Genomic DNA, 57,671 nt, shown 5'->3' on the forward strand with positions numbered 1-57,671 from the left:
TTTTTCAGCAAGCCCAACTTTTTCAAGAACGTCTAAACTGCGTTGTTTTGCTTCTTCCTTTGACAGCTTTTGAACAATAACTAGCCCCTCCATAATATTTTCAATAACGGTTTTGTGTTTGAACAAATTGTATTGCTGAAAAACCATCGTTGTTTTTTGTCGAAGAGTTAAAATGTCTTTGCGATTTGGCTTTTGGCACTGCACCGTAAATTGATCAATCGAAACTTCTCCTTCATCTGCTTTTTCTAAGAAATTAATGCAGCGTAAAAACGTAGTCTTTCCAGAGCCACTCGGCCCTAAAATGGTCACAACGTCCCCTTTTTTAACAACTAAATCAATACCGTCCAATACTGTATGTTGACCAAATGTTTTTTTAATATTTGTTAATGTAATCATACAACCCCTCCTCGATTATAAACCGTTAATTTTCGTTCAAGCAGCGCTGTTATTCCTTCTATTAACATCGTCAGCATCCAATAAATAAGAGCAGCAGCAATATAGGCTTCTAAAAACTTAAGATTATTTGAAGCTACGATATTAGCTGCACCGTTTAACTCTTTTTGTGAGACGATGAATGCGATAGAAGACGTATGCAAAAAGCCAATGAAGATATTGCATAAATTTGGTAAAGACAAAGCAAACGCCTGTGGAAAAACAATTCGTTTCATCGATTGAAAACGATTCATACCAATGGAATACGCAGCCTCAATTTGTCCTTTTTCTACAGCTAACAAACCAGAGCGAATGATCTCTGACATATAAGCTCCCGCTGTAAAAGACAAAGCGATTAATACAAATACGACAATAGGAATGCTGTTTGCATTGAAGCCCCATCCATGGTAGCTCGATAGTTTATTAATAAATAGCGGGAACCCTAGGTAAATAACCATAATATGAAGAATAGCAGGCGTTCCTCGGAAAAATGATACGTATACATTGGCAATAGGCGTTATTATTTTCACTGAATTGATTCTCACAGCCGCAACAGCAATACCAATAAGCAATCCGCCTAGTAATGGACCGATGGTAATAAGGAGTGTTAAAGGTAATGCCTTTAAAATTTCTACAAATGCTGTCCATATAAACGGTACGTCAATAATCATGTTTACACCTCTTTTAGTAAGCTCGTTTTATACATGAACAGGCTGATCGTGTTTTTGCAGCTTCTGTTCGGATTTCATAAAAAATTTCTCTAATATAATGGCTACAAAATAATAAATAATGGCAAGTGCAATATATACTTCAACTGCATGAGCCGTTGCTGCGATAATGGTATCTCCTCTTCCCATCATATCCATCACACCAATGGTAAAGGCTAAAGACGTATCTTTTAAGGACCCTATCACAAGATTTCCAAAGTTAGGAAAGGCTACAACGAGAGCTTGCGGCAGCACAATTCGAGTGAACGTTTGTTTTCCGGTCATTCCTATACTATACGCTGCTTCAGTTTGCCCTTTATCTACACTATTAATGGCGCCGCGCATCATTTCAGAGAAAGACGCCGCCGTGCTCAGTGAATATGTGATAATAACAAATACAAGCGGAGCCATTCTCGAAACGTCAATATGAATCAATTGTAAAAGGGCAGGTACCCCGTAAAAAACTAGAAATAATTGAATTAAAATAGGCGTCCCCCTCATAAAAGAAATATAAACTGCTGCTAGTTGACTTAACACCGGTACTTTATAAATACGAGGCAGGGCAATAAACAATCCCAAGGTACTGCCAATCACAAGTGAAGCAATCAAAATCCAAATTGTAATATGCAAATAAGATAATAATTGAGGAATAGAGGTGAAAATCAGCTCTATATCAAATGCTTTTCCCATCTTTTTCTCTCCTTTGTTTCCCTCTACAGGTAGCGAAAGGACCCAAGTTCAAGGCTTGGGTCACAGTAAGTGCTTTAGTTATTTCCAGCTGCTTTTGTATAATCTTCTCCTAGCCATTTTTTACTTAATTTTGTCAATGTTCCGTCTTCTTTTATTTCTTTTAGCGCTTTATCAACATCTTTTTGTAAACCCGTTTCATTTTTTCGAAGCATAAAATATACTTTTGAATTTGAAATAGCAGGTCCTACAACTTTTTGCTCTGCGTCCGCTTGCTTATTGACAAAGTCAACTGCAAACGGCGTACTAATTGTAGCGTCCGCACGTCCTGTTTTTAGCTGCGTTTTTGTATCATCAGATCCTTGACCTGAATAAACGATATCAATTTTATTTCCATGTTCTTTGTTATACTTATCGATTAAGTTAGCAGAGTTACTCGTTGCTCCTACAATTACCTTTTTACCGCTCAAATCTTTAATTGATTTAATTGACGTATTTTTTTCATTTACAACTACATGTAGCGGAAAGATATTATAAGGTTCTTTATTAAACAAGAACTTTTGTTTTCTTTCTTCATTCACTTCCATCTGATGGGCTACTAAATCAATTTTGTTGGATTCCAAGCTCAAAAGTAAATTAGAAAAATCCATGGTTTTGAATTCAAACTTATAGTTTGGAAGACGTTTGTCTATTTCTTTAACAAGCTCTACGTCATACCCCGTTAGATTTCCTTTATCGTCAAGAAAGCAAATGTTAGGAAATTGCGTACCCGTTCCTACAATAATTTTTTGCACTTTATCTTTGCTTGCGTTAGCTGCTGTTTCTTTATTGGGTGTTCCGCAAGCGGCTAATAATAAAAGAAGTGATAAAAAGATAGCTGTCAGCTGTAGTTTTTTCATGTGTTTGGTCCCTCACTATGTCTCAAAATAATTTATTGTTTTAACGAATGAATAAAATGGATGTTGCAGCTATTTAACGATTGGTGAATAGTCTTCAATCAACTTTTCTATTTGTTCATAATCTTTTTCAATAACTCCTTTAAACTGCCCCTTATCTCCAATTTCAACGACCGGTACATGACGAATACCGTATTTAATTTCAAGTAAATCTCGCAAATAATCTTTTCCTTCTACATCAATACTTTCATATTGATAGCCTTTTTCATGAAAATATGCTTTTAGTTCTTCGCAATGATGACAACCTTTTCGATTCCATAATAAAATTTTTACTGACATGGTTTCTCCTCTTTTCTTTTAAATGATTAATTAGCTTGTTGTAACTCCTTGTGTTTTTCTAACTCATATCTTTCGGGATGCAAGATCTTTCTTAAGAATACGCCTTTTCCTTCTTCTCCTTGATCGACTTCAAAAAAGCGTTCATACCCTTTTCTTTCATACATAGGAATCAACCATGGGTGTCGATCAGAAGTAGCTAATGTAACAGCAGGAGCCCCCAGTTGATCTCGAATAACCGTTTCTTCAACCCACGTTAAGAGTTTAGAACCTACTCCTTTCTTTTTAACCAAAGGATCTACCGCAAACCACCATAAGAAAGGCCAGTTCGTTATTTCTTTATACGTTCTTGCTGTAATCGTAGCTACGATTTTTTCATCACTTTCCAGCACGTAGCAGCGGCTGTTTTGAATGTTTTCTTTTACAAGTTGAATCGTTGCCGTCGCGGCAGGAAATTTAATTCCTAGCTTTCGAATCGGCTCGTATGCTCGAAGCGTTAAATCTAACAGTTCTTCAGCATCTTCTACGGTTGCTAATCGAAATAATTCACTCATTTTCTTCACCTCATTTTATAAATGTTTGAAGAGATAGATTCCCTTTGTAAATCAGCTCATCCACCGCTTCCTTTAAACGACTTTTGGCATTCGCATTGTTGATACCTGTAAAAGAGACGTATTCATGCAGTAGAAAAAGACTGCTTAGCCAGTAAGGTCTACCTAAAAAAGACGCTAAAAGTTTTAAATCATACTTAGCTTTTAGTAAAGAATTCACATTTTCACCAATAAGAATTGGCAGAAGTATTTTTTTATACAGTAAATCTTCCGGCAATATTTTTGTTAGCCGTTCAAAAGATTCTACGTATGTTTCATTTACTCCCGATAACAGAACGACAATACTTTTAGCTTGGTTCATTTTCGAAATAAATGCCTTTACTTCTTTCTGCGCTTCCTGCTTCAAAGCGTGTACATCATGATACGAGATAGCTTCTGCGTGCACTCCTTTTGAGGTTAAGCAAGCTTCTAGCTCATCTTTCACTGAGGCTATTTGTTGATAATTATGGGAGCTTCCGTTATATAAAATACATACATCGCTCACTTTTTTCCCCTCCTTTTTACAGCAAAAAGGCTCCTGAAGTTTCCTCAGGAGCCTTTGGTAGACCAATCAGCTTTAACTGTTTCTTTGATAAAACCGGAGAATAAAGTGAAGTGTCTTTGAAACATACTCACTAAATTCTTATTTATCCAAGTTGTTTTATCGGCTTTTCTGTTTGATGATTCAACTATATAGCCTCAAAATGGCAAAGTCAACTTATTTTTCAAAAAATATTTTTCTTTTAAAAAACTCTTTTCATCTGGAAAATCCTTTGCTAAAATTAATCCCAATTATTCTTACCTTTTTTATCAACTTTAAGGAGTGTTTTCAGTGAAATTAAGTATTTTAGATCAAAGCCCACGTTATGAAGGTGAACGTGCTGAAGATGCATTTCAGCATACCATTCAATTAGCTCAGCTAGCAGAAGAACTTGGTTACCATCGCTTTTGGGTAGCGGAGCATCATGACTCTGAACATGTTGTAGGATCATCACCCGAAGTGTTAATTTCTCACCTGCTCGCTAAAACGCATCATATTCGTATTGGTTCAGGAGGTGTTATGCTTCAGCACTACAGCCCTTATAAAGTAGCAGAAAATTTTAACGTTTTAGCCTCACTATCTCCAAATCGCATCGATCTTGGCATCGGCAGAGCACCAGGAGGACTACCTCATTCTACTCAAGCCTTGCAACAAAACTCTCAGCCCACTAAGTCCTTAACAGACAAACTGATAGAACTTAAACAATACCTAAACGATACGCTGCCGGAAGATCACCCTCTTTACGGTTTAAAAGCCTATCCAAGGCCCCAAAAAGCAGCAGATATGTTTTTACTGGGAGCAAGTGCTTCAAGCGCAGAGCTTGCGGCATCTCTAAACCTTCCTTATGTATTTGCTCAATTCATTAATGGTGATCAAAAAGTGCTAGAAGAAGCGATTTCTGTCTATAATCAGCACGTTTCATCCCATGCACGCTCGCTTGTCGTTGCCCTTTCCATCATCGTAGCGGATACCGTAGAAGAAGCAAAAGCATTAGCATCCAGCACAAAAATATTTAAAGTATACTTACAAAATGGGAAATCCGCTACATTAGGCTCCAAAGAAAAAGCGGAAGAATTTGGTCAGCAGTCCAAAGAAAGCTTTCAAATTGAAGAAAAAGAAGCGAACGTCATATACGGTACAAAAGAAACCGTTCGTCAAAAGCTTCAAGCTTTGAAGCAGTCATTTTCTATTGATGAATTTATTATTCTTACTGCTCTTCAAGATTTTGAACAAAAAAAGCGGTCTTATACGCTCTTAAAAGAAGCTTTCAGTGAAGGAGATGCTCAGAAAACGAATCAAACTCTAGCAGCTTACTAATCAAGAGGCTGAAATAAAAGAATTTTAGTCGAAGTAAAATACGAAGTAATAATCAAAATGATTGATTATTACTTCGTATTTTTTCGTTGTCATGGTAAACGTAGCTTTCATGTGTTTAATTGCTTCTAGCTATTGATTGGGCTGTTTTAGCTATGTCTCAAGTTCTTTGTTTCATCTACTTACGAGGCGTTCAAACAAAATATACGCATGCTTCTTTTTTTCAAAAAATCATTAAATTGAATCAAACGTTTTTTTATAGTACCATATGAAGATATGAGTCTAGTAGAAGAAGGGAATTTAAAATTATGCCTTACAAAATGATTGTTTTAGATTTGGATGATACACTATTATGCGATGATCACACTATTTCTCCCCGCACAAAAGAAGCATTAATGAAGGCGCAAGAATCGGGAGTAAAAGTTGTACTTGCTTCTGGCCGACCAACTTACGGAATGGTTCACATCGCCAAAGAACTGGAGTTAGAAAAGTACGGAAGCTTTATTTTATCGTTTAACGGGGCGAAAATTATTAATTGCTTAACAAATGAAGAGCTATTTAGCAGCACCTTATCTCCGAGAACCGTTGCACGTCTCGACGATATTAGCCGCGAAGAAGGCGTTTTAATTCATACGTACGTTGGAGATGAAATTATAACAGAAGTAGAAAATAAATTTACGGATATTGAAAGTGACATTACAGGTCTGCCGATCCGTGTTGTTTCATCTTTTACTGATGCCGTTACAGAACCTGTTGTAAAAGTACTCATGCTTGCAGAACCGGAAATGCTGGTTCACGTTGAAAAGAAACTTCAAAAGCAGCTTCAAGGAGAGCTAAGCGTAATGCGCTCTAAACCATACTTCCTTGAATTCACAGAAGAAGGTGTCACAAAAGGGACAAGCTTACATTTATTAATTCAACAGCTTGGCATTACACGCGATGAAGTGATTGCTATTGGCGACAGTTATAATGATCTTGCCATGATTGAATTTGCTGGACTTGGCGTAGCAATGGGAAATGCTCCTGAAGATATTAAAGAAAAAGCCAACCACGTAACAGATACAAACATGAACGACGGTGTGGCGAAAGTTGTGGAAGAATTTATCTTAAAACCCGTTAGCGTTTCATAAGACAAAAAAAGCAGCTCGTACGAACCGAGCTGCTTTTTTTGTTCTGATTTTATACTCCTAAAAGTTTCATAAGAAGCGTAGCTAAAATAACAGTAGAAGCGCCTCCAAGTCTTGTTGCTACTTGAGCAAATGGCATAAGTGACATACGGTTGGAAGCTGATAAAATCGCTACATCTCCCGTACCTCCTAAACCGCTGTGACAGCCGGTTACAATTGCTGCATCCACCGGATGCATTTTCATCATTTTACCTACAAAATAACCGGTTGCTACCATAGCCATAACAACTGCTGCACATACGACTACATAACCTGGTGTCACAATTTTCACTACATCTTCAAGAGGAATATACAAAATTCCTAGGCCTACCATTAACGGCCATGTCAAGCTCGTAGAAATGAATTTGTACATATGGTAAGCACCTTGCTCCATCTTAGCAGGCATTACTTGTAAACATTTGACTAGCGTTGCCGCTACGATCATTAAAACTGGACCTGGAATTCCTAAAAATTTATGTGCTAAGCCTCCGAAAATAAAGAAACTACATGCAATTAAAAGACCTGCGCCCATTAACGAAAAATCTACTGGTTTCTTGATATTTGTATCTTCTGAGATTCCATCTCCGCCTTTTGTCTTCACAAGAACTCCATTACCTGTTAATTCTGGCTTTTTCTCTCCTAGACGTTTCATTAAGCCAGCACATACGATAGCAACGATATTTCCGATAACAGCAGCTGGAATCATTTGCGACACAAAAGATTCTGCTGAACTACCTAAAATTTGAGAATAAGCAAGTGAAAGCGGTAAAATACCTTCACCAATCCCTCCACCAATAATTGGTACAACAATATAGAAAAATGTATGTTTTGCTCCGTAACCAAATAACATCCCAACTGCTACGCCTGCAGCTACAGCGGCTAGCGTACCTAATACAAGCGGTACGAACATACGTGTAAAGCCTTGAATTAAAACTTTACGGTTCATACCAAGAATACTTCCGGCTACTAAACAAGAAATATAAAGGTACAAAAAGTTTGATGTTTTCATCAAAGTTGTTACCGCTTCCATAGATGCGGGATTTAAAACATTATAAAAAACTAATACGGAAGGTACAAGCAGTGATAAAATAGCTGGTCCGCCAATATCTTTTAAAATCGGAATTTTTAATCCTAAATCACCAAGCAGCATTCCCATTACCATAATAATCGCAAATCCGCCAATCATATCTGGAGGAAGCTCGTTGTAAACGGCCGCGCCATATACAATTAATGCAAGTAAAACGTATAGCGGTAGAGGAATAACCCCTACTTTAATATTGTTGATTCGGTTCCAAAAACCCTTATTTTCAGGCTGTGAATCTTGAGTAAACGTTTCCAATTTACGTGCTGTATTCATCTCATAACCCCCTGTGGTTCTAATATAGAGAATCATACACAAGTTTCAAAAAACTATATACGTTATGTAACTTAAGAATTCTTTTTGTAACTAAAAAAAGCACAGCTTCTAAAAAAGAAGCTGTGCTTTTTCTATCTAAAAATTAAGCATTTACTGTTTCTAAAGCTTTAATTTCTTTGTATGTTGGTTCCCACATTGCTGCTTTTACTGCCGCTTTAACATCTGTTGGAACTTCTTTTGCAACGCCATCTTTAATTGCTGCGTTAGCAACCGCTAAAGCAACGTTATATGATACTTCACGTAATTCTTCTACGCGTGGTAGTAATGAAGCACCCGGTTTGCTGCTGTCTACCATTTGAGCTACAGCGTGTGCACATGCTGCGAACATGCTGTCTGTAATAACTTCTGCTTTTACTACGATTGATCCAAGACCAAGACCAGGGAAAACAAAAGCATTATTAGATTGACCAATTTCATATTCCACACCATCGTAGTTAACTGGTTCAAACGGACTTCCAGTCGCTACAAGTGCTTTTCCTTCTGTCCAATTTAATAGGTTTTCAGGAGTAGCTTCCGCAAGCGGAGTTGGATTTGACATCGGTAAAATAGCTGGGCGTTCTACATGCTTCGCCATTTCTTTTACGATTTCTTCTGAGAATGCACCTGCTACACCAGACGTACCAATTAAGATCGTCGGTTTAACTTGTCTGACAACTTCTAAAAGAGAAATTTTGTCTTCTTCACGGTTCCAGTCCTTCACTTCTTCTGCTTTTCGTGCATAAGGCGTTTGGAAACCTAATAAGTCGTCCATGTCATCTGTTAAAAGGCCTCGGAAATCAACAGCCCAGAAGTTTTTGTATGCTTCTTCTTCTGTAATACCGTCTAATACCATTGCGTCACGAACTTGATCTGCAATACCGATACCTGCTGTACCCGGTCCAAAGATTAAAACGCGGTGGTCACGAAGTGGCATTTTAGACACTTGAACTGCTGAGAAAATAGCTGCAAGCGTTACAGCACCTGTTCCTTGAATATCATCATTAAACGTTAGAATTTCTTTTCCGTACTTGTTAATAATGTTACGAGCATTTACATTACCAAAGTCTTCCCAGTGTAACAGTGCGTTAGGGAATATTTCAAGAGATTTTGAAATAAATTGGTCCACGAAATGATCATAGCGCTCACCGCGGATACGTTCATGACGGTTTCCGATATATAAAGGATCATTTAATAATTTTTCGTTGTTTGTTCCTACGTCAAGAACAACTGGAAGTACTCTGCTTGGATCGATTCCTGCTGCAGCTGTGTATACGGCTAATTTACCGATAGCAATATTAATACCGCCAACGCCCCAGTCGCCAATTCCTAAAATACTTTCTGAATCCGTAATAACCATTAAATCAATATCTTCACTATTTGCATCGATATTTTTAAGAGCTTCTTCAATACCCTCTACATTATCGATTGACAAGTATACGCCACCCGGACGGCGATATTCATGGCTGTATTCTTGGATTGCTTGTCCAACTGTTGGTGTATAAACAACAGGAAGCATTTCTTTCAAGTGATCTTGTAATAAACGATAAAATAATACAGCATTACGGTTTTGTAAATCGTTTAAATATACATTCTTACCAAGGTTATCTGGCTGAGCTAAAAATTGCTCATATGCACGTTTTGCTTGCTCATCTAAAGTTAAAGTCATTGGAGGAAGTAAACCTTCCAATCCTAACGTTTTACGCTCTTCTTTTGTAAAAGCTACCCCTTTGTTTAACATTGGAGCTCCTAAAATTTCTTTCCCGCGTAAAGTCGTTTCGATTGTTTCATTATCTGCAAAAAATACGTTGCGCATACGACTATCTTCCTTTCTGTAGACTTGTATGACAAGCATACAAGTTGGTTAGATTTAAGTGATTAACATCTTATATGGATATTACATATTATTCAAATGTCCGTTAACTTTTTATGAATAGCATGCTAATTCATTTGACAATAGTATATTTTATGCCTATCTATTTCTGCTGTCAACTATTTTAGTAGAGCAATTTTTTAATTATAAAGAGGTTGAAATTTCTGAATTAACTATCTTTTATTAATTTTCTTTTTATATAGGTATTAAGAACCCTCTTTATTCTGTTCATCTCTTTTGGAAAGTCAAAATAATCCTTTAATATGGAAAAAATGTTTAATTATAAAAAATTTATTTTGAAATAATTTTAGTTTGCTTATAAAAGAATATTTTTTATTTTTTTGTCTATGCTGATTAGTGAATTACTATGAATATTCTTTCCTTTCTATCTATACATATAAACTACATAGTTCTTTTTTATAATAATGGAGGTTATTATATGTTAAAACCAGATACAGCTATTATTTTTGGATTTCTTATCGAAGAGGCGGCCAGTCGATTAGACGATCAAGAGATTAAAGAAATTGCGGCTAAAGAGCTAGAAAATGGAGAATTGGTGTTTGAAGAAGCCAGTTATTTTTATAAACGCTTTTTTATCCCTGCTTCTTCTGAATTAAGACAAGCTCTTCGCCGAGAGGTCTTATCGCTTCATTTAACATTAAATCAAATCAAAAATGCTCATGGTAACGGATCCATGTCTAAGATTGCTCATATGCATCAAATTATTGCAGAAACTGAAAAATCAACAAACGAACTTAACAGACTTTTAAATCTTGCGTTCTATGAGGGTGAAGACGATCAGACCTACGCCTCCTTCATGAATATTTTTTCAAATAAATCATAAAAAAACCGTCCTTAAGGACGGTTTTTTTTATTGAACACCTTTCATTAAACGCTGAATTTTTGGCGAAATCATTAGTACAATTACCCCTAAAATGACCGAAACTCCGCCCAATGCAGCGAAATAAACAACTTGCGAAATGTTTTCATAATATTGAACAAGCTGAGCATTGATTGCCTGTGCCGCTGCGCTTGTTAGGAACCACAAACTCATCGTTTGAGCAGAAAACGCTGCAGGTGCTAGTTTTGTTGTAGTTGATAGCCCTACTGGTGATAAACAAAGCTCTCCAACTACAACTAAGAAGAAGCTTAGCACTAGCCATAGCGGGCTCGCTAATGTTTCATTTCCATGAATACTAGCCGGGATAACCATGACAAGGAAAGAAAGCCCTGCAAATAATAGTCCTAATGAAAACTTCTTTGGTGTAGAAGGCTGTCTGTTTCCTAATTTCACCCAAATTGCTGCAAAAACTGGGGCAAATATAATAATGAATAACGGATTTAACGATTGGAACCAGCCAACTGGAATTTTAAAGCCGCCATACGTTAGCTGTGTATGATCTTTTGCATACGTTGCTAAAATTGTTGACCCCTGCTCTTGAATTGCCCAGAACATTACTCCAGAAACAAAAAGAGGGATATAAGCTAATACGCGTGAACGCTCATCAGCTGTTGTCTTGGGACTCTTATACATAACCACAAAGTAAATAATAGGAATAACAATCGCTAAAATACTTACAAATAAAATAACGCCTTCAACTGTTAAAATACCTGCTAAAGAAGTCAGTACAATAAAGATAGCAAGTACAACTACAGCAAGTGCAATAGTACCAAAAACTTTTTTGCGCTCTTCTGGTTTTAAAGGGTTTGGAACTTGTCTACCTGCACGCCCTAGGTTTTTACCTCGTGTAGCCATAAATACGATTAGGCCTAAAAGCATTCCTACTGCCGCGATTCCAAAACCTAAGTGATAGTTATACTTTTCACCTACTGTTGAAACAACTAGCGGCGCGATAAATGCTCCAGCATTTACACCCATATAGAAGATACTAAATCCAGCATCTCGACGGTTATCAGTCGGGCTATACATATCGCCCACAACGCTTGAAACGTTTGGTTTTAATAAACCTGTTCCGATGATAATCAAGAACATTGAAATAAACAGCGCTGTTACACCTGCTGGCAACGCAAGCACTAGATGTCCGAGCATAATAAATATACCGCCGTAAAACACCGTATTAGACGTACCTAAAATGCGGTCTGCAATCCAACCGCCAATAATTCCAGACATATAAACAAGGGAACCATAAATAGAAAAGATCGCTAAAGCGGTTCCTTGTTCCATTCCTAATCCACCGTTTGCAATTGTATCGTACATGTACAATACAAGTAGCGCACGCATTCCATAGTATGAAAAACGCTCCCAGAATTCTGTAAAGAACAAGGTAAATAAACCTTTAGGATGTCCGAAGAATCCTTTTTGAGGAACTGTTTCATACACTTTTTCTCTCTCTACCGACATATTCCTTAACCTCTCTTTCAACCGTAAACCATCATAGACAAAACTGTCAAAAAATTATGATGATATAAAAAAATAGAAACAAGAAAATTTTATTCTTATAAAATGATTCTGTCAATATCAGAATTTTACAATGAGTGCATAATATACGGTTTTTCGTTATAAAATTGCACCTATAAAAAGCTTTAAATCAAGATTTCTTTTCTTGAAATATCTTTTTGAAAAATTTTTTATACAAAACCCTTGATTACAAAGCATCTGATTATCTACTTTTCATACAACCAGATAATATTTTTCTTTTTTGGAATTTTTTCTTTATATTTAAAAAGAAGCTTTATTATTTTCTCATTATGTTTCCTTCAACCGAAAATATACTTTTTTAAAATAATAAAACCCTCTTTAAAAATGTCTCTTTTGTTATAGTAGATACTCTTTTTTCACCTATGTAATACCTTTAATATAAGTCATCCTCATTTTTTTATGTAAAAAAAGAGATAAAAGGTTTATTTTTCACCTCTTTTTTCACTGTACCTACAATTTGACGTGTTCACCGTTTACCATTTGTCCTTTGTGAAGAGGAAACACACCTTCTTCTTTAGTGTATACAATCGTTCCTCTATTAATGGTAGTTAAAATAACGCTATTAAATACCGTTCCTTCATATATACTGTGCTTATGTTTGAAAACCATTCCTTCTTTTGTCACTTTTTCAGTTTGATCCAGATCAACGATAACCAAATCCGCATCGGATCCGAGCAAAATGCTTCCTTTTTTAGGATATAAGCCGAATCGTTTAGCTGGATTGGTTGATACAAGCTTTGAAATGTGAGAAAGAGAAATCCCTCTAGTGATCACTCCCTCACTAATCATTGCTTGCAAAGAGTACTGACCGCCTGATATTCCACCCCAAACTTTAAATAAATCATTCTGATGAGCTGTTTTTAACTCAATCGGGCAAGGAGAATGATCCGAAGAAATCATATCTACTTCCTCTGATTGAATACAAGCCCATAATTTTTCTTTTTGACTCCTGCTGCGAAGAGGAGGTGCACACTTAGCCGTTACGCCAATTTCTTCAAAGTCTTCCTCTGTAAAAAGTAAATAATGCGGACAAGTTTCCAGCGTAACGTTCATTCCATTCTTCTTTGCTTCCGTAATAAGCTGCACTGCTTCATAGCTGCTAATGTGTACAAAGTGAAGCGGACATCCCGTTTCTTCACCGTACTCAAGCGCTTGCTTTACTGCGTTTACTTCTGCTACAACCGGTCGCGTTTCTAAATAATCTTTAATAGCCGTTTGTTTTTGCTTCTGTTTAGCCTGTTCAAACTTTTGTATTAAGTCATTTCTTTCAGCATGCAGGGCAAGCACTTTATTTAGTTTTGCAATCTCTTTCATTCCTTCGTATAATGTGAGGTCATCTGAGAAATCAAATTCAGAACCGGCTTCTGACATAAATGCTTTAAAACCTATTACACCCGAATGAGCCATTTTGGCTAATTCTTCTTTATTACCAGGAACCAACCCTCCCCATAGACCGTAATCTACTACTGACTTTTGATCAGCCAGCTTTTTCTTTTCCCACAGCGCTGCTTCTGTTACGGTAGGAGGAACGCCGTTTAAAGGCATATCAAAATATGTAGTGCAGCCTCCTGCGGCCATAGATGCTGAACCGTAGTCAAACCCTTCCCAATGGTCTCGGCTCGGTTCATCAAAATGCACGTGAATATCAATCATTCCAGGCAGAACATATTTGTCTTTAGCATCTACGTATTTTTTTGCTGGTGTGCTAACACCTTGCGCTATTTCTGCAATCTTTCCCTTTTTAATACCTATGTCCGCTTTTACTATTTCATCTTCTAATACGACCGAACCATCCCGAATAATTAAATCGTACATGTTATCAAACTCCCCTTTATTTAACTACTCCATCTTCTTATTAAACGAAGCAGTCTGCTATTGTTCTATCATGCACTGTTTCCTTTAAAAAGTCTTTATCCTTGTAAAGAAACCTGACACATAGACTGGTTATTACGCTAGTAAATATAACTGAATTATCTGATTTTTACACTCACCATTTTGTCTAAACTTTTCTTTTTCATTTGGTCACTTTCACTAACTGAAAAGAGATTGAGACATAACTAAATCACTGGACGAACAAATTGGATAAAGGAGCTAGTATAGATTCTTTTGACCTTGCTGTTGATTTCCGTGCGAGCCTTTCCTTTCTGCTGGGTCTCACTTATTTCACTTTTCCCGCAGGAGTCTTCTCCTTGCCCACCAATCAACAGCTAGAAGCAACTACATACGCGAAACCTACGTTCACCCTAACCATAAAAAAATCCGAACGAGTTTGATTCCCCATCAAGAATCAAACTTGTTCAGATCTTCCTTCAACTAAAACCCTTTTGTCACAGTCTCTTTTAACTCTTTTTCACTTTTTGTGACATGGGCAATCTTACTGTAAATGTACTGCCTTTTTCCTGTTCACTTTCTACATCAATTTTCCCTTTATGTGTTTCTACGATCCATTTAGCGATTGCTAGGCCTAGTCCATGACCTCCCATTTGACGGGAACGCGATTTGTCAGCACGATAAAAGCGGTCAAAAATCCGATCCTTTTCATCTGGATGGATCCCAACGCCCGTATCACGTACTTTTAATATACATTCACTCCCATGCTGAACTACTTGAATGTTTACACTTCCATGAGGAGTTGTATATTTAATCGCATTATCTAACAAAATGTAAATCAGCTGAGTTAGACGCTCTTGATCTCCAGTTACCACTAATTTTTCCGGCGTATCCAGTTGCAAATCAATATGTTTAGAAACCGCTAGGGTTTCAACGGATTCCATTACCTTTTGCACCGCGGCTGTAATATCAAAGGGCATCATTGCTTTTTCTACTTTATTAGAGTCTGAGCGTGCAAGCGTAAGCAAATCACTGACGAGACTCGTCATGCGCTTCACTTCAGCTTTCATATTATTGATTAATTTTTTAGAAAAAGGATCTTCTGTTACTTCCTCCTGCATTTCTAAAGCGTTGATAGAAGAAAGCATAACGCTAAGCGGCGTTCTTAACTCATGGGATGCATCCGCCACAAACTCTTTTTGCTTTTGGAAAGCTGTTTCAATTGGGACCATAGCCCGTTTTGACATTAAGCGGCTGATATAAATGGCTACTCCTACAAACAGTACGGTAAGGCTTAACATAATAATAAGGAGCCACTTTAACAGCTGATAAAGAAATGAAACGTCTTTTCCAATATAAAGCATCCCTAAAAATTGACCTTTATAAAAAATAGGTTCACCCGCCATCATCAAATCAATATCTATTTTGCCTTCCCCGTTTTGCCCTTTTACTCCTTCAATGTGTTCAAAACTAGGACGGGGGGCTTTTATTCGTTCTTTCCTCACTTCATTTTCAATAGGGATCCACCCATCAATTAAATCTAATAAGTTAGAGCGAAGCCGCTCACTCGCTTCGTTTCCCATAATAAGATCCCCTTCAGGACTGATGACATAATAAAAAAACTGATCTTCACCGGCTACGACAATGTTTTTGTACTCTTCTTTTGACTGCTGATTCGAGCTGTTTATCGCTTGTTTAATTAAGATGCTTTGGACAATTCGAGACTCTTGCTTTAGCATGCTATTTAAGTTTTGCTGCTGACTGTTGGATACAACCACATACACCAATGCATAAACAATAAACACGAATAATAGCAGAAACAGCATCAGTAATGCGCTATATCGGAATGTTAAACGATTTTGCGTCTGGCTGAATAAATCTTGCTTTACTTTTTGTTTTACTTTCTGTTTAGCTCTTGTAAGGAGTTTAGCTTTCAATTTTGTAGCCTACTCCGCGAATGCTTTGAATAAGATCCTGTTTGTTGAATTTCTCTAGTTTTTTCCGCAAAAGTTTAACCGTCGCATCAATCGTTTTAATGGAAACATCTGATTCATATCCCCATACCCGGTCTAAAATAATATCTCGAGAAAGAACTTGTCCTTTGTTTTTCACTAAAAAATCTAGCAGTTGAAATTCACGAGGACTTAATTGAATAAACTCCTCGTCAAACTGCACGGTTTGACTTGCTCTTTTTAATATCATGCTGGCGATCTCTACTTCTTCTTCTAAAATTGGTGCATAATTACGACGAGACAAAGCGCGAAGCCTTGCAAGCAGCTCGTCAATTTCAAATGGCTTAATAACGTAATCATCCGCTCCCGCATCTAAGCCTTGTATACGATCTTGAACCGCATCTTTTGCTGTTAACATAAGAATAGCTCCCGCGTATCCTTCTTTTCTTAGACGTTTACATACATCAATTCCGTCTCCGTTTGGCATCATCCAGTCAAGAATTAACACATCATAATGCGCTTCAGATGCATAATCATATGCATCATTCCCTTCCGTCACCCATTCGACGTTATAGCCTCCTTTTTTCTTTAGCATATAACTAACTAATTCACCTAGCTGCAAATCATCTTCTGCTAGCAATACGTTCATTCCGCGTAACTCCTTCCTTCATCCGATACATGTCGCTGCATCCTTTTGTTTACTTTATTATACAAAAAGAATCAGCAGAAACAAGCTGCCTCTACTGATCTCTTCTTATTTTACTTTTTCCTATCTGTATTTAGTAAGGGAGCAAACTTCCGTCTACTAGTTTGCATCTTTTGTACTCTTTATGAATGCCTAACGATTTGATTTGAATATGAAGGATTTGATCCATTAACAGTTTCTGTCACCTTTACAACACGCCGGCATATTTCAGCTCGTACACCTCTGTGCTTCAATTGTTCGACGATTTTTTCTAATTTACTATAAGACGCTGTTTGTTTCATATCCATCCCCTCATTTCGTTAAGGTATTATTTATGAATCAAGTTTGTTTGTAATATCATACTTTTTCTTTAGCTTTTGTAACCATGTTGGATACTCTGTTTGGTATTTTTGATCAAGCAGCGTTTGCTTGATTTTTGCTTTGCTATTTTCATATGTTGCTTTTTGCGCTTCTTTTTTGCCTGTTACTTTAATAATGTGATAACCGTATTCTGTTTTAACAGGATCACTTACTTCATTTACCTTCATTGAAAATGCTTTGTTGGCAAAAGCTTCGACCATATCGCCTTTTTTGAAGTATCCAAGGTTTCCGCCATCTGATTTAGAAGCTGTATCTGTTGAATATTCTTTTGCTAGCTTAGCAAAATCTTCTCCTTTATCAAGCTTTGCCTTTACTTCTTTTGCTGTTTTTTCGTCTGATACTAAGATGTGGCTAGCTTTCACCTGTGCTTCTGTAGCTAGTGAATCTTTATTTTGATTAAAGTACGATTTCATTTCACTATCTTTAATACTAATAGTCGACTCGACCATTTTTTTTGCTTCAATATTCGTCTTTAAATCTTTTTTCAGCTCTGACAATTTTACACCACTAGATGCTAATGCTTGATTTAGTGCATCTTCTCCCCCATACTGACTTTTAAGGTTTTCTAATTCAGCATTAATTTCTTTATCGGTTACTTTAATATTTTGTTTAGCTGCTTCTTTTGAAATGACTTTTTGTTCAATTAGTGAATCAAGGACGCTTGATCCTCCTTGAGCAAGAAGAGCATCGTACAGCTGATCTTTTGTGATTTTTTCATCACCAACGGTAGCAACCACCTTTGATTTATTCATTGCTACGGCACCAATAGCTACTGCAGCAATAATCACAACGGCTGCAATAATCATAATTATTTTGTTTTTAGACATCGTTAAACTCCTTTTCCATTTCTCATTACTTACCTAAACTTAAACTTTTGCGCCTTGGTAACGGTTTAAGCTCAATTAAAGGTCTTGCAATAGTAGATACGTATTTACTCGACAACAACCACGCCACTCCACAAGCTCCAATTAGAAGAATACTGTATCCTTGTACACTTTCTATCCAATCTCCAAAAGAAGATAGGCGGATATATTTAATCAGAAACCCATGTAGCAGATATACATAAAAGGTTTGAGCACCTCGAGATGTAAAAGACATCGTTTGTGTAGGGATCAAAGCTAGAAAGGAAATCGTCATTGCTAAGCTGATGCTATAAAATAGCATACGAATGGTCATTCCCTCTAATTGATTTACACCTAAAGAGGCATAAGATTTTGAACCAAATAACCACTCTTTCTCAAAGTCCGGTGCTATATACTGGATCCATAGAGCAATAATCAGCAAAGTGCCTCCAGCTACTTTTTTGCAAGAAACAGACGTCAACTTTTTAAAATGTTCTTTTTTCATATAAAATCCTGCTAAGAAGAAGGGAAAGAACACAAAGGTTCTAGAAAGGCTTAACGTTGTTTCCAGCGGTTCACATAAGCCAATCATAATTCCTAAAACTGCCGCAACGGCTAATGGATATTTGATTTTTGTAAAAATGAACAACATGGCGTTCCAACAAAATAAACTCAATAAAAACCATAGCGACCAAGCCGGCTGAAACACTGAAACTTCGAATGTGGATTCATCATACAGTTTATAGTCGTATACCGCATAGATAAGCTGAAAAATAATATAAGGAAGTAATACTTTCTTCGCCGCCTTCCACATATATCCTTTTTTTCGATATCCCTTTGCAAAATAGCCGCTTATTAAAATAAACGCTGGCATATGAAAGGTGTAAATAAATATGTAGAGCGTTCGTAGCCACTGTTTATCATTGATGAAGGGAGTTAACAAATGGCCAAACACTACTAATACAATTAAGATAAATTTTACGTTATCAAAATACGCATCCCGCTTAGCCATTTGATCTCCTCCTTTCTTTCGCGTTCTACGGATCTGTACGACGTGCTGCTGCGAATATCTTTTCTTTACATTCCTTACTATACATAGTGAAAATGAAAAAACAGTGAAAACCTTGCTTTTTTCTATTTTTAAATAAGGCGCGGCTAAATAAGTTTGACAAATGGCGCCTCTTTCTCTACTATATAGATACGCACCCTATCCAATTCAATTTCGCTTGTTGCGGGACACTTAACCAGTACGGATGGATAGGGTGTTTTTGTATGCAAAAAAAGCAGAAGACCTAGGTCTTCTGCTTTTTATTTTGCTATAGGCTGACTTTCGTTTTTTCTGTTTCCTTTTTTATTTTTCAAATAATAAAACAAGTAACAAAAAAGGACAAACGGAATACCGCAGTATAATGCGATACGCTGACTCTCATCAAAAGCCAGTCCTACACAAGCGGCAAAGCATAAAACAAACGCTAAAATAGGAACAATAGGATATAAAGGAGCTTTGTAAACAAGCTTCGATACATCATTCCCTTCTTTAATATAGCGTCTTCTGAACATAAAATGAGAAGCCGCAATAGCCATCCATACAGCTACAACCGCAAATCCAGAAATAGAAACTAATACTAAGTAAACAGTTGTTGGTGCAACCACGCTTGACAGCAAGGACAGACATGCCACTCCCATGCTGATAAGTAACGAATTAAATGGAACCCCTTTAGACGTTACTTTCCCTAACCAAGTGCTGACCATTTTTTGATCAGATAATGACCATAGCATTCTCGAACATGCATATAATCCTGCATTAGCGTTTGATAATAAAGCTGTTAAAATAACCAAGTTCATGATATCTGCTGCGTAAGGAATACCTATTTGATCAAATACCGTCACAAAAGGACTTTCTAACACTCCTGCTTGTTTCCATGAAATCAACCCTGATAGTACAAACATGGCACCAATAAAGAAGAAGAATGTACGCCAAATGATATTTTTAATTGCTCGAGGTATGTTCTTTTCCGGATCCTCTGTTTCTCCCGCCGTAATACCAATTAATTCTGTTCCTGAAAAAGCAAAGCTAACAGAAACCATCGTAATTAATACAGGCATAAGTCCATTTGGAAATAAACCGCCCTCTCCTGTAAAATGAGAAAGCATTGGCGCTTTTTCATGACCGCTAAGAGGAATGAATCCAAACATCGCTGCTGCGCCTAAAATAATAAATACAATGATCGTTAATACTTTAATACTTGAAAACCAAAATTCTGTTTCGCCGAAAAAACGTACAGATGTTGCATTTAAACCAAATAATAAAAGGGCAAACAGCGCGCTCCATATCCAAACCGAAACGTCAGGAAACCATCTTTGCATAAGCAACCCAGACGCTGTAAACTCCGAACCGACAGATACCACCCAAGTCAGCCAGTAGAGCCAGCCAACCGCAAAACCAGTTCCCGGCCCGATAAACTTTGTAGCGTATACTTGAAATGATCCTGATACAGGCATTGCTACGCTTAGTTCCCCCAGACATATCATGACTAAATACATAATTAATCCACCGATTAAATAAGCAAGGAGTGTTCCCCCAGGACCTGCTGCATTAATTGTATAGCCTGAATTAAGAAACAACCCCGTACCGATAACACCGCCAAGGGAAATCATAAATAAATGACGGCTTTTCATTTTTCTTTGTAATTGATTCATAGATGTTGTATTCTCCCCCATTATGTACCTCCTTTTTTTATAGTAAGCCCATCTAAAAACTTGGTTTATTTACATATTCTCTATAGTCTCTTCTCTGCAGGAGTAGGCTCTATTTCTTCGATATGTACGAATTTTGTATATTGTATACAATATACACTTCTTAAATCTTTTTACGATTATATCATTTTTCAGATTTTTTACAACAATGAATAGTAAAAAATATTTCAATAATTCTATTTTTTATATTCTAACTAAGATTAAACGAAGTGATATGATATGATTATTTTTACACCTGTACGTTCTTTCATGCTATTTTTATACTCTTTCGTCACCATGACATGAAGAGAAGGAACGGCTGATGCGATATTTATTTTAGGGGGAAACAATGAACAAGGGGCCTATGATTTATCATTCATTAAAAGATCATGTATATAACTACATAGCAAGTCAAATTCAAGACGGTACACTGCTGCCTAACGACAAAATAAATGAAGCCAGTATTTGTTCTCAGCTGAATGTCAGCCGAACGCCTGTGAGAGAAGCGCTTATTAAATTGGCTTCAGACAACCTATTAGAATATAGACCGCGCAGAGGGTTTACTGTAAAGGAAATTGATACACCAAAAAAACTAGAAGTATTTGAAATCGTCGGTGCTTTAGATGGTCTTGCAGCTGCCCTGTCGATTGACCACTTAACTAAAGAAGATTTTACGGAGATGGATGAGCTTATTAAAAAAATCGATGTTTCGATTGAACTAGAACATTATCAGGATTATCAAAAATATCAAACGTATTTTCATCGAGTATATTTGAACCGATGCGGTAATGTGACCTTAAAAGAACAGCTTATATCTTTACAAGACGGATTCATAAGACAAACGTACTTTAGCGATGACAATAAAGAGCTATACGCCATTTTACATGTGATGAATGAACATCACCGCCACATTCTAAAACTTCTGAAGCAGAAAAAAAAGGCGGATGTTCAGCTTTACCTTCAAAATGTTCACTGGAGAATCGAATATCCAGAAATGATCTGATCAAAAAGAGATTAAGACATAACTAAATCAATCCAGTCAACAGCTAGAAGCAATGAAATACATGAAACCTACGTTTATCATACCAATAAAAAAATCCGAACGAAGTTGATTCTCCATCAAGAATCTCAATTCATCGTTCGGATTTTCTTTCAACTAACATACGGTTGTCGCAGCCTCTTTTATTTTGCTATAGCAGAACGGTGTTTTTCCTCTTTTACGTACCAAATGAATTTCCCTGTATATCCGTAAATAATTGCCAAAATAATAGAGACAAAGCTGAGCCACATAAACGGCAGATAAGCGAATGTAGAAATCCCAAGCGTTGTAGCTAGAAATACACCGTTGTCCGTCCACGGAACCATCCCTGAAGTTAAGGTTCCCCCTACTTCTGAGTTACGGGCAAGCACTAGACGCTGTATTCTTAACTTGTCATAACTTTTCTCCATAATTTTCGGTGTTAAAATCAATGAAACATACATTGCACAACCAAATATATTCCCTAATAACCCCACGAAAATAGTAGAAGCCGTAACGTTTCCTGAATTGACAAGAATTTTTTCAAATTTAGATAGCAGGACTTCTAAGACGCCGAGCTCATCTAATAACCCGCCAAAGCCTAGTCCAAAAATAATGACAATAATGGAACCCACCATGCTTAAAATTCCGCCACGATTTAATAGCTCACTTAAAAATGTGTTGTCGGTATTAATTTTAAATCCTTCATAAGCCGTATTAAATGCGCTCGCCACATCCATATGTTGAAAGACAACTGCCCATATAATTCCTAATAACGAGCCAATCGCAATTGCTGGAAGAGAAGGTTTCTTTAATGCTAAAAGGACAATGACAGCCAAAGCCGGAATCAGCATCCACCCGCTGATATGGAATGTATCCAACAGCGAAGATTTTAACCCTTCTACCCGTCCAGCATCAAAATCTTTTCCGCCATACATAAACCCTGTTACCGTAAATAATACTGCCGTAATGAGGTAAGCAGGAATATCTAACACTAACATTGCTTTTACGTGATCAATAACGTTCACTCGAGCCATTGACGCAGATAAAATGGTACTGTCAGAAAGAGGAGAAAGCTTGTCTCCAAAATAAGCTCCTGAAATCACAGCTCCAGCTACTAAAGGAAGCGGCATGCCTAAGCCTTGTCCGATTCCCATCATCGCGATTCCGGCTGTACCAACCGTTCCCCAAGATGTTCCTGTTGAAATCGAGGTAATAGAGCAAATGATAAGTGTAGCAAGTAAAAAGAATGTTGGATTAATAAACTCTAATCCAAAATAAATAAGAGAAGGAACAACTCCTCCGGCAATCCATGTTCCAATTAACGTACCGACGGCTAATAAAATTAAAATAGCTTCTAAGCCGTTTGATATTCCTCTTGTAATGGCCCCTTGCAGCTGATTATACGTATACCCAAGTCGTACTCCTAGCGCCATAACAATAAACCATGAAATAAATAAAGCGAGCTGAATAGGTAAATCAAAAACAGTTGCAAATGAAATAACAACTGCTAAAAATAAAGCAAGCACAATCATTATTTCCCACATAGATGGTAAACGGGTTGTGTTCAAACTAGCTCCTCCTAAACTGGTATGTAGATTCTGGAATGTGGTATCGTTTAAGAGCAAAACGTCCTTATTTTTTAATTGTTCCTCTTACTGCTTGAACGTATGTATTTCTATGAGTACTTAAACAATAAACTGCATCTTTTTAAGAACATAAAATAAGGATACTTGCGTAAACAATAAGCCATTTTTCTTTTATCCAGTGGTCATAATACCATAAGATTGTGCTTTCTTACAAGACTCGTTATAAAGCGCTTTCTGTTTGTTTATACATTTTAATATATAAATATATTTTCATTTATTTTATTCAACGAAAAGAGGAAAGTAACATGAAAGAATATGCAACGTTTGCGGGAGGATGCTTTTGGTGCATGGTCGCTCCTTTTGATCAGCTTCCAGGAATCAGCAGTATCCGCTCGGGCTACGCTAGAGATGAACAAATCACTTCTGAAGCTTCTGCTCTTGTAAAAAAGGAAAACGAGTACGTAGAGGCTGTGCAAATTGTATGGGATCCTTCTCACATTACGTTTGAAGAACTGCTTAACCTGTATTGGCAGCAAATTGACCCTACGGATTCCGGCGGACAGTTTTCAGACCGCGGGCCGTCATATCGAGCCATTATTTTTTATCACAACGAAAAACAAAAAGAAGCGGCTTTCGATTCTAAAAAAAAGCTCGCCCAAAGCGGACGCTTTAAGCGTCCTATCGTCACACCTATTTTACCTTTTTCTTCTTTTTATGAAGCAGAAGAGCAGCAGCAGGATTATTATCGAAAAAACGCATTTCACTATAAATTATACAAAGAAGGCTCGGGGCGAACTGATTTTCTGACACAGCATTGGCCAAAGGACCGCTCTTACCTTAAAAAGGTCCTAACGCCCATGCAATATTTTGTTACGCAGGAAAACGGAACCGAACCTCCTTTTACAAATTTATATTGGAATAACAAAAAACAAGGAATTTACGTTGACCTTCTAACGGGAGAAGCACTGTTCAAAACGTCAGATCAGCTTCCTTCTCATACAGGCTGGCCCATTTTTAAGCGCCCTATCTTATACGGAAACATAAAAAGAGTGCCGGCGCAGCATTCAACAGCGCTAAAAAGCAAAGAAGGAGATAACTATCTGGGTTTACTTTTAACAGGAAAAAACAGCGAATACTATCAAGTAAATTCCGCGGCTTTACGCTTTATTCCAAAAGAGAAGCTTAAAGAAGAAGGCTATGAAGATTTTTTAATTTTGTTTTGATGCCTATACTTTTTTAAAAGGGTAAAAATAAGCGGTTACTTTCTTTGCGTAGTGTACAGTTAAATCATGATGGTCCGCCGGACGCAAAAAAGGCTGAGTGATGGAGTCTTCTCTTATTTCACACTCCCCTTTTTGGAGCTCCCAAGGATCATGATAAAGGTCTCCTCTGTAGACATTTCCTTGATGAGTGGTAAATAAGCAGTAGCGCTCTGTAAGCCAATGAGCTAATTCTCCTTTTCTACTGCGATAGGACGGAGAAATACCTCTATATGTAAGCTTTACTCGCTCTTTTTTTGAGTCTCTGTGCGTTCGAACTGACTGAAAAGAAATATGGTTATGAGTTTTGTTGAATGTCATAGCAGCGTGGTAATAAGGCAAGTGAAAAAACTGACGAGCAATCCATACTCCTAGTGGATTGCTTGCGTCTAAACTAAAAAAATAAACGCCTTTTTCCCCTTTATATGTAACATATGTACGCACATTTAGCTCATATAGCCGTGAAAAGATGGGCACGGCGGGCGTTCCTTTAAATCGAATACCTGTCATCGTAAAAGGCACAAGTGCAATCCACCCTTGACCATCATAGGTGTCAGGCTCTAACTGACTCGGCAATAAAGAAGCCAAAAATGCCGGATCTACAGGCCAATGAATAAACAGTAAATCTTTCCACGTTTGTTTCATTATCCAATTATTTTCCACTTCTTGGTCCCTCCTTTTTCTAGATGTTCTTTCCCATTAATTCAGCGGCTGCCGATTTGCCTGACAAATATGCGCTCTCTAACCGTGAGTGATTCGTCTCGTCTTCCCTTCTTAAAAAAGCATCTCCTGCCACCAGTAGCGACGGCATAATTTTAGCAAAGGGCTGATGAAGAACTTGTTCAACCTCTGCATAGCGCCATTTCTTTAACTGAATGCTTTTAATATGATTTGCACCTATCCATTCGTTTATTTCATTTTTTATCGCCCGCAGCAACTCATGTTCATGTTCATCAAAATGTTTTTCTGACCAGTCTTTATTCATATATATGCTAAGAACGGGCGTCTTTGATATTCCTTTTTGCTCATGATTAACGATTCTTTGGATTGTGCTAGATGGATTTGTGATTTGACCATGATCACTATACAACATCTCTGTGTAAAGCTCCACGATAGCAACCAAGCAGGGACTAAATTTCAGTGTTTTAAGAATAGATTGGTCCGCTTGCAGGTTACTATTATTAAATACCTCAATAACCTGAGGAGACGGAGGTGTAAGAATGATATCAGTCGCTTCAAAAATCTCATTTTCTTCTGTATACAGCTGGTACCTTCCGTTTCGAAAATCAATGGTTTGAACTTTTCGATTCAAGTATACGCGTAGATCTTTTGCTAAATATTTAGCTAATGCATTCATGCCATTTATACTTTGATAACGAGGGTGATGCTCACCAAACCACTTCTTAACCTTTCTATCAGCTATCCATTTATTTACGGCTTGCTGAAATTCATCGGATCTCACTGTAAAAAATTGAGCTCCGTGATCTGCTTTTCCATCCCCTACTCTTCGTGTAGCCATTCGTCCCCCTACACTTTTACTCTTATCAAGAAGAAAGACCTCTATTCCTGCTTTTTGTAATTCAGCCGCCGCTGTAAGGCCGGTCATTCCTGCACCTACTATTCCTACTCGTTTCATTTTTTCCTCCTTATTTAACTCATTTACTTACAGTATAAAAAAAGCGGAATGATTGAGCTAATTTAAACTGTCTTTTTCATTTACCTTCGCTCCTGCTTGTCTCAAAAAAATAGTCTACGATTCCTTTCAGCTTAATATACTTGTTGTATACAAATATATTTTTACCCGCTAGCACGTCTATAGATAGGAGGACCGTCACATGATGCTCTATGATATTAAGCACAAAGTATATTACGAAGTATTTAATACAGCTCGCCCTAAAATGAAGGACGCTCACCAAGGACGAAGCTGGGGATATGTTTATAAAAATCTCAATGGACAACCTACAAAGTTCTGGATTGACTTTACACACGGTCGTTTTATGTACTTTCAAGTTGAAGACAAGTGGTATCGCGTGCAATATTTGCAGTCCAATGATAAGAAAAAAACAGCCGATGTCTTTAAAGGCGCTCTCATTGATTTGATTTTAGATGGAATGGATCTCAAATTAGTACGAGGAAACTTTGAGAAGAGAAGACTCTTAGCTTTATAACACATAGAAAAACAGCCGTAAAAGCAGTCCTGCTTTTACGGCTGTTTAATTGTACGAGGAGTAATCAATATTTCAACCCTTCTATTTTTCGCTTGCCCCTCTGCTGTATTGTTAGATGTCACGGGTTTGAACTCTCCAAACCCTTTTGCACTGAACATGCTTGGATTAAGCTTATCGTTTTTTAAGATAACTTTCATAAAGTTAACTGCTCTCATCACGCTTAACTCCCAGTTGGATTCAAAACCAGCGTTCCGAATAGGTACGTTATCGGTGTGACCGCTAATAATAATGTTACGAGGAGGATCAATCACCAAAAGCTCTGAAATATCATTTGCGATTTTTGTATCTTCACTCCGAACTTGTGCTCTTCCCGAATCAAACAATACATTGTCTCGAATGGAAATTAAGAGACCTTCATCTGTTAGCGAAGTCTGCAATTGATTTGTTAAGTTTTTCTTTTGAATATACGCATTAATTTTAGATTGAATTTGCTGAAGCTCTTCTTGGTCAGCTTCTCGTATGGTTTGCTCCTTTTGTTCGCTCGTTAACGATTGTGAAGAAGCAGGAGACTGATTGGGGGCTGTCTCCACTTCATTTGTTTTTTCCGTACTTTTAGCTGCAGGAGTATTTGAAGGCTGAACCGCTTCTTCAGATTCCTGCAGAGATTGAAATTCCATCACACCCGTTCCTCCAACGAATGCTTCATTAAATGCGCGAGAAAGGTTCTTAAATTTTTGCGCATCCACTGAGCTCATTGCAAACAATACAATGAATAAAGCAAGTAAAAGTGTAAGCAAATCTGAGTAAGGAAGCAGCCAGCTTTCGTCAACATGGTCCTCCTCGTGCTTTCGTTTTCTGCGTCTACTCATTTATGCCCACTTCACTTTCTTGAAGAAGCTTTTTACGTTCCGCTGTTGGCAAATAAGAAGCCAGCTTTTGCTCAATCACTTTTGGTGTTTCTCCTTCTAGAAGTGAAAGCACTCCTTCGATCATCATATACTTTACCTTTACTTCATGTTTCGATTTACGCTTTAGTTTATTTGCAAACGGATGCCATAGTACATACCCAGTAAAAATACCAAGAAGCGTAGCAACAAAAGCCGCGCTGATCGCATGTCCTAGCGTATCTGTATCTTCCATGTTCCCAAGCGCAGCAATTAACCCTATAACAGCTCCAAGTACACCCAGAGTTGGAGCATATGTACCTGCTAAAGCGAAAATACTTGCACCCGTTTGATGTCTTTCTTCCATAGCATCAATTTCTTCAGACAACACGTCTCGTATATAATCCGCACTTTGACCATCAATAGCTAAATTCAAACCATTTTTTAAGAAAGGGTCATCTACATCAACAATTTGGGCTTCAAGTGATAGTAACCCTTCTTTTCGAACAACTTGTCCCCATTCTGAAAACATGGATACTAAATCAACGGGCTGCAGCATTTTTTGTTCTTTAAACAGGACACCAAACAGTTTTGGGACTCTTTTGATTTCATTTGAAGGAAATGCAATCACTACTGCTCCAACGGTTCCGACAATAATAATTAAAATAGCAGCCGGATTTCCTAACACAGATGGATTAACCCCTTTGAAAAACATGCCTACAATAAGAGAGGCTATTCCTAAAATCAGTCCAATAAAAGATGTTTTATCCATATGTAATTCTCCTATCCTTAACTTCCTGTTCTTTCTTTTTGTGTATTTTATCCTCATCTTTTATTTCGACTATTTCATAGAATTTTTAAGCTTTTTATGAATCATATTTACAATTACAGCTTTTCTCTATTATAAAAACACTTTTTTCAACTTTTCATACAGAATGTCTGAAGGACCAGCTATAATCGCTACAATTTGATTTTCCACATAAATAGCAGCCGTCATCTTATTATCAATATCAGCTAAAATGGCAAACCCGACGTTAATATTCAACTTTACTCACCTCTGTAACGTTGTTGTTTATTCAACATATAAAAAGAGCAGTCTTACCATTTATTTTTCCGTGTTTTATTGACATTTGTAAATTTTATATTAAGATTATGTAAATGAGTTGACAAAATGGAGGTGATATTATGCTACTAGAAAAATACTGTAAAGACACTGATTTAATGATTATCCAGTTTACAATCGAACTAACAAAAGATATTCACGCTAAAATCTCCGCACGTACTTTATTTTATGAAGAACAGGTGATACGTTATGCTGAAAAAAGAATACGTTCTTTCTTACATCCTCTTTCCCTTAAACATACGCTAAAATTTGTCTATCAATCTGAAATACTACAAACCATTCTATTCAAATTAAAACCAACTTTTGAACAGCAGCACGTACTGCGCTGTATTTCATCTTAAAAAGGAGTTCCCTTTAGCGGAAACTCCTTTTTGATTTGATTCTACGATATAGACGATATGCTTTTCTGATAACGTTTAAAAGCGGATACGGCAAGCGGATATGGTATTTATCAATAAACGGATAAAAGGTGTAATAAGCTTTTACAATGTCTGTCCATTTTTTATCAATACCCTCCTTATAAAAGTCAGAAATATCCACCACATATCCTCTTCCATCTTTCATCATGACATTTTTGCCATGCACATCATACGGGTTTAACCCCTGGCTTCTTGCATAGTCCAAAGCCTTGTTCACATCTTTTATGACTTGTTCTGGAATCTTTATGCCCCGCTGGACGGCATCATACAGTGTAACGCCTGTAAGTCTTTTTAAAATCAAGTACGTCTTTCCCTCATAAAAAAGTTGAGAATAAGCTGGGTGAACGCCCAGCTTTCTATACACTTGCGCTTCTTTTTTTACACCATAAACGTCTCTTCCGTATACTTTTACGACAAATTCAGGATAATTTTCGTGCGTAAACACACCGGCATAGTTTCCTTTACCAATAAGTACCCACTCTTTTGTTTTGTTCGTAACTTCAACTGGATCATAGTCACTTTCACTTTGAATCATAACTTGCGTTAGTAATGATGTTTCTACTAGCGACACTAACTGTTTAATTGTTTTATCCATAGTCCCCTCTAAAAATCCTTCAGTAATCTCTATCAAATATTACCCTATGATAAATCTCAATGCAGGATGTGTCAATAAATTGACAGCCTGATAGAAAGAGGGAAAGTATTCCCGTTCATTCAAGACTGCGTGTGGACTTTGTGAACATTCACATTCAGTTCTTCTTTCATATTCAGCATTACGCCTGCCATCGGAGCAATAGACTCGGGCTTAGTCAGCTGAAATAAAAAGCGCTTTGTCATTTCTGACAGAAAAATGGTTACTATTTCAGTGATATAGTCCATGCCCCTTTCCGCTTGATGATCAATCCCAAGCGGCATATACATATAGCTTGGGACATCAATGGACCCTCCTTTTTCAAAACGGTCAGGTAAAAATTCACTTGGCTCTAAAAAATAATCTTCATGGCGATGCATCATATAAGGGCTAATTAACATAATCTCCCCTTTTTTAATACTGTAACCATCTATTTGTATATCTTCACGTGCCTGACGCCCAAATAACCAAAGAGGCGGATATAACCTCATGCTTTCAGCAATTATTTTGCGCATATAGGTCAGATTTTTGGTTGAAAGCGATTCGCCGCTAGCATAGGCTTGAATTTCTTTATGCAGCTGAAGGTGCTCCCTAGTATTTTGAGACAGTAAATAAATAGACCAGCTGCATACGTGCGTAATCATTTCATACATCGAAAGGAATATAGAATTTAGCTGTTGGTATATTTCTCTTTCATCGATGTCTTCTCCGCAAGAATTCAATATATACTGCAGTAAATCCTTTCCTTCGGTTTTGTTTTGAACACGCATTTGAACGCGTTCAAAAAGGAGTTGTTCTAGCTGCTCATCTGAGTCAGGCTGGTGCAAAGGTAGACGAATATAAATTTTGCCTAACTTTTCTTTTTTTCTCATAAGCGCTTGAACATAGTGAATTTTATCTTTATCCTGAATCGAAATGCCAAATACAAGTTGAAGGAGTACAGCTACGACTATCTGTCTTATGTCTTTTACTATCATTCGAAGCTGCCCTTCTTCCCACGTTTCCGTATGTTTTTCAATTATTTTTGCGATTGCTTCCTTATTATAAGTTAGATGTTGTTTTATTTGTGAGGGTTGAATGGGGCTCATATATAATGCTTCATCTGTCCATAACATTTCTTCGCCTAGCAGCGTTTTAAACATATGCGTTAGTTTAATTTTTTGAAACGCCTTGTTGTTTGTAATGACTACATCTTTAATAAGTTGAGGGTCTCTCGTTACATAAAAGCGTTTGTGCGCAACTCTAAATGTTGCAATTTCTCCATACTGAGTCAAGTTTTCTAAAAAACCCAGGGGGTTCTCTCTAAACTTTTGCAGGTGACCGGTAAGCTTATACGACGAGGGGCCCTGTATAACCGGCAATGTTATCACTCCTTTTCTAAAAATGCGGGACTTAAACAAATAAAAGAGTAGTCCACTAAAGACTACTCTTTTTCACACAAAGATATGCTATTGATTTTCACAAAAAATCTTACTTATTATTCCATATTGATCCATACGCTTTTCACTTCAGTGTAGTTATCAAGCGCATAGCTTCCCATTTCACGACCAATTCCCGACTGTTTATAGCCTCCAAACGGGCTTGCTGCATCAAATACGTTGTAACAGTTCACCCACACTGTACCCGCTTTAATACCATGAGCAATATAGTGTGCTTTCTTTAGATCTTGTGTCCAGACGCCCGCTGCTAGACCATATGCTGTATCATTTGCTTTGGCAATCAAATCATCAAGATCGTCAAACGGCATAGCAGCTACGACCGGACCGAAGATTTCTTCACGGGCAATCGTCATCGAATGATCGACGTCTGCAAAGATAGTCGGTTCTACGAAATAGCCTTGATCAAATGGAATGTTTCCTCCTGCGAGTACTTCCGCTCCTTCTTCAATTCCTTTATCAATATAGGTTTTCACTCGTTTTTGCTGCTGCGCAGATACAAGCGGACCCATTGTTGTCTCATCTGCTAATCCATTTCCTTGTTTAATAGATTTCGTTTGAGAAACTAAATCAGCTACGACATTATCATATAAGCTTTTTTGGACATACAGACGACTTCCAGCACAACATACTTGTCCTTGATTAAACATAATACCTGAGAGCGCACCAGGAACTGCTTTTGTTAAGTCTGCATCCGGGAGGATAATGTTTGGTGATTTACCTCCAAGCTCTAACGTCACACGCTTTAAGGAGTCGCTAGCTTGTTTCATAATTGCTTTTCCGACAGCAGTAGATCCTGTAAAAGCAATTTTATCGACAAGATCATGATGAACGAGCGGTTCACCTGCTGTTTTCCCGTAGCCTGGCACAATGTTTAGCACGCCTTTTGGGAACCCTGCTTCATCGGCTAGTCTAGCCAAGTAAAGTGCGGAAAGCGGCGTTTGTTCTGCCGGTTTGAGAACAATTGTACATCCAGTTGCCAAAGCGGCTCCGAGCTTCCAAGCGGCCATTAAAAGCGGGAAGTTCCACGGAATAATTTGGCCAACAACTCCCACTGGTTCATATCTTGTATAGTTAAAATACGCTCCTTGCACAGGAATAGTTTGTCCAACCATTTTAGTTGACCACCCAGCAAAGTAGCGGAAATGTTCGATGGCTAATGGAATGTCTGCATTTGATGTTTCACGAATTGGTTTTCCGTTATCAAGCGTTTCAAGCTGCGCAAGTTCCAATTGATGTGTTTCCATTAAATCAGCTAATTTATAAATGAGTCGACTTCTTTCAGCTGCTGACATCTTTGTCCAAGGTCCATGATCAAAGGCTTCTCTAGCCGCTCTGACGGCACGATCAATATCCTCTGGATTTGCTTCAGCTACATCTGCCAACTTTTCACCCGTTGCTGGATTTACCGTTTCAAACGTTTTTCCTGAAACAGAGTCTACCCACTCCCCGTTAATGTATAGCTGTTTAACTCCTTTTAAAAACTCCACTACTTTCGGACTCATTTCAACTTTTTTCGCTCCAAGATTTTGCATCAAATACATACCTCCCCACGAATTTTGAAAACGCTAACAATGAATATTTTACCATGTTATCTAGTAAAATCAACAATTTCGCATACAATATTCTGAATTTTTCTACATAAATTCTAGCTATCTCAAACTTATCTTACTAGTACAAATGTCGAAAGAGGCGAAACGTTTACTGTATTTCCTTTCACCGTACGGAGCGTTTGTGTTCCTGCCCGCTTGCCGTCAACAAGTAATCTCCACGTTCTGTTAGAAGGTAAATGAACTGTTTGAGCTTGTTTATTTGCATTATGAATCACCATTATTTCGTTTGCTTTATCTTTATTGGCTTTAGCATTTAACGTATAACCTACTACGTTTGCTGGTGCATCAACAAAGCGTAAATTTTGATGAATAGCCTGTGCACTTGTCATTCTAAATGAGGAATATTGCTTTCGAAGCGCAATAAGTCCCTTCATGTAATCTACCTCTTGGCTGAAAGCTGCTCGGCGCTTCCAATCTAACTGATTGACAGAATCGGGTGACTGATAGCTATTATGATCTCCGCCTTTTGTTCTCATAAACTCTTGACCTGCATGTATAAAGTTCATTCCTTGAGATGTTAAAGTAATGGAAGAAGCAAGCTTATGCATCTGCATTCTCGTTCGCTCCGTGTCAGCAGGGTTCGTCAGCTGAAGCTTATCCCATAACGTATGGTTATCGTGCGCTTCTACATATGTGACAACTTGATCTGGATCTTCATACGTGGCAGTTGAACGATCGTAATCTATTCCAGCTGCTATACTTTGCTGTATGAGCTTTTCTTGTCCTTGCTTTCCATTAACAAATCCGTTGTCATGATCAAAAAACACGCTGCCTTTAAGGCCATCTCGCATACCGTCATTAAAGTGAGCAATGCGTTTCATATCCTGAGCGTTTTTCTGGTTAGCTTTGAGCTTAGCGTCAAGCTCGGTTCCTAGATCCCATCCCTCTCCTAAGATGATAATGGAAGGATCCATTTCATCTAACTTCTTTCTCACTTCATTCATTGTCTTTGTATCGTGAATCCCCATTAAATCGAATCGAAACCCGTCAATGTGGTACTCTTTTGCCCAATAAGCCACAGAATCTACAATAAACTTCCGAACCATTTTCCGTTCAGAAGCCGTGTCGTTTCCAACACCTGTTCCGTTGGATAGAGTTCCATCTTCTTTATAGCGGAAGTAGTAGCCTGGAACTAGTTTATCAAAGCTATGCTCACTCACTGCATACACATGGTTATAGACAACGTCCATTACCATACGAAGCTGCTTGTCATGAAGCGTTTGAATCATTTGTTTAAGCTCAATAATTCTAGTCTTAGGATTATATGGATTTGTTGAATAGGAACCTTCTGGTACGTTATAATTTTTCGGATCATATCCCCAGTTAAACTGCGGCTCGTTTAATTTCGTTTCATCCACCGTACGATAATCATAAATAGGCAGAAACTGAACATGCGTTACACCTAGGTCTTTAATATGACTGAGTCCTGTTTTTACGCCATTTGGTCCCTTCGTATTCCACTCCGCTACGCCCAAATACTTTCCTTTATTTTTGATACCGCTCTCTTTTTGAGACGATAAATCTCTTACGTGTAGTTCATAGATGATGGCATCTTCTGGATTTTTAAATTTTGGCTTATTCGTACTCCACTTTCTTGGATTTGTCTTAGCCAAATCCACCACAACTCCACGATCTCCATTCACCGTTGTTGCTCGTACATATGGATCAACCGCTTCATTCCAGCTGTTCCCAATTTTTACTTTGTACGTGTAAATTAGCTCATCTTGATTTCCTTTTAACTCCGCTTTCCACGTTCCTTTTTCACTTTTAGTCATAGAAATTTCTTTTACAGCTTTGGAGTTCCATGAAGAATAAGTCACTAGCTTGGCTTCGCTTGCGGTTGGAGCCCATACGCGAAAATTTGTTTGTTTCTTAGAATACGTGTTTCCTAAATCATTCCCGCTGTACGCATACTTTTCGTCAAATTCTTTGGTACGAACAACATTTCCATTGACTACATTAGCTGAGCCGTATCCTTTTTGCTTAACTTTATACGTTTTTGTAACGTCCAGAGGCTGTTTTGTTATGATTTTAACTTTAGTAGTAACAGAGTCTCCTCCCTCTTTATAAGGTGTCACTTTCTCAATTTGAGCTCCGTCAATTTCAATGTCTCCTACACTCTTAGAAGAATCGAACGGTACGTTTGTTTCTAATGTAATTTGATTAAATGCATCCATAGTCGCTTTCGTGATTTTCCGAGTGATATCTACTACAGCTCTATCATAATAAATTCGATTTTGCCCTTGAACAATCCATACTTCTACATTCCCATCTTTCCCAACCTTGGTAATAAAGCGGTCTCCTCCGTCTTTATTTTCCCAATCGCTATCACTAGTAGAGTGGCGTACAATAAAACCTATTTTGTCAAATAAGTTACCAGTTCCACTGTTAAGCGTGTAAGTGGCTCTCTTCCCAAAATTCGTGTCTTCCGTAAATTGGATCTGCTTGCCTTCTTTTTCGTCACCTGGCCACGTCCAAATGTTCCACCCGCTGTAATCTCCGTCATATCGGTGATAGTTTAAAGTAACGTTTACTTTATCAAACTTCGGTAAATCCCGGTATTCACCGTCAGGAGGAGACGTATATGTATGTTCATCTCCACTTTTTACCCATACTTCTCCTTCACCGTTCTCCACTGAGACGAAGCGGTCTCCTCCATCTTTTTCCCATGACTCTGTTCGTACAATAAAGCCTACTTTATCATAAGTACCGGGTAGTTCAACTTCCGCTACTTTTCCAAACTGATCTTCCCCTGTAAATGCGTAAGCCTTCCCTTCTCCACCTTCAGGAAAAACCCATAATCCCCATTCTTTTGTGTCGTTTGAAGCAGGCTGATAGTGAATCGTGATTTTTGTGGTATCCGCTGCAGATGCAAACGATTGCATAATCGGGCTAAAAAAAGAGCTTACTAGTAAGAGTAAAGCCGTCAGTACCATTGCATATTTAATCCAACTACGTTTCAATTAAAACCCTCCCATAAAATAGAGTACGTACACATTTTTCACTATAACCTTTTTTGAAAGCGTTATCATAAGTATTTTTTCCTATTTTATGTGAATAAAGAAAAAAAATCCATAGTTAACAATGTTAACTATGGATGCTGTATCTCTTTTACACTTCTGCTGTTTCAGGAGAGATTGTTTGATCGTTGTATACGCTTGTATCTAGCTCTTTTGTTAGTTTACTAGTTACAACTCCGGCTGTCATACTTCCACTTACATTAAGCGCCGTACGCCCCATATCAATCAATGGTTCTACTGAGATTAATAATCCTGCTAGCGCTACGGGCAAATTCATAGAAGATAATACAAGTAAAGCCGCAAATGTAGCTCCTCCGCCAACACCTGCTACGCCAAACGAACTAATGGCTACAATGGCAATCAATGTGAAAATAAATGAAGGCGTCAAGGGATCAATACCTACCGTTGGTGCAATCATAACGGCTAACATGGCTGGATATATTCCAGCACATCCATTTTGACCAATTGTAAGACCAAATGAACCTGCAAAATTCGCGATTCCTTCTGGAACTCCCAACTGTCTCGTTTGTGTATTAACATTCAAAGGCAATGCTCCAGCACTTGTACGAGAAGTAAAGGCAAACGCCAATACAGGAAATACTTTCTTAACATATGTGATCGGATTTACACCGATGATTGTTAGAATAACTAAGTGAACAATAAACATAGCTGCCAATGCGACATATGATGCTACAACAAATTTTCCAAGTTTAACAATTGCATCGATATCACTCGTTGCTACTGTTTTGGTCATAATCGCAAGTACCCCATAAGGAGTTAACCGAAGAATGAGCGTCACTACACGCATCACAATTGCATACAGCGTATCAATAATTTTTGAAAATAACGCTGCTTCCTCTGGCTTTTTACGCTTCACACCTAAATATGCAATTCCCACAAATGCTGCAAAGATGACAACGCCAATCGTGGAAGTTGAACGTGCGCCTGTTAAGTCAAGGAACGGGTTAGCTGGTAATAATTCTACTACTTGCTGCGGGATTGTTTTTGCTTCTAGACTAGATAAATTGTTTTCTAAGTCCTCTCCGCGCTGAAGTTCCGCTTCCCCTTTTGTAATTTGGACAGATTCTAAATTAAAGCTCGTCGTTGTAAAAATACCAATAGCAGCTGCTATCGCTGTTGTAACAAGCAAAATGCCAATAATTAAACTACTAATCTTTCCAATGTTGCTCGTCAATTTTAAGCGAGTGAATGCCGCTACGATCGACACAAATACAAGCGGCATGACAATCATTTGAAGAAACTTCACATATCCGCTTCCTACAATGCTAAACCAATCGGCGGTCGTTATCGTTACTTCATGAGTCGGACCATACACCCACTGAAGAGCAAAGCCAAAAATAATCCCTAGTCCAAGCGCCGTAAACACACGCTTTGAAAATGATACATGTTTTTTCTGCATCATAAACAGCCCCGCAAGCAGTGCCAGCATAATAAGGATGTTTAGAATGACTAATAAGTTATTCATAGATGTTCCCCCTGTGATTTTTCCATAATTTATGTCTCTATTACTTATAATACAACAATACCAATAAGTCAACTAGGTTTTGTATTTTTTCCTAAAGACAGTTTTTTTGAATAATTTTGACAAAACAAAAAAGCTAAGGATTTTCCTTAGCTTTCTATTTTACGCTTGTATGTACTTCAGTGGTCTTTTGCTCCGTTACCAGAGATGGCCTTTCTTTCATCAGACCGGATGTACTACAATTCATATATAGGATTACATTTCATATAATTCATTCAGCCATTTTACAAACAAATGTCTAGGTAATTCTAGTTCGTGAAGCTCGACATATTGAATATCAGATAGCGTCGTTCCTCTAGCCATATAAAAGTACCACTGCCAGCCAATATCTTTAGCAATGGCATAAGATTTAGCTAGATCTTGCCTATTATCTGTCTGCTGCATATCATTCATCCACTGCGTTTCATCCGCTTCATACTCATAATAATGGAGAGTATATTTATCACACCAATACGCAAGGTCTTGATGGGAAAACGGATTTTCTCCGTCACATACTTGAAGCAATAGCATTCTTAAATTTTCCGGTGTATACGGTAATATAATTTTTTGATCTGCACGTCTCATTTTGCTACCTTCCTGACATGTTCGTTTCTTTTATTACATCATGTACGGCTGCGTTTAGCAATAAGAAATGGATGACGTTTTCATTACTTTTCGTTTACAACATTTCATTTGCTTGCAAAAACCGCCGTATCTTCGATATACAGAGGCAGTCGGATTTTAACAATCGTCCCTTTGTTCTGTTCACTCTCAATCTGCAGGGTACCGTGATGATCATGAATAATTTTGGAGCTGATTGTTAATCCAAGCCCCATTCCTTTTTCTTTTAAAGTAAAAAACGGTTCTCCTATATGTTCTAGACGGTCTTTAGAAATTCCTACTCCTTCATCTCTAACTTCTATAAAAATATGGTCATCCTGCGCTGTTTTGATTGTAATGTAAATATTCCCAGGCTTATCCATGGCTTCAATTGCGTTTTTAAAAACATTAAGTAATACTTGAATAAGGTGATTTTTATTTCCATACACACTAGCTTTACTTGTTTGTTCATCGTATAAGAAGTCAATGTTTTTCAATAAAGCTTCATGGGAAGTTAAACTCATTACATACTTAACTGCTTCTGTAAGAGAAAACACGCGAAAATGTTCACTTTCAGGTTTTGACAACAGGAGCATTTCACTGACAATACCATTAATTCGTTCCAGCTCATCAAGCATGATATTAGCATACCCTACCGCGGATCGGTCTGTTTCTTTCATGAGCTGAACAAACCCTTTAATACTCGTAAGCGGATTTCTAATTTCATGGGCAATTCCAGCAGATAATTCGCCTACTACAGAAAGCTTTTCCTTTTTTATCAGAAGCGCTTCTGCAAGCTTTTGCTGAGTTATATCTCGTCCAATCGTGATAAGAGCTTTTCTTGAGCCATCATCAAAAAACACAGGTACTTTAATAACATCAAATGTTTTGACCTCGCCGTTTGGTATTTCAAATGCTTCTTCCATGCGTACCTTTTCCTTTTTTCTCCAAGCTTCTTCATCCGATGAAATACAGTGTAAGAAAGCGGCTTGAAAGAACGGCACAAGCTCTCCAAGTTCTGCATCGGTTTTACCCCTGTAATCAATACCCTTTAAATGATAAAGTTCTCTTCCAAAATCGTTCACCGCCAACCATTTGCCAGCTCCATCTTTAAAACAAATAAAATCTGGCATTGAGTTTATTAATGTAGCAAGCTGATACTGTTCATCAGACACCTGTGTATGAACCGAACGCTTATGAAGTAAATAAAACGTGCCAGCCGTTATGCCCACTAGTAAACTATCTTTTATCAAACTGCTAAGAGCATATGCTCCTTTAAAAAATGCCATTGTTTGAAAGACGATGTACACCCCTACAACCAGAAGACCAGCAACCGCCGCTGCTTTTCGTACACCCTCCCTATTTTTTATCAATATTTCCCACCAGCCTTTGTTTTTTACGTTAACACTCTCTATGTCTCATCAATTAAGTTCTGAACATTCTTCTTACTTTTAAACTAGTTTACCTTATTTTTTTATTCTTATCTAATACCTTTTTTTATTACTTTTGACACAGTTTCTTTTATCCCCTTTATTTGTTTCCGCATTTTCATTTTATTTGAATTATTTTTTCTATCAAAATAGGAATTTAGATACGGAATAATCTGGAACATTTAGGTAATAATGCTCTTTTTTGTATTTTCTTAATATTGTAAATTCGAATAGTACCAACTACATCGATAAATTTAGGGGGATTTTAATGAAAAAAACCGTGATTTCTTTGGCTGTAGCAACAAGTTTGACTTTATCTTTTACAAGTGTACAAGCTTCTACTTCTGCAAATGTTTCTCACAATCAAAGTTCTGAACAAAAAGTATTAAAAAAAGTAAATTCCGAGAAAATTTATCAAGACATTGCGTATCTCTCAAAAAAACCTCGTGTGGCAGGAACTGAATCTGAACGCGAAGCTGCTACATTTGTTCAAAAGCGTTTGTCTAAACTAGGCTATGAGAGCGCAGTAGAGCCTTTTACATTTACCGGTTACACACCAGCAGCTAGTTTTTCACTAAGCGTAAACGGTACCAGCTACTCTCCAACAACTTTTACTTATAGCACCAATGGAAATGTCACAGCTGAAATTGTAGATGGAGGGCTGGGTACAAAAGATAATTTAGCAAACAAAGATGTGACAGGTAAAATTGTATTAGTTCAGCGAGGCACTATTACTTTTGGTGAAAAAGTATTAAATGCTGCTGAAAAAGGGGCTGCAGCCGTCATTATTTTTAATAATACAGACGGTGAGCTAAACGGAACGCTTGGCGGCGCTAATGATAACTACATTCCGTCTCTTGCTGTAACCAAAGAAGAAGGTGAAAAAATTCTTACTTCTATTCAAAAAGGCGAAAAGCCTTCAGGTACAGTAAAAATTGAAGGAGCTGTCGTAAGTGAGCGAACATCTTATAATGTAACCGCTACTAAACCTTCTACTTTTAAGAAAAAAGGAACAAATGATATTATTGTAGTAGGCGCTCATCATGATTCTGTAGCCGGAGCACCTGGGGCAAATGACGATGCTTCTGGAACAGCAATGGTGCTTGAATTAGCTCGCGTATTTAAAAGTCTTCCTACTGATACAGAACTGCGATTTGTTACATTCGGAGCTGAAGAAGTAGGCTTACTAGGATCCGAGCATTATGTTAGTGAGTTATCTGAAGATGAGAAAAATCGTATTGTTGGAATGTTTAATTTAGACATGGTAGGAAGTCGAGATGCGGGAGATTTAGTGATGAATACAGCTGATGGAACACCAAACCTTGTCACAGAATTAGCTCAAGCTTCAAGTACAAGATTAAATGGATCACCTACGCCATTCCAAGCTGGCGGCCGAAGTGATCACGTTCCTTTTGCAGAGGCAGGAATACCGGCTGCTCTATTTATTCACAGTCCGTCTGAACCTTGGTATCATTCCCCTGAAGATACCCTTGATAAAATAAGCAAAGAAAAACTTCAAGATGTGGCTGAGATTGTTGGAACAGCTATTTACGATCGTTCCCGTCCCGATCAACAAGGTTCTTCCGTTAAAAAGAGAGCAACATTTAAAGCACCTCATCTTTATCACGAGCAAGATGTCAAATAATAATCTATCCCCGTTATTCATACATGACCAAAAAAGAGATGTTTATGCATCTCTTTTTTTGATAAGCAGATTTCTCAAGGTTTTAAATCCATTATGCTACAATTATCATAGAGGAACCTCGCTTAATGCTTACATAAAAATTTTGAACAAAAGAGGTGTATTTTTTGGATTTTACGGTAGACCATTCAATTCTTTTATTATCTATTCTCCTTGTCATAGGGGTACTTACTGCAAAGTTCTCTACTCGCCTTGGGGTCCCTTCGCTCGTACTTTTTATCATCGTAGGAATGGTTGTTAGCCACTACATCTACTTTGACAATGCTCTTTTAACACAAGGATTCGGAATATTAGCGCTTATCATTATTCTTTTTGATGGAGGCGTGCAGACCAAATGGAAAGATGTCAAACGCGTTGTTCGCCCTTCCGTTTCATTAGCTACTTTCGGAGTCCTCATTACGACAGTTTTAACCGGCGTACTTGCCAAATATATTTTAGGCGTTACTTGGCTTGAAGGCTTTTTATTTGGGGCAATCGTTGGCTCTACAGATGCTGCAGCCGTGTTCTCTGTACTCGGGACACAGAACATCCGCCAAAAACTAAACTCCACGCTAGAAGCAGAATCTGGTTCCAATGATCCGATGGCCATCTTCTTAACCGTTTCTATTATTGAATTAATTCAACATCCAGACTCTCCCATCCTCTCATTAATCCTTAATTTCTTTTGGCAAATGGGAATCGGACTATTACTTGGTTTAGTACTTGGAAAAGCATCCGTTTGGATTATTAATCGAATTAATTTGGATTCTTCAGGACTTTATCCTGTTCTTACATTGTCATTGGCCGCCTTGACCTATGGAATTTCCACATTTGTAGAAGCAAGCGGTCTACTTGCTGTATATGTAATGGCAGTGGTAGTAGGAAATGCAGATCTAACTTATCGTCACACAATTGTCCGCTTTAACGAAGGTTTTGCATGGATGATGCAAATTTTAATGTTTATTTTACTCGGCCTTCTTGTCTTTCCTAATCAACTGCTAGATATTATTTGGCAGGGTATACTGTTATCTCTTTTACTTATGTTTGTCGCTCGTCCACTCGGCGTATTTCTTTCGATGATGTTTGCTAAATACTCATCCAAAGAAAAACTGTTTATTTCTTGGGCCGGTTTAAAAGGAGCTGTTCCAATTGTATTGGCTACTTATCCTATGATGGCAGGTTTGGAGAACAGCACGCTCATTTTTAACGTCGTTTTCTTTGTTGTCTTAACTTCCGCTCTTCTTCAAGGAGCAACAATCGCTCCTTTAGCCAAATTTCTAAACCTTTCTCAAGGTGAAAAAGAGACGGTTCCTCACAGTCTCGAGCTTGTTTCGATGGGCAAAACCAAAAATGAAATGATTGAGTTGAAGCTCGTGGAACATGCAGATATATCAGGAAAATCGCTTGAAGAACTTCACCTCCCTGAAGATATTTTAGTGACTGCTGTTATTCGAGATGATAAATTACTTACACCTAGAGGAAATACACAAATTTTTGCAGGTGATACATTATATATTCTTATTTCGAAGAAAAAACGGGATAAAGTAAAAGCATTTTTCCAAAAAAATACGTCTGATGGGGATGAAAGAGAAGGAAAAACCAGTTAAAAAATTGACTAAAGCTTTTACTGGAAAAACAGCACCCGCTTATTGAACGGAGTGCTGTTTTTGCTGCTGCATCAAATAAAGAGATTTATAATTGGGGTGATGTTTTAAAAGTTCTGAGACCGTTACAAACTTATAACCCTCTTCCTTTAACTTCGGTAAAATTTGTTTTAATGCTTCAATGGTTTGGGTTCGATCTCCTCCCGTATCATGAAACAATACAATATCTCCTGATCTGGCATGGTTAAGCACTTGACTTACAATTTTACCTACGCCTGGATTTCTCCAATCAAATGTATCTTGATGCCAAGACCAAAGAATAATCGTATACTGCTGATTTTTAGCAGCTTTTACTACCCGATCGTCATAATAGCCAGTAGGTGGACGAAATAAGTAAGGTTTTATTCCTGTAATAGCTTGTATACGTTCATCGGCTTTTTCAATTTCTTGTTCAATTCTTTCTACTTGCTGGCCCCTTACTTTCAAATGGCTATATGTATGATTAGCAAGTTCATGACCTTCACGAACTTCTCTTTGAGCAAGCTTGGGAAACGACGTTATTCGATCGCCGACTACAAAAAAAGTTGCTTTAGCACCGTACTTTTGCAATAAATTTAAAATGGTCGGCGTATATTTAGGATCTGGTCCATCATCAAATGTAAGCGCAATTAACTTCTCATCTTTCATGGGAACTTCCCACACGATATCTCCTTTTTTTTCATAATAAAATCGGCTCTTCTTTGCAGCATCTGCGTGAATACCATAGAAATTAATGGAAACAATAATGATAATTGACAAGCACCATTTCACTCAATGACCTCCTTTTTTGTTTAGGTGTGATTCATGCGTATTGTCAATAAACGCTTTAATACCAACTGCAAATAATCGTTCATCACCCAAACACATGCGCTGTTGACGGCGATTAGCCGCAGAAGTTGATTTACGGTTTTTCATAGTCTTCTCTCCATTACTAATTGATTGTGTTTTTAGCTTTACCAAAAAGTCAAAAATAAACCTACGGGTTCTAACATGACGAAAACATTTTTATATAGTAATTACACGCTGTCTAGCGTTTTGAATAGGAGATATATACATGCGAAAATTTTATTTAGCGCTTCTGTTAATGATAAGCGGAACCATGGTTATACTGCCTTCTGTTAAAGCAATCAGTGAAAGCAATGAGAAACAGCAGCAGCTCACGGTAAGCGAACAGGGATATTCTCTTTCATTGCCCGGTGAATATACGCTTCAAAAAGAAGAAAATGGAAAGGATATTCTTTTTTCAACCAAGACTCCCTATACGTGGATGCGAATTGAAGTCCTTTCCGGGAAAGAAAGTACAAGCAAATCATATCTAGATCGTTCAAAAGAATTGTTTGATGACCAGTTTGGAAAATCGTTAAAAATTTCTTCTACATCCCTATTTATCCAACCCGTTGTGTTTGCATCTACATCCGGGAGTAAAAAAGAAACGGCAAAGCTATATGTACTAAGACAAACAAAGGGGCATCCTGCTTTAAAAATCACGATGGTTACGGCTAAAAATTCTGATGATGAAAAAAAGTTAATTTCAATTGTTAACTCAGTAAAAACGCATGAATGAAAATAGATAAGGAAGCCAGCTATGAAAAAAAAGATATTTCTTGTTTGTTTTATATGTTTGATAAGTGGCTGCTCAACTGCTTTTCGTGAAGAGCTTATCAACACACAAAAAGAAACTCCAAGAGAACGCTTGCCACAGCAAAAGTTCACCTATCCTTACAAAGGAAGCAGCAGAACAGATGTGGGTTATCTTAAAAGAAGCATCAATCAAAACTATACGCTTTACGTACTAGAAGGATACGAGTTTACAGAAGAAGAGCCACGAAAAGATGTCATTTACAACAAAAAAAATGATGCTTTGTGGATGCGGATTGAAGTGTTTCCACCAAATAAAAGCGTAGAGGAGCTCAATAAAGAAACAAAAGAAATTTTAAGAGCTGGCTTTTCGGAAGTGGCTTCCCTTGACACGCACCTCATTCACCATAACTTAGAGATAGAAGCTGCGTACAAAGCATCAGATGATAAAAGTAATGCATACGGTTTTCTCGTTCGAAAGCAAAATCAACACCCTACTTTCCGGTTAACGATCTTTGCTCCTAAGTCCGAAAGGGATTTAACTCCGTTTTTGGAAATGGCGAGAACGCTTCAAAATGCATAAAACAGAGAAAAAGTCGGTTTACAGAGTGTGTAAACCGACTTTTTCTTTATTTCATATCTAACAGTTTAGTTTTTAAATCTTTTTCCATTTGATACAGCTCTGATTCTGCCTCGGTACGCTTCGTACGCCCTTCTTCTTGTATCTTTAGTACTTCTTCTAACGTGGTAATCAAATCGGACTGCGTTTTTTTCAATGTTTCAATATCGACAATTCCCGCCTCGTTTTCACGAGCTACTTCAATTGTATTCTGCTTGAGCAGCTCTGAATTTTTAGTAAGCAAGTCGTTTGTTGTCTTAGATACTTGTTTTTGGGCTTCCATTGCTTTCTTTTGGCGTAATAAAGTGGTTGCGATTACTACTTGATTTTTCCAAAGTGGAATAGCTGTTAAAATAGAGCTTTGAATTTTTTCCACAAGGGTCTGATTGACTTCTTGAATTAATCGAATCTGCGGTGCACTTTGAATGGCAATCTGACGGCTCAGTTTTAAATCATGCACTCGTTTTTCTAGCCTATTGATAAATTGATTTAAATCATTGACCTCCTGAGCCATCAAGTAGTCATTTTTTTGAGATGCTGTTTGCTGAAGCTGGGGCAGCGTTTCATTCTGCAGCGCCACTAACTTGTATTCTGCCGCTGCAATGTAGACGTTAAGCGCCTCGTAAAACTGTTTGTTTTTATCGTATAAGCTATCTAGCATCGTAATGTCTCGATACAGCATTTGTTTTGAGCGCTCTAGCTTATCTGCAATTTTATCAATTTCAACATTAATGCTTTGATATTTTGTTAATAAATTTTGAATAGGCCTAGAGACTCCTGAAAACAATCGACCGATGACTCCTTTTTTCTTTGCAGAAAAATCATCGGGATTCACTTGGCGAATCTTACTCATTAAATCTCCTATAACGTCTCCTACTGGTCCCGTATCTTTCGTTTGAACATGCTGTAGTACAGATTGAGAAAACTGAGATAGTTCTGACTGAGCTGCTACCCCGTACTGTAAGATAGCCTGCTGATTTTTATAATCAATTTGATTTGCGATTTTCTGCGCTTTTTCCTGGTATTCCGGTGTCAAATCATCGTATGTGTTTCTTTTTGCAGCGCGAGAGTCCGATTGTACCTGCGGGGTAGGCGATGCAAAAGGATCATCAAGCAGCGCATCTAACGATTGATTTTGATCATATTCTCTCATCATAAAATCCCATCCTTTGCATTTACATTACTTTGTGCGATTAGTAGCTGTCGGTATATACGGCTGCTCCTCTTCAAATGCTTGTTTTAGCACTTTAAGCTCTACATCTAATGTCAGCTTATCTTGTGAAAGGGCATTTGTTAATAAATGCTCATACTTCCCTGATAACCCGCGCAGCATGTCTTCCGCTTCATGAAGACTTTCTTTTACTTCTATGCTTTTCGTTGGTTTTGATAATAAAAACATATACCTTTCAATGACGGTAACCGTTGATTGTAAGTAGTTCGTAAAAAAGGGCTGAACATCTTTATATCGTGCGGGCTCTTTTTCTACCATTTCAATGATGCTTTTACCTACTTTGTATAGTTTAGAAAGTTCTGTCCACATATGAACAGACCGAATTTTAAAACGATAGCTTCCAATGGTTCTTAATTGCTTTCTTGCCTCTTTTACCTGATGACGAACGTATGCAATTTCTTCTCTATACGGATTTTGATAATGACGTCGAGCACTGCTCATAATAAAAAACAGGCTCAGCACGACCATTACTCCTATACTAATGCCAAAGGATTGAATCATCGTGGTACTAAATCCAAAATAGCTGACCGGAACGGCTACTGCTCCTGTTACCCAAATGGCAAGAATCTTTTTTATGATTCGAACGACTTTCATCGCTTTCACTCCTATCTCAAATGTGACCGAACTTTTAAACGTATACATATTATACCATTGTCTTCCCGTCTCTTAAAACGATTACTGTTATAATTTATATACGGATAAAACCTTTAAAGGTTTCATAAAACAAAAAAACAGGCAGCTTTTAAAAGCTGCCTGTTTTTTATTGATCTTCGCGCTTGTTGTAATCATACTTCGAGCGTTCAATTGGTTTGAACCCTTCTGGTGTATGAAAGCGGAGTAAATCTCCGTAAACAAGTTTATCTGATAGTTCTAGCTTTTTCTTAACTAGTTCATCATACTTATCATACTGTTTCGCTTCCTTATCTGAAAGCTGCTTGCCCGTTGCGTTGTCATACACTTTCTGATCAACTTTTGTTACCTTAGGTGTAACAAAGTCACCGTTACGGAAAGGTACAACTTGCTGATGTTCTTTTGATAATAAGTCTGTACCAAAGTCAATATAGTCTTTTGTATCAAGACCTAATAAATGCATCACTGTTGGACGAACATCTACATCTCCACCATACGTATGATTTACGCCGCCTTTAAGGCCTGGTGAAGTAATAAATAATGGTACGCGCTGAAGTTGAGCTTGTTCAAAATCATTGATGTTTTTACCCATTACTTTGCCCATTGCACGCTTATGGTTTTCAGAAATACCGTAGTGGTCACCGTACATCACGACCATCGTATTGTCTGCTAAACCAGAGGCCTGTAAGTCCTCAAAGAATTGCTTGATTGATTCATCTAAATAACGAGCCGTTTGGAAGTATTGGTCAACTGACTTATCCCCCGTATTGTGAGGCCCAATCGTTTGGTCTTCCTTATCTAGTGGATAAGGGAAGTGGTTTGATAACGTAATGAACTTCGCGCTAAATGGCTGCTTTAAGCCTTTTAAATAAGGCATTGATTCTTTAAAGAATGGTTTATCTTTTAAACCATAGTTCAGCGTATCTTCGTCTGACATATTGTAATAAGCTGAATCAAAGAATTTTTCTACACCCATTGATTTATACATTTCATCACGGTTCCAGAACGATTTTCCATTTCCGTGGAACACAGATGTTGTATAGCCTTGCTGATCTAGAATACCGGATAGCGACTGATAGGTGTTATTTGCTTTTGTTGTAAATACAGAACCTTGAGGTAAACCGAATAATGAGTTCTCCATCATGAATTCAGCATCTGACGTTTTACCTTGCCCCGTTTGATGGAAGAAGTTATCGAAATACATTGTGTTCTGATCTTTTAATAGTGAATTTAAGAATGGCGTTACTTCTTCACCATTTAACTTATAACCAATCATAAATGACTGAAGTGACTCTAATGAAATATAGATAACGTTTTTGCCTTTTGCTTGACCGAAATATTCTTTGTTCGGCTCAGCATATGTTGCTTTTGCATAGTTCTCTACCTCAGCCACATCACTGCTATCTGCTAGCGCGCGCTGTGCTGAAGATTTCGAGCTCTGGATGATGTCATAGATCGTATAGTTATACGTTCCTAAATATTTCACTAAATAGTTGCGGTCAAATGTTCTCGTTAATAGTTGAGGACGATCCATTTCCGCTAGTGCAATGTTGGCACTTAAGAATAAAATCCCTGATAAAAATACACCTGTCACAGTACGTCGACTAATTGTTGCTGGTAAGTCAACTTTTTTCCATAGTACTAAAACTAAAAGAATAAAGAAATCTGTGAAGTATAAAATATCAGTTGGGCTGATTAAAGCCATGGCACTGCCGCCTAATTGACCAAAGTTGTTTGACTGAGTCAATACAGGAACAGTAATAAAATCATTAAAGAAGCGATAGTATACTACATTTGCGTACAGGATGAATGAAAGTAAAAAATTCATTCCAAGCAGTGCTCGTACTTTTCCGCGCCCTTTAAATAGTAATGCAATGGCAAAAAAGAAAATTGCCGAACCAATTGGGTTTATGAAAAGTAAGAACTTTTGCATAAAATTGTCTAACCCTAAGTTAAATTCGATACGATAAACGGTATACGTTTTAATCCAAAACAACAAAACTGCAATTAGAAATAACGGCAGCTGTTTCGAAAAAATATTTTTACCGTTTGTCATGAGCTGTTTCATATTCCCACCTCTGTCTCTATTGAAATTTAAGCTCACTTTTATTTTTATAGTAAATGTAAAAAGAAATCTCTCTTACAAAAAATGTAAGAGAGCTAATCTGTTCTTTCACATTTTAACTCTTTAAAAAAAATTGTCAACACCGCTACGTATAATTTTCACCAAACGTGAGAAAATAACTACTTTCTTATTCCCAGCTCTATCGGCTTTCAAACACAAATGTATCCTGCGCTTTTTTCTTCTCACTATTTAATACGGACAGCTTCTCTTTAGGTTTCACTATTTTATATTTATTTTTTATTTTGTCCACTATACATATAAATTTAACACTTGCCTTAGTTTTCCTTCTACTTTACAAGAGAATGCATAAAAGCACTTGTGAATATTTGTTATATCAATACCTCTTATTTTCTTTTCTTTCTACAGTAAACCACATATTTTGAGTCATTTCTTTCTTTAAATATGAAAAAAATGTGTCAGTTTGCATCGAAAATTTTTATTTTTTTACCTTTTTGTTTATAATATAAATTATAAATATTATTTGAAATTTCAGATCTCTTTAACATCTGATCTAGAAAGTGCATTTTTTATATAAAATTGGAACGAGTACAGGCTATGCATGCTTGTATACCTAGAAGCTTAAACGTCTTACATTTTTATAAAGGAGAAAAAATGAAAGAATGTATTGTTTTCATTACAAATATTATTAATGTATTGCACGACGGATTAATTTATATTTTTTATTTACTAGGATTTTCTCTTTCAGATAAAGAACTTCACTTCTGGATTATTGGCATTATTGGACTGCTCACGTTCTTAAGCGTTTATATGATCTTTAAATTATTGTCAAAATGGAAATTTAGTATTACAGCTATTTCCTTTATCTATACCCTTACCGTTATGCTTGTCTTAGTTTTTGCCATTGAAATTCAGCAAGGAATTACTACCCGGGGCAATATGGAATTTGATGATGCCATAGCAGGTTTATGGGGGTTTTTAGTCTTCTTTAGTATTTATATCGCCTTTGCTTCTTTTTTCCTTTTATCCAAGAAGTTATTGTCTTCGAATAAGGAGAAAAAAATAAAAACTGAGGCCCCTACTCGGAGCCAAAGGCACGTTAATTAATTTCATTTGAGTTTCAAAACGACTTGATGAATCCGTATTCGATTATATCGTTGAACCAAAATAAACGGTACGTTTGCAACAATCGCATAAATAACCATCCAAACACCTATAGAAGGAGAGTTCCATATAAAAAAAAGAATAGAAGGAAGTATGCTGATCCAGTGAGTTAACTCTGCTCGATTTGTTTCAATTAAAAAAAGCTGTGCATATTCCTTCGTTCTACTCTCCCATTTCTTTTTATAAAATCCTCGTTTAAATAGCTTTCCTGCATCAGGAAGCCACGTTTTCCATCGGTGCACCCCGAATTTTTTATATATTCCAACTGTTTCCCAGCTGTGAACCTTAAACAGCGCAAGGTCTTTTTTTAAATAAAAGGTAGAAATTTTTGTGCACCTGTAGGCGATGAACATGTGAATCACAAACCATGCCATGATATTAATTAAGAGCTGAGCACCTGTCATTTTATCACTTTCTTCTTTTTTTCTTCTTCTATAGATATGCTGCGTTCTTTCCATTTAACTTGCTTTCTCACCGCTGTTTGGATGAAGGACCATATGAATAGGCCTAGAAAAAACAGCACATGAATAGGAAATAAGCACAAAGAAAAAAAAGTAAACGAACCTATTTTTCTTAAGCTATTAAATAAGAGACTTACATAGCAAACATAGCTGCTAATTGCCAAGCCTGCATGTTGATTCCATAGAGTAGGTAAAAAAAGAACATAATTAATCATGCTAGTAAGCCATAAACTTACTAGAAATAAATAAATGGCTTCCGTTTTCCCCGCACCTGAAGCAAAGCTTTTACTCCACCCTCTTATAAGGCTTTTCATACCATTTGGATACATGCGCATAGAAAGAGCTCCTTGTCCACTCATACACGTAATAAATTCACCTTGTTTGTTCATCTTCTCAACCAGCGCCATATTTTCAACCACTTCTTTTTTTATCCCTTCGTGGCCTCCGCTTTGAAAGTAGGAGGCTGCGCTGCAAAGCAAGCACTGTCCGAAACCGACAGAAGGACTTTTCCAATTTTTAAAAGGGTGAAAAGCGCCAATCGATGCAAACGTAACATAGTGAAATAAAGCAGAAAACATTTCATAAGGCCTCTTAACAAGATGATAAGGATGAATCGACAGCACCCCCCCTTGCTGTTGATAGTAGAAAAATACTTTTTCAATTCCGCCTTTCTCTACTGTAATATCAGCATCTAAAAACAAAAGCACCGAGCCTTTTGCTTCTCTTGCTCCATTCCAGCATGCCCATGACTTCCCTAACCATCCAGCTGGAAGTGTCCCCGGGTGCACTACTTTTACGCCAAATGCTTTGGCTACCCGCTCAGTATGATCTGTTGAGTTGTCATCTACAACAATCACTTCAAAGTCAGCGTTCTGTAACTGGAGTGACTGCAATAAAAAGGTAAGGTTTTTTTCTTCATTTCTAGCTGGAATAATAATGGACAAACATGACATATCGTTTCTTACTATTTTTACACGTTTAAATGTAGGGATAGTGATGACAAGCGTACCTGTCAAGACAAGAGCAACCAGTAAAAAAGACATCTCTTTCTCCTTTCCTTCACGTATGAAAATTAGCGAACTGGATAAAATAAAAAGTTGTAGACCTATTTTTATTTTGCGTGAAGTCATTTTATACACATTGTTGACAACTCGCTTTTGTTTTATAAGGAGGAAAAAGATGAAAAAGAAAGTAATTGTTGTAGGCGCAGGTTTAGGTGGTCTGTCAGCTGCTATTCGTCTGTCGGCTGATGGATATGATGTAACAGTCGTTGAAAAAAGCGAGCGAATTGGCGGTAAGTTAAATATTCGCAGCGGCAAAGGATTTTCTTTCGATACGGGACCTTCTATTTTAACAATGCCGTGGGTGCTAGAGCAGCTGTTTGAAAGTGCAGGCCGCAATATCCACGACTACTTAACAATAGAACGAATTGAGCCTCAGTGGAGAACTTTTTTCCAAGATGGAACACAAATTGATTTGACCAGTGACCTTCCTCGCATGCTTCAGCAGCTTCAAGAACTTGCTCCAGAAGACATTGAAGGTTTTTTTGACTATTTATCTTATGCAAATAAAATGTATGAATCGAACTTAAAAAGTTTTTATAAAAAAAGTTTATCTGGACTGCACGATTTACGAACGATGCACACGGTAAAAGAACTGCTTCAAATGGATCCACTGAGATCTATGGATGCTACTACACGCAAATATTTTTCAAACAAACATTTGCGTCAATTGTTTAATTTTTTAATTATGTACATCGGTTCTTCTCCTTATCATGCACCAGCTGTATTAACGCAGCTTGCTCACGTTCAGCTAGGGTTAGGTATTTATTACGTAAAAGGCGGAATGTACAAAATTGCTGAAGCGATGGATAAGCTCCTTCAAGAACTTGGCGTCACTGTGCATCTAAATACGCCAGTAAAAGAAATCACAACAAGCGGAGCAAAAGCAACTGGAATTACACTAGAAAACGGTGAAAGCCTATCAGCAGATGTTGTGGTATCTAATCTAGAAGCCATTCCAACTTACCGCTATTTATTAAAAAATCATGCGCAAGCAGCTAAGCAAACTCAGCAGCTTGCAAAATTTGAACCTACTGTTTCTGGCCTTGTTCTTTTATTAGGGGTTAACAAACAGTACAAGCAGCTTCAACATCATAATTTCTTCTTCTCAAAGGATCAGAAAGAAGAGTTTGATACCATCTTTAACAAAGGGAAAATAGCCATGGATCCGACAATTTACATTGGCGTATCATCTAAATCAGATCCTACGCAAGCTCCTGAAGGAAAAGAAAACCTGTTCGTTCTTACTCATGTACCTCCTTTAAAAGAAGGCGACGACTGGGCTGCATTAAAAGACCGCTACCGTGATGTCGTGTTGAAAAAGCTTGAGGCAATGGGATTAGAAGACTTACGTTCGAGCATTGAGTTTGAATATACGTTTACTCCTAACGATATCCAAGAGCTTTACGGCGCTAACGGTGGGTCCATTTATGGCGTAGCAACTGACCGTAAGAAAAATGGAGGGTTTAAAATTCCGGCAAGAAGTCAGCTTCTTTCTAACCTTTATTTTGTAGGAGGCTCTACACACCCTGGAGGCGGCGTGCCAATGGTGACATTATCAGGTCAGCTTACAGCGGACGCAGTTAATGAAGATTTTCAGATTCCTCGTATGCAAAAAGATATTGGATAATGAAAAAGTGCAGGAAATTCCTGCACTTTTTTTAAAAGTTCATTTTTGACTGTCCACCATCTACGTTTAACGTCGCACCTACTATCCATGAAGCTTGAGAAGATGCTAAAAAAACAACGGCGTTTGCCACTTCTTCTGGCTCTCCAAAGCGTCCCGCTGGTATTTCATTTTCAACAAACTGCTTGATCTTTTCCGGATTTTCCTCCATTCTCTTTTTCCAATTACCCGTTTCATGCAAAATGCTTCCGGAGCAACACCGTTTACACGAATTCCTTTAGAAATCATTTCATCTGCAAATGACTTTGTAAAGCTGATAAGCGCTGCTTTTGCATTATTGTACGTAACTTTCCCTCCACTTTCCCTTCCAAAAATAGAGGTAACGTTAATGATGGACCCACCTTTTGTCATATGTGCCGCTGCTAATTTACTCAAGTGGACAGCTGAAAAGTAGTTTAGCTCCATCGCTTCCTGAAAAAGAGATAAATCTGTTTCCATTGCAGTGCTTCCATTACTTCCTCCAGCGTTATTAATTAAAATATCAATACTCCCAAAGTCGTTAATGAATTTCTTAATTAACGCAACTCTATCCGCTTCGTTTGTTAGATCTGCTGTATATGTACGTACGTTTTCTAATTCTGACTGTGCATGCTGTAATGCTTCCTCTCCTCTTGCAGCAATTCCAACGTTTGCTCCTTCTTGAATAAACAAAGAAGCAATAGCTTTCCCAATCCCTTTTGATCCACCGGTAATGAGTACATTTTTACTTTGCAACTGTAAATCCACACGTATCCCTCCACGTTAAATGATAACTACTATACTTTCTATCATATCCCACCGCGTCTCAAAATTAAAATCATATACTACTTTACCTTTTACTTCCTTTCAAAGTGCTGTTCTTTATGGATACATTCTTTGAATTTATTGTCAGAACTCTTAGCAAAAACAAGCCTTTGCGTGATATAATGCTTTTTGGTGTAAATGTTTTCAAATTGGGGGTTTTTTAATGCAACAAACGTTTTCAACGTCTCAAAAAGTTAAGCAGTTCGTTTTTATTTTATTTCCGATATTGGTCACCCAGTTTGGAATGTTTTCAATGACTTTTTTTGATACGATGATGTCAGGAAGAGTTAGTGCAGATGACTTGGCAGGGGTAGCAATTGGTTCGAGCTTATGGGTGCCTGTTTTTACAGGGCTAAGCGGAATTTTAATGTCTATTACGCCAATTGTTGCACAGCTGGTGGGAGCTAATCAAAAGAAAAAAGTTCCGTTCTCTGTCATTCAAGGGCTTTATGTCTCCATTTTAATGGCCGCCGTTATCATTTTAATCGGCTTTTTTGTTGTTAGTCCTATCTTAAAAGGAATGAATTTAGAAGCAAACGTGATGCGCATTGCCAAACAGTATTTAATCGCTTTATCTTTTGGTATTATTCCGCTTTTTATTTATACGGTTTTACGAAACTTTATTGATGCTTTAGGGCAAACTCGTACGTCTATGCTGATCACCATTTTAGGGCTTCCGATTAACGTGGCTTTAAACTATGTATTAATCTTCGGTAAGCTGGGCTTCCCTCATTTGGGTGGAGTAGGCTCTGGTTATGCAACGGCCATCACATATTGGTGCATACTTGTCATATCAATTTTAATTATTCATAAAAAAGAGCCTTTTTCTAGCTTCGGTTTATTTAAAAAATTTCACCGTATCTCTTTTTCTGCCTGGAAAGAAATATTAAAAATTGGTTTACCTATCGGTTTTTCCGTATTTTTCGAAACAAGTATTTTTTCAGCTGTCACGCTGTTTATGAGCTCGTATAATACCATTACAATCGCTTCTCACCAAGCAGCTATTAATTTTGCCTCATTTCTCTATATGATTCCACTGAGTATTTCGATGGCTTTAACAATTGTTGTAGGATTTGAAGCGGGTGCTAAACGGAATCAAGATGCACGAAGCTATAGCAGAATTGGTATAACAATTGCTGTTGGCATGGCCTTTGTGTGTGCAGGTCTTTTATTTACTCTTCGAGAATCCGTAGCATCTTTATATACAAAAGATGCAGAGGTACTCGCATTAACTTCTCACTTTTTGATTTATGCAATTTTCTTTCAACTTTCTGATGCTCTTCAAGCTCCTATTCAAGGCGCTCTGCGAGGATATAAGGATGTAAATGTAACCTTTTTAATGTCCTTGGTATCTTATTGGGTAATTGGTCTACCTTTAGGCATTGTGTTAGCAAAATACACCGATTTGCAGGCGTTTGGCTATTGGGTTGGACTAATTGCGGGGCTCGCTGCAGGAGCAACAGGACTTGCGTATCGTTTGATAAAAATACAAAAAAAGCAGCTGCTAGAGGAGGATAAATCTTCTCGAACGGCTTAAACCAAAAAAGAACGTTCTGTTGAGAACGTTCTTTTTTGGTTTAAAGATGGATGGATATTCTGCCTTATACTAAGACCTAAAACTTCTTATTTATTTAAGGTACGCTCTAACTCTTGTAAAAGCTGTTCCGCACCTTTTTTACTTAACACAACGTTTCCATTACCAAAGGTTAAGTTTTCACGCGTAATTTCCCCAGTTACTAAGCACGCACCATACGGGCTATACTTTTGTAAAATAATAATATCTTCATCAACATATATTTCTACTGGATCACCTGTGTTGATATTTAAAATACGGCGCAATTCAATAGGAATTACTACGCGACCCAATTCATCTACTTTTCTTACAATTCCTGTAGACTTCATAAAATCCATTCCTTTCATAGTAAACAAATAATATCTTCTCGATACAAATCTAGTCAAATTCGTCAAAGTTGCTAAAACCAAAATGCTCCAATGATGGTCTGATAACGGTTTATAAGTTCTTAAAATATGGCAAATAACGTATTAAATAGATTTATATACACTTTGTATCATATCAATTCGTACACTATTTATGAATAGTGCATAATCTTTAAAATCGAATTCATCCATATATGTTAAAAGTGTGTATTTTATCCATAATATAACTATATATCCATCTTTTACACTACTTTGTACCCATTTTATAACTTTTATTCCGACATAAGACGACAAAATCAGCTATAGAAAAAACGTGTCTTTTCTAACTAAAGACACGTTCATTTGGACCCGAAGTTGTCACGAATAGCTTTTTGAATCATAGCTTCACACCGCTCCAGCTCTACTTTTAATTGTTTTTTATATAATTTAGCTTTCTCTTCTCCCTCATTTGTAAATGTATAATAAACCACTTCTTGAAGCTTCATTCCTTCTTTTTTACGCTTCACCTGTTTGAGGACACCGTCTTCAATCAAGTCATGAAGAGCTTTGTATACCTCAGAATGATTAGGTTTGAATCCAAAAGGTCGAAATTCATCTCTCAACACATCTAATAACCGAAGACCATACAGACGCTCTTGCTCCGTCATCGTAATCATATATAATTTTAAGAAAGCACGTTGTTTTAATAGAAAACCACTGGATGTACGCTTTTCTCTCATCTCAACTTCCCCCTTCACATACTTGCTTTCATTCAGAATAATAGAAAGCTCTATACGTAATTATACTTTTTTTATTCTACATAATCCTTCTTTTTCACTCAAAATCTCTTTTTTTCCTCACATTTTTTCACTTATTTACGCGTTTTTCTCATTCTTTATAAGCAGGCATTGAATTTTCTTTTTTTCATATACATAGAAGGAATTTACGTGAATATAAGGAGGGGTTCCTTTGAGTAAAAAATATGAAGAGATTGATTGGGGTTCGATTCAACATAAGGTAGAGGATATGCTTGGAAATCACTTTTGGAGCGATTTAAATCACATCTTGCCAAAGCGCTTTCCAAACGTCGACTTATATGAAACCGATAAAGAAGGCATTATCGTCGTTGAAGTTCCTGGACTACAATCCACTAACGACATTCAAATTAAGTTGGACGCAAATATATTAACAGTTGAAGGGAACGTTCCTTATGCTTATGAAGCATCTAAACAAAAGTTAAAGCTGAACGAACGCCATACAGGCGTATTTTCTCGTACGGTTAAACTTCCTTTTCACTACACGGACGAACCGGTTCGCGCTAAGTACAAAAATGGATTATTGGAAATTCGACTGAACAAGATAGAAAATGATCAAACCATTGCTATACAATTTGAAGATGATTAACTGCACGTAAAAAAACCCTTCTGTTAGCAGAAGGGTTTTTGTTAGAGCGCTGAACTTAACACAACGTTTCCTTTTGGCGTCTTATTATTCGCGTTCGGTTCTAACGTAATGGCCATAACATCCCACTTTTCACTCTGTTCTTTTTGGCTCATCGTATAGACCACTGTCCCATTTCCATTTTTATCTGTTATAAAAGCACCTGCCGGGTGAGGCTTA

56 protein-coding genes and 1 pseudogene (2 of these 57 only partly in view) are annotated in these 57,671 nt (G+C 37.4%); 15 read left to right on the plus strand and 42 right to left on the minus strand.

Annotated elements, in window-relative coordinates; translation table 11 throughout:
- The 7 genes from ACO1DI_RS18985 to ACO1DI_RS19015 all read right to left on the minus strand — a co-directional run.
- Positions 1 to 396, minus strand: the 5' portion of a protein-coding gene (locus ACO1DI_RS18985) for an amino acid ABC transporter ATP-binding protein (RefSeq protein ID WP_243549190.1). Its footprint begins 378 nt before the window's first position; the window shows 396 of its 774 coding nt (coding positions 1-396); its start codon is at positions 394 to 396; its stop codon lies off the left edge, out of view.
- Complete coding sequence (locus ACO1DI_RS18990) at positions 393 to 1,103, minus strand: amino acid ABC transporter permease (RefSeq protein WP_243549188.1); 711 nt, start codon at positions 1,101 to 1,103, stop codon at positions 393 to 395. The genes ACO1DI_RS18985 and ACO1DI_RS18990 overlap by 4 nt, the downstream gene beginning before the upstream one ends.
- A 27-nt stretch (positions 1,104 to 1,130) precedes the next feature.
- Positions 1,131 to 1,829 carry an amino acid ABC transporter permease gene (locus ACO1DI_RS18995; RefSeq protein WP_014460396.1) on the minus strand — a complete coding sequence of 233 codons (699 nt, stop codon included), beginning with the start codon at positions 1,827 to 1,829 and terminating at the stop codon, positions 1,131 to 1,133.
- Positions 1,830 to 1,903: 74 nt separating this feature from the next.
- Positions 1,904 to 2,725, minus strand: a complete 822-nt coding sequence (locus ACO1DI_RS19000) for an amino acid ABC transporter substrate-binding protein (RefSeq protein WP_115653713.1) — start codon at positions 2,723 to 2,725, stop codon at positions 1,904 to 1,906.
- A 69-nt stretch (positions 2,726 to 2,794) separates the two neighbouring features.
- Positions 2,795 to 3,061: a glutaredoxin family protein gene (locus ACO1DI_RS19005; RefSeq protein WP_115653712.1), complete on the minus strand. Its 267-nt coding sequence runs from the start codon at positions 3,059 to 3,061 to the stop codon at positions 2,795 to 2,797.
- A 26-nt stretch (positions 3,062 to 3,087) separates the two neighbouring features.
- Entirely contained in the window at positions 3,088 to 3,612 is a 525-nt protein-coding gene (locus ACO1DI_RS19010; protein WP_042992155.1) for a GNAT family N-acetyltransferase, read from the minus strand.
- Positions 3,613 to 3,622: 10 nt separating this feature from the next.
- Positions 3,623 to 4,153, minus strand: coding sequence for a hypothetical protein (locus tag ACO1DI_RS19015; protein ID WP_028413593.1), 531 nt, complete (start codon positions 4,151 to 4,153; stop codon positions 3,623 to 3,625).
- A gap of 327 nt (positions 4,154 to 4,480) precedes the next feature.
- On the opposite strand from ACO1DI_RS19015, the gene ACO1DI_RS19020 reads away from it, so the two are divergent.
- Positions 4,481 to 5,506, plus strand: a complete 1,026-nt coding sequence (locus ACO1DI_RS19020) for an LLM class flavin-dependent oxidoreductase (protein ID WP_049164259.1) — start codon at positions 4,481 to 4,483, stop codon at positions 5,504 to 5,506.
- Between the two features lie 305 nt (positions 5,507 to 5,811).
- Entirely contained in the window at positions 5,812 to 6,633 is an 822-nt protein-coding gene (locus ACO1DI_RS19025; protein ID WP_013082899.1) for a Cof-type HAD-IIB family hydrolase, read from the plus strand.
- A gap of 49 nt (positions 6,634 to 6,682) precedes the next feature.
- Here the strand turns inward: ACO1DI_RS19025 and ACO1DI_RS19030 are convergent, their stop codons facing one another.
- Positions 6,683 to 8,026, minus strand: coding sequence for a 2-hydroxycarboxylate transporter family protein (locus ACO1DI_RS19030; RefSeq protein ID WP_028413595.1), 1,344 nt, complete (start codon positions 8,024 to 8,026; stop codon positions 6,683 to 6,685).
- Positions 8,027 to 8,168: 142 nt separating this feature from the next.
- Positions 8,169 to 9,878: an NAD-dependent malic enzyme gene (locus ACO1DI_RS19035; protein WP_153253854.1), complete on the minus strand. Its 1,710-nt coding sequence runs from the start codon at positions 9,876 to 9,878 to the stop codon at positions 8,169 to 8,171.
- Positions 9,879 to 10,374: 496 nt separating this feature from the next.
- Between ACO1DI_RS19035 and ACO1DI_RS19040 the strand changes: the two genes are divergently transcribed.
- Complete coding sequence (locus ACO1DI_RS19040) at positions 10,375 to 10,779, plus strand: hypothetical protein (protein ID WP_013056760.1); 405 nt, start codon at positions 10,375 to 10,377, stop codon at positions 10,777 to 10,779.
- A 27-nt stretch (positions 10,780 to 10,806) separates the two neighbouring features.
- On the opposite strand, the gene ACO1DI_RS19045 is transcribed toward ACO1DI_RS19040, so the two are convergent.
- The 9 genes from ACO1DI_RS19045 to ACO1DI_RS19085 form a co-directional block, all read right to left on the minus strand.
- Complete coding sequence (locus ACO1DI_RS19045; RefSeq protein ID WP_014460405.1) at positions 10,807 to 12,297, minus strand: peptide MFS transporter; 1,491 nt, start codon at positions 12,295 to 12,297, stop codon at positions 10,807 to 10,809.
- Positions 12,298 to 12,825: 528 nt separating this feature from the next.
- Positions 12,826 to 14,190, minus strand: a complete 1,365-nt coding sequence (locus ACO1DI_RS19050; protein ID WP_115653710.1) for an allantoinase — start codon at positions 14,188 to 14,190, stop codon at positions 12,826 to 12,828.
- 242 nt (positions 14,191 to 14,432) lie between these two features.
- A complete protein-coding gene (locus ACO1DI_RS19055) occupies positions 14,433 to 14,579 on the minus strand; it encodes a hypothetical protein (RefSeq protein ID WP_181903777.1) in 147 nt (48 codons plus the stop codon).
- 135 nt (positions 14,580 to 14,714) lie between these two features.
- Entirely contained in the window at positions 14,715 to 16,142 is a 1,428-nt protein-coding gene (locus ACO1DI_RS19060) for a sensor histidine kinase (RefSeq protein ID WP_014460407.1), read from the minus strand.
- Positions 16,132 to 16,806 (minus strand): response regulator transcription factor, encoded by a 675-nt coding sequence (locus tag ACO1DI_RS19065; RefSeq protein ID WP_013056756.1) that lies wholly within the window; start codon positions 16,804 to 16,806, stop codon positions 16,132 to 16,134. Before ACO1DI_RS19065 ends, ACO1DI_RS19060 begins: the two co-directional genes overlap by 11 nt.
- A 179-nt stretch (positions 16,807 to 16,985) precedes the next feature.
- Positions 16,986 to 17,144 (minus strand): hypothetical protein, encoded by a 159-nt coding sequence (locus ACO1DI_RS19070; protein ID WP_014460408.1) that lies wholly within the window; start codon positions 17,142 to 17,144, stop codon positions 16,986 to 16,988.
- Positions 17,145 to 17,174: 30 nt separating this feature from the next.
- The gene (locus ACO1DI_RS19075; RefSeq protein ID WP_115653709.1) at positions 17,175 to 18,050 is read right to left on the minus strand and encodes a peptidylprolyl isomerase; all 876 of its coding nucleotides are present in this window, start codon (positions 18,048 to 18,050) and stop codon (positions 17,175 to 17,177) included.
- 25 nt (positions 18,051 to 18,075) lie between these two features.
- The gene (locus ACO1DI_RS19080) at positions 18,076 to 19,077 is read right to left on the minus strand and encodes an acyltransferase family protein (protein WP_014460410.1); all 1,002 of its coding nucleotides are present in this window, start codon (positions 19,075 to 19,077) and stop codon (positions 18,076 to 18,078) included.
- A 296-nt stretch (positions 19,078 to 19,373) separates the two neighbouring features.
- Positions 19,374 to 20,786 carry an amino acid permease gene (locus ACO1DI_RS19085; RefSeq protein WP_025752074.1) on the minus strand — a complete coding sequence of 471 codons (1,413 nt, stop codon included), beginning with the start codon at positions 20,784 to 20,786 and terminating at the stop codon, positions 19,374 to 19,376.
- A gap of 364 nt (positions 20,787 to 21,150) precedes the next feature.
- Between ACO1DI_RS19085 and ACO1DI_RS19090 the strand changes: the two genes are divergently transcribed.
- Complete coding sequence (locus ACO1DI_RS19090; protein ID WP_243549185.1) at positions 21,151 to 21,804, plus strand: GntR family transcriptional regulator; 654 nt, start codon at positions 21,151 to 21,153, stop codon at positions 21,802 to 21,804.
- 179 nt (positions 21,805 to 21,983) lie between these two features.
- Here the strand turns inward: ACO1DI_RS19090 and nhaC are convergent, their stop codons facing one another.
- Complete coding sequence (gene nhaC / locus ACO1DI_RS19095; RefSeq protein ID WP_182420675.1) at positions 21,984 to 23,390, minus strand: Na+/H+ antiporter NhaC; 1,407 nt, start codon at positions 23,388 to 23,390, stop codon at positions 21,984 to 21,986.
- A 323-nt stretch (positions 23,391 to 23,713) separates the two neighbouring features.
- On the opposite strand from nhaC, the gene msrA reads away from it, so the two are divergent.
- Positions 23,714 to 24,631, plus strand: coding sequence for a peptide-methionine (S)-S-oxide reductase MsrA (msrA, locus tag ACO1DI_RS19100; RefSeq protein ID WP_182420676.1), 918 nt, complete (start codon positions 23,714 to 23,716; stop codon positions 24,629 to 24,631).
- 3 nt (positions 24,632 to 24,634) lie between these two features.
- On the opposite strand, the gene ACO1DI_RS19105 is transcribed toward msrA, so the two are convergent.
- Both ACO1DI_RS19105 and ACO1DI_RS19110 read right to left on the minus strand, forming a co-directional pair.
- The gene (locus ACO1DI_RS19105) at positions 24,635 to 25,330 is read right to left on the minus strand and encodes a YqjF family protein (RefSeq protein ID WP_115653705.1); all 696 of its coding nucleotides are present in this window, start codon (positions 25,328 to 25,330) and stop codon (positions 24,635 to 24,637) included.
- A gap of 19 nt (positions 25,331 to 25,349) precedes the next feature.
- Positions 25,350 to 26,303 carry an NAD(P)/FAD-dependent oxidoreductase gene (locus ACO1DI_RS19110; protein ID WP_115653704.1) on the minus strand — a complete coding sequence of 318 codons (954 nt, stop codon included), beginning with the start codon at positions 26,301 to 26,303 and terminating at the stop codon, positions 25,350 to 25,352.
- Between the two features lie 199 nt (positions 26,304 to 26,502).
- On the opposite strand from ACO1DI_RS19110, the gene ACO1DI_RS19115 reads away from it, so the two are divergent.
- Positions 26,503 to 26,835 carry a hypothetical protein gene (locus ACO1DI_RS19115; protein WP_013056747.1) on the plus strand — a complete coding sequence of 111 codons (333 nt, stop codon included), beginning with the start codon at positions 26,503 to 26,505 and terminating at the stop codon, positions 26,833 to 26,835.
- A 35-nt stretch (positions 26,836 to 26,870) separates the two neighbouring features.
- Here the strand turns inward: ACO1DI_RS19115 and motB are convergent, their stop codons facing one another.
- From motB to ACO1DI_RS19130, 3 genes are all read right to left on the minus strand, one after another.
- Entirely contained in the window at positions 26,871 to 27,704 is an 834-nt protein-coding gene (gene motB, locus ACO1DI_RS19120; protein ID WP_014460419.1) for a flagellar motor protein MotB, read from the minus strand.
- A complete protein-coding gene (gene motA / locus ACO1DI_RS19125; protein ID WP_014460420.1) occupies positions 27,697 to 28,491 on the minus strand; it encodes a flagellar motor stator protein MotA in 795 nt (264 codons plus the stop codon). The genes motB and motA overlap by 8 nt, the downstream gene beginning before the upstream one ends.
- A 129-nt stretch (positions 28,492 to 28,620) precedes the next feature.
- Positions 28,621 to 28,764, minus strand: coding sequence for a hypothetical protein (locus ACO1DI_RS19130; protein WP_014460421.1), 144 nt, complete (start codon positions 28,762 to 28,764; stop codon positions 28,621 to 28,623).
- A 140-nt stretch (positions 28,765 to 28,904) separates the two neighbouring features.
- Here ACO1DI_RS19130 and ACO1DI_RS19135 point away from each other — a divergent pair, with 140 nt between their 5' ends.
- Positions 28,905 to 29,183 (plus strand): hypothetical protein, encoded by a 279-nt coding sequence (locus tag ACO1DI_RS19135; RefSeq protein WP_014460422.1) that lies wholly within the window; start codon positions 28,905 to 28,907, stop codon positions 29,181 to 29,183.
- A gap of 13 nt (positions 29,184 to 29,196) precedes the next feature.
- On the opposite strand, the gene ACO1DI_RS19140 is transcribed toward ACO1DI_RS19135, so the two are convergent.
- The 7 genes from ACO1DI_RS19140 to ACO1DI_RS19170 all read right to left on the minus strand — a co-directional run bounded on the left by ACO1DI_RS19140 (position 29,197) and on the right by ACO1DI_RS19170 (position 39,456).
- Entirely contained in the window at positions 29,197 to 29,856 is a 660-nt protein-coding gene (locus tag ACO1DI_RS19140) for a serine/threonine protein kinase (protein WP_243549183.1), read from the minus strand.
- Between the two features lie 119 nt (positions 29,857 to 29,975).
- Entirely contained in the window at positions 29,976 to 31,262 is a 1,287-nt protein-coding gene (locus ACO1DI_RS19145) for a cytochrome P450 (RefSeq protein ID WP_182420742.1), read from the minus strand.
- Positions 31,263 to 31,369: 107 nt separating this feature from the next.
- The gene (locus ACO1DI_RS19150) at positions 31,370 to 32,863 is read right to left on the minus strand and encodes an aldehyde dehydrogenase family protein (RefSeq protein ID WP_013082880.1); all 1,494 of its coding nucleotides are present in this window, start codon (positions 32,861 to 32,863) and stop codon (positions 31,370 to 31,372) included.
- A 128-nt stretch (positions 32,864 to 32,991) separates the two neighbouring features.
- Positions 32,992 to 35,877 (minus strand): type I pullulanase, encoded by a 2,886-nt coding sequence (gene pulA / locus ACO1DI_RS19155; protein WP_309545609.1) that lies wholly within the window; start codon positions 35,875 to 35,877, stop codon positions 32,992 to 32,994.
- Between the two features lie 175 nt (positions 35,878 to 36,052).
- A complete protein-coding gene (locus ACO1DI_RS19160; protein WP_115653703.1) occupies positions 36,053 to 37,447 on the minus strand; it encodes an L-cystine transporter in 1,395 nt (464 codons plus the stop codon).
- Positions 37,448 to 37,699: 252 nt separating this feature from the next.
- Positions 37,700 to 38,068 (minus strand): hypothetical protein, encoded by a 369-nt coding sequence (locus tag ACO1DI_RS19165; protein WP_013056739.1) that lies wholly within the window; start codon positions 38,066 to 38,068, stop codon positions 37,700 to 37,702.
- A gap of 104 nt (positions 38,069 to 38,172) precedes the next feature.
- Positions 38,173 to 39,456 (minus strand): ATP-binding protein, encoded by a 1,284-nt coding sequence (locus tag ACO1DI_RS19170; RefSeq protein WP_140450761.1) that lies wholly within the window; start codon positions 39,454 to 39,456, stop codon positions 38,173 to 38,175.
- Between the two features lie 325 nt (positions 39,457 to 39,781).
- On the opposite strand from ACO1DI_RS19170, the gene ACO1DI_RS19175 reads away from it, so the two are divergent.
- Together ACO1DI_RS19175 and ACO1DI_RS19180 are read left to right on the plus strand one after the other, a co-directional pair.
- A complete protein-coding gene (locus ACO1DI_RS19175) occupies positions 39,782 to 41,158 on the plus strand; it encodes a M28 family peptidase (RefSeq protein ID WP_140450760.1) in 1,377 nt (458 codons plus the stop codon).
- Between the two features lie 164 nt (positions 41,159 to 41,322).
- On the plus strand, positions 41,323 to 42,801 hold the full coding sequence (locus ACO1DI_RS19180; protein ID WP_028413617.1) for a potassium/proton antiporter: 1,479 nt from the start codon (positions 41,323 to 41,325) through the stop codon (positions 42,799 to 42,801).
- A 39-nt stretch (positions 42,802 to 42,840) separates the two neighbouring features.
- On the opposite strand, the gene ACO1DI_RS19185 is transcribed toward ACO1DI_RS19180, so the two are convergent.
- Both ACO1DI_RS19185 and ACO1DI_RS19190 read right to left on the minus strand, forming a co-directional pair.
- Positions 42,841 to 43,608 carry a polysaccharide deacetylase family protein gene (locus ACO1DI_RS19185; protein WP_014460431.1) on the minus strand — a complete coding sequence of 256 codons (768 nt, stop codon included), beginning with the start codon at positions 43,606 to 43,608 and terminating at the stop codon, positions 42,841 to 42,843.
- Positions 43,609 to 43,752, minus strand: coding sequence for a hypothetical protein (locus ACO1DI_RS19190; RefSeq protein WP_014460432.1), 144 nt, complete (start codon positions 43,750 to 43,752; stop codon positions 43,609 to 43,611). It lies immediately after the preceding gene.
- A 139-nt stretch (positions 43,753 to 43,891) separates the two neighbouring features.
- On the opposite strand from ACO1DI_RS19190, the gene ACO1DI_RS19195 reads away from it, so the two are divergent.
- Positions 43,892 to 44,401 (plus strand): hypothetical protein, encoded by a 510-nt coding sequence (locus tag ACO1DI_RS19195; protein ID WP_115653701.1) that lies wholly within the window; start codon positions 43,892 to 43,894, stop codon positions 44,399 to 44,401.
- Positions 44,402 to 44,422: 21 nt separating this feature from the next.
- On the plus strand, positions 44,423 to 44,998 hold the full coding sequence (locus ACO1DI_RS19200) for a hypothetical protein (protein WP_115653700.1): 576 nt from the start codon (positions 44,423 to 44,425) through the stop codon (positions 44,996 to 44,998).
- Between the two features lie 46 nt (positions 44,999 to 45,044).
- Here the strand turns inward: ACO1DI_RS19200 and ACO1DI_RS19205 are convergent, their stop codons facing one another.
- The 3 genes from ACO1DI_RS19205 to ACO1DI_RS19215 all read right to left on the minus strand — a co-directional run bounded on the left by ACO1DI_RS19205 (position 45,045) and on the right by ACO1DI_RS19215 (position 48,963).
- Positions 45,045 to 46,190 (minus strand): toxic anion resistance protein, encoded by a 1,146-nt coding sequence (locus ACO1DI_RS19205; protein ID WP_014460435.1) that lies wholly within the window; start codon positions 46,188 to 46,190, stop codon positions 45,045 to 45,047.
- Positions 46,191 to 46,214: 24 nt separating this feature from the next.
- Positions 46,215 to 46,859 carry a 5-bromo-4-chloroindolyl phosphate hydrolysis family protein gene (locus ACO1DI_RS19210; RefSeq protein ID WP_115653699.1) on the minus strand — a complete coding sequence of 215 codons (645 nt, stop codon included), beginning with the start codon at positions 46,857 to 46,859 and terminating at the stop codon, positions 46,215 to 46,217.
- Between the two features lie 166 nt (positions 46,860 to 47,025).
- Positions 47,026 to 48,963 carry an LTA synthase family protein gene (locus ACO1DI_RS19215; protein WP_013056729.1) on the minus strand — a complete coding sequence of 646 codons (1,938 nt, stop codon included), beginning with the start codon at positions 48,961 to 48,963 and terminating at the stop codon, positions 47,026 to 47,028.
- 669 nt (positions 48,964 to 49,632) lie between these two features.
- Here ACO1DI_RS19215 and ACO1DI_RS19220 point away from each other — a divergent pair.
- The gene (locus ACO1DI_RS19220; protein WP_013056728.1) at positions 49,633 to 50,085 is read left to right on the plus strand and encodes a hypothetical protein; all 453 of its coding nucleotides are present in this window, start codon (positions 49,633 to 49,635) and stop codon (positions 50,083 to 50,085) included.
- Positions 50,086 to 50,087: 2 nt separating this feature from the next.
- Here the strand turns inward: ACO1DI_RS19220 and ACO1DI_RS19225 are convergent, their stop codons facing one another.
- Together ACO1DI_RS19225 and ACO1DI_RS19230 are read right to left on the minus strand one after the other, a co-directional pair.
- Positions 50,088 to 50,600, minus strand: coding sequence for a glycosyl-4,4'-diaponeurosporenoate acyltransferase (locus tag ACO1DI_RS19225; protein ID WP_243549180.1), 513 nt, complete (start codon positions 50,598 to 50,600; stop codon positions 50,088 to 50,090).
- Complete coding sequence (locus ACO1DI_RS19230) at positions 50,543 to 51,646, minus strand: glycosyltransferase (protein ID WP_208732407.1); 1,104 nt, start codon at positions 51,644 to 51,646, stop codon at positions 50,543 to 50,545. Before ACO1DI_RS19230 ends, ACO1DI_RS19225 begins: the two co-directional genes overlap by 58 nt.
- A 136-nt stretch (positions 51,647 to 51,782) precedes the next feature.
- On the opposite strand from ACO1DI_RS19230, the gene ACO1DI_RS19235 reads away from it, so the two are divergent.
- Positions 51,783 to 53,294 carry a phytoene desaturase family protein gene (locus ACO1DI_RS19235; protein ID WP_243549179.1) on the plus strand — a complete coding sequence of 504 codons (1,512 nt, stop codon included), beginning with the start codon at positions 51,783 to 51,785 and terminating at the stop codon, positions 53,292 to 53,294.
- A 31-nt stretch (positions 53,295 to 53,325) separates the two neighbouring features.
- Here the strand turns inward: ACO1DI_RS19235 and ACO1DI_RS19240 are convergent.
- A pseudogene (locus ACO1DI_RS19240) lies at positions 53,326 to 54,077 on the minus strand (SDR family NAD(P)-dependent oxidoreductase).
- Between the two features lie 220 nt (positions 54,078 to 54,297).
- Between ACO1DI_RS19240 and ACO1DI_RS19245 the strand changes: the two are divergent.
- Positions 54,298 to 55,671, plus strand: a complete 1,374-nt coding sequence (locus ACO1DI_RS19245) for an MATE family efflux transporter (RefSeq protein WP_115653695.1) — start codon at positions 54,298 to 54,300, stop codon at positions 55,669 to 55,671.
- Positions 55,672 to 55,757: 86 nt separating this feature from the next.
- Here ACO1DI_RS19245 and ACO1DI_RS19250 read toward each other — a convergent pair whose 3' ends face one another.
- The gene (locus tag ACO1DI_RS19250) at positions 55,758 to 56,036 is read right to left on the minus strand and encodes an AbrB/MazE/SpoVT family DNA-binding domain-containing protein (RefSeq protein WP_025752053.1); all 279 of its coding nucleotides are present in this window, start codon (positions 56,034 to 56,036) and stop codon (positions 55,758 to 55,760) included.
- A gap of 374 nt (positions 56,037 to 56,410) precedes the next feature.
- Entirely contained in the window at positions 56,411 to 56,791 is a 381-nt protein-coding gene (locus tag ACO1DI_RS19255; RefSeq protein WP_013056721.1) for a helix-turn-helix transcriptional regulator, read from the minus strand.
- Between the two features lie 229 nt (positions 56,792 to 57,020).
- On the opposite strand from ACO1DI_RS19255, the gene ACO1DI_RS19260 reads away from it, so the two are divergent.
- Positions 57,021 to 57,455 carry an Hsp20/alpha crystallin family protein gene (locus ACO1DI_RS19260; protein ID WP_042992158.1) on the plus strand — a complete coding sequence of 145 codons (435 nt, stop codon included), beginning with the start codon at positions 57,021 to 57,023 and terminating at the stop codon, positions 57,453 to 57,455.
- A 41-nt stretch (positions 57,456 to 57,496) separates the two neighbouring features.
- On the opposite strand, the gene ACO1DI_RS19265 is transcribed toward ACO1DI_RS19260, so the two are convergent.
- Positions 57,497 to 57,671 carry the end of an anti-sigma factor gene (locus ACO1DI_RS19265; RefSeq protein WP_098112530.1) on the minus strand. Its footprint extends 587 nt past the window's final position, so the window shows 175 of its 762 coding nt (coding positions 588-762); its start codon lies beyond the right edge, outside the window; it ends in the stop codon at positions 57,497 to 57,499.

Source organism: Priestia sp. 40 (assembly GCF_049368575.1).
GTDB classification, from domain to species: Bacteria; Bacillota; Bacilli; order Bacillales; family Bacillaceae_H; genus Priestia; species Priestia zanthoxyli.

Excerpts from the sequence above, each read along its gene's own strand:
- ACO1DI_RS18990 (WP_243549188.1), bottom strand. The coding sequence starts at position 1,103 with ATGATTATTGACGTACCGTTTATATGGACAGCATTTGTAGAAATTTTA.
- ACO1DI_RS18995 (WP_014460396.1), bottom strand. The coding sequence starts at position 1,829 with ATGGGAAAAGCATTTGATATAGAGCTGATTTTCACCTCTATTCCTCAA.
- ACO1DI_RS19000 (WP_115653713.1), bottom strand. The coding sequence starts at position 2,725 with ATGAAAAAACTACAGCTGACAGCTATCTTTTTATCACTTCTTTTATTA.
- ACO1DI_RS19005 (WP_115653712.1), bottom strand. The coding sequence starts at position 3,061 with ATGTCAGTAAAAATTTTATTATGGAATCGAAAAGGTTGTCATCATTGC.
- ACO1DI_RS19010 (WP_042992155.1), bottom strand. The coding sequence starts at position 3,612 with ATGAGTGAATTATTTCGATTAGCAACCGTAGAAGATGCTGAAGAACTG.
- ACO1DI_RS19025 (WP_013082899.1), top strand. The coding sequence starts at position 5,812 with ATGCCTTACAAAATGATTGTTTTAGATTTGGATGATACACTATTATGC.
- ACO1DI_RS19030 (WP_028413595.1), bottom strand. The coding sequence starts at position 8,026 with ATGAATACAGCACGTAAATTGGAAACGTTTACTCAAGATTCACAGCCT.
- ACO1DI_RS19035 (WP_153253854.1), bottom strand. The coding sequence starts at position 9,878 with ATGCGCAACGTATTTTTTGCAGATAATGAAACAATCGAAACGACTTTA.
- ACO1DI_RS19040 (WP_013056760.1), top strand. The coding sequence starts at position 10,375 with ATGTTAAAACCAGATACAGCTATTATTTTTGGATTTCTTATCGAAGAG.
- ACO1DI_RS19045 (WP_014460405.1), bottom strand. The coding sequence starts at position 12,297 with ATGTCGGTAGAGAGAGAAAAAGTGTATGAAACAGTTCCTCAAAAAGGA.
- ACO1DI_RS19050 (WP_115653710.1), bottom strand. The coding sequence starts at position 14,190 with ATGTACGATTTAATTATTCGGGATGGTTCGGTCGTATTAGAAGATGAA.
- ACO1DI_RS19065 (WP_013056756.1), bottom strand. The coding sequence starts at position 16,806 with ATGAACGTATTGCTAGCAGAAGATGATTTGCAGCTAGGTGAATTAGTT.
- ACO1DI_RS19070 (WP_014460408.1), bottom strand. The coding sequence starts at position 17,144 with ATGAAACAAACAGCGTCTTATAGTAAATTAGAAAAAATCGTCGAACAA.
- ACO1DI_RS19075 (WP_115653709.1), bottom strand. The coding sequence starts at position 18,050 with ATGTCTAAAAACAAAATAATTATGATTATTGCAGCCGTTGTGATTATT.
- ACO1DI_RS19080 (WP_014460410.1), bottom strand. The coding sequence starts at position 19,077 with ATGGCTAAGCGGGATGCGTATTTTGATAACGTAAAATTTATCTTAATT.
- ACO1DI_RS19085 (WP_025752074.1), bottom strand. The coding sequence starts at position 20,786 with ATGGGGGAGAATACAACATCTATGAATCAATTACAAAGAAAAATGAAA.
- ACO1DI_RS19090 (WP_243549185.1), top strand. The coding sequence starts at position 21,151 with ATGAACAAGGGGCCTATGATTTATCATTCATTAAAAGATCATGTATAT.
- msrA (WP_182420676.1), top strand. The coding sequence starts at position 23,714 with ATGAAAGAATATGCAACGTTTGCGGGAGGATGCTTTTGGTGCATGGTC.
- ACO1DI_RS19110 (WP_115653704.1), bottom strand. The coding sequence starts at position 26,303 with ATGAAACGAGTAGGAATAGTAGGTGCAGGAATGACCGGCCTTACAGCG.
- ACO1DI_RS19115 (WP_013056747.1), top strand. The coding sequence starts at position 26,503 with ATGATGCTCTATGATATTAAGCACAAAGTATATTACGAAGTATTTAAT.
- motB (WP_014460419.1), bottom strand. The coding sequence starts at position 27,704 with ATGAGTAGACGCAGAAAACGAAAGCACGAGGAGGACCATGTTGACGAA.
- motA (WP_014460420.1), bottom strand. The coding sequence starts at position 28,491 with ATGGATAAAACATCTTTTATTGGACTGATTTTAGGAATAGCCTCTCTT.
- ACO1DI_RS19135 (WP_014460422.1), top strand. The coding sequence starts at position 28,905 with ATGCTACTAGAAAAATACTGTAAAGACACTGATTTAATGATTATCCAG.
- ACO1DI_RS19140 (WP_243549183.1), bottom strand. The coding sequence starts at position 29,856 with ATGGATAAAACAATTAAACAGTTAGTGTCGCTAGTAGAAACATCATTA.
- ACO1DI_RS19150 (WP_013082880.1), bottom strand. The coding sequence starts at position 32,863 with ATGCAAAATCTTGGAGCGAAAAAAGTTGAAATGAGTCCGAAAGTAGTG.
- pulA (WP_309545609.1), bottom strand. The coding sequence starts at position 35,877 with ATGGTACTGACGGCTTTACTCTTACTAGTAAGCTCTTTTTTTAGCCCG.
- ACO1DI_RS19160 (WP_115653703.1), bottom strand. The coding sequence starts at position 37,447 with ATGAATAACTTATTAGTCATTCTAAACATCCTTATTATGCTGGCACTG.
- ACO1DI_RS19165 (WP_013056739.1), bottom strand. The coding sequence starts at position 38,068 with ATGAGACGTGCAGATCAAAAAATTATATTACCGTATACACCGGAAAAT.
- ACO1DI_RS19175 (WP_140450760.1), top strand. The coding sequence starts at position 39,782 with ATGAAAAAAACCGTGATTTCTTTGGCTGTAGCAACAAGTTTGACTTTA.
- ACO1DI_RS19190 (WP_014460432.1), bottom strand. The coding sequence starts at position 43,752 with ATGAAAAACCGTAAATCAACTTCTGCGGCTAATCGCCGTCAACAGCGC.
- ACO1DI_RS19195 (WP_115653701.1), top strand. The coding sequence starts at position 43,892 with ATGCGAAAATTTTATTTAGCGCTTCTGTTAATGATAAGCGGAACCATG.
- ACO1DI_RS19200 (WP_115653700.1), top strand. The coding sequence starts at position 44,423 with ATGAAAAAAAAGATATTTCTTGTTTGTTTTATATGTTTGATAAGTGGC.
- ACO1DI_RS19205 (WP_014460435.1), bottom strand. The coding sequence starts at position 46,190 with ATGATGAGAGAATATGATCAAAATCAATCGTTAGATGCGCTGCTTGAT.
- ACO1DI_RS19210 (WP_115653699.1), bottom strand. The coding sequence starts at position 46,859 with ATGAAAGTCGTTCGAATCATAAAAAAGATTCTTGCCATTTGGGTAACA.
- ACO1DI_RS19215 (WP_013056729.1), bottom strand. The coding sequence starts at position 48,963 with ATGAAACAGCTCATGACAAACGGTAAAAATATTTTTTCGAAACAGCTG.
- ACO1DI_RS19220 (WP_013056728.1), top strand. The coding sequence starts at position 49,633 with ATGAAAGAATGTATTGTTTTCATTACAAATATTATTAATGTATTGCAC.
- ACO1DI_RS19225 (WP_243549180.1), bottom strand. The coding sequence starts at position 50,600 with ATGGAAAGAACGCAGCATATCTATAGAAGAAGAAAAAAAGAAGAAAGT.
- ACO1DI_RS19230 (WP_208732407.1), bottom strand. The coding sequence starts at position 51,646 with ATGTCTTTTTTACTGGTTGCTCTTGTCTTGACAGGTACGCTTGTCATC.
- ACO1DI_RS19235 (WP_243549179.1), top strand. The coding sequence starts at position 51,783 with ATGAAAAAGAAAGTAATTGTTGTAGGCGCAGGTTTAGGTGGTCTGTCA.
- ACO1DI_RS19245 (WP_115653695.1), top strand. The coding sequence starts at position 54,298 with ATGCAACAAACGTTTTCAACGTCTCAAAAAGTTAAGCAGTTCGTTTTT.
- ACO1DI_RS19250 (WP_025752053.1), bottom strand. The coding sequence starts at position 56,036 with ATGAAGTCTACAGGAATTGTAAGAAAAGTAGATGAATTGGGTCGCGTA.
- ACO1DI_RS19255 (WP_013056721.1), bottom strand. The coding sequence starts at position 56,791 with ATGAGAGAAAAGCGTACATCCAGTGGTTTTCTATTAAAACAACGTGCT.